The following is a 57,671-nucleotide window of genomic DNA, read 5'->3' as shown; positions in this document are numbered from 1 at the left end:
CACGGAAGCCATATTTCATACTATAAGTATAGTCAGCGTGTCCAGGACGGAAAGTATCTTTGATATCGCTATAGTCTTTAGATTTTTGATTGGTATTACGAATCAATAGACCGATAGACGTACCTGTAGTTTTACCTTCAAATACGCCAGAGATAATCTCAACTTCATCAGACTCACGGCGCTGGGTTGAATACTTAGACGTACCCGGTTTGCGACGATCCAAATCTACTTGTAGGTCGTCTGCAGATAATGCTAAACCTGGTGGTACGCCATCAACGATGGCCATCAGGCCTGCGCCATGTGACTCACCGCAAGTGGTGACCGTAAAAACCTGCCCAATACTATTGCCTGCCATAACTGTCCTTAAACAAGTAAACGCTACTGATGACTATGTGACCAATCACTCATGGTTATTGCTTATACTGCTTATAATGAGTAATTGTATTGTTATTTATAGTTTCGGCTCGTGCAGCCGATGTCTATCCGACCCAATATCTGTCTATTGAAGGCTATCTAATAGCTGAACATAAGAGGCAAACAATTGACGGTTTGAGACTAGCTCATCATAGGTAATCGCAAAGACACCATGACCGCCATGTGCAAACTTCAACCAATCAAACTGGATTTCAGGATAGGCTTGTTTTAGTGCCCATTCGCTGTCACCTACTTCACAGATCAGCAAACCATCTGGGCTAAGGTAATCTGGCGCTTCAAATAAGATACGATGTACCAAATCTAAGCCGTCTTGGCCAGCTGCTAGTGCATGCTCAGGCTCATACAAAAACTCAGGCGGTAAATCTGCCATGATAGCCGCATCGACGTACGGTGGATTGGTGACGATAAGCTCATACTGGTTTTCAGCAGGTATCTTGGCAAACAAATCAGACTCGATTACGTTTACTTGATGGCCAAGATCATGATGATCGACATTGACCATTGCCACTTCTAATGCGCCTTTATCGATATCAACAGCATCGACCAACGCATCAACGAAACGGGTAGCAAGCGCGATTGCGATACAACCAGAGCCAGTACACAAGTCCAAGATACGCTCAGGCTGCGACAATTGCTTCACATCCAAGCCATGGTCATAAAATACCGCTGACTTTTCGTTCGGACTGACACCCAGTGGTTTGGCCAATTCAGTAACTTCAAAGTACGGATGGAACTGCTGACGAATCAACTCTGCAATCGGTGAACGCGGGATAAGAACACGCTCATCGACATAAAAAGGCAGGTCGCAGAAGTATGACAAGTTAATTAAATAACTGAGTGGCTTACGTTCAGCGATACGCTCTTCTAATAGTCCTAGTACCAACTGTTTTTCAGACGTGGTCAGACGACAGTCTAAAATCTGCTCATTAGCAGACCAATCGAGAGACAAAGAGTGCAAGACAATGGCTGACGCTTCTGCAAACTCATCGGTCGTACCTTGTGCAACAACGACGTCGTAGTTACGCAGCTGCGTGACTGAAAAACGAATAAAGTCGCGAATACTGACAAGCTGCTCACGTGCTTCGTTTAGCTCTGCATGTAAGTTAGCAAATTCATCGTGCTCACCAAGAAGTCCAGTCTCTAAATCATACTCCATCTCACCGTCTAAGCCTTCAGACTCATCATTGAAGTATTGGTTTTGAAACTCTTCTGCACTCATTGTTTGGTCTTCTGACATATCGCACCTTGTGGATTAACTGCTAGCGGGTTAAATTGCTTTTTGCTAAAAATCGTTATATTAAATAAAATTCAGTCATACATTATAGACGTAAACCTCTAGTAGCGCCAATAACTGTCATTTTTACTTGCACAAAAAATAGTGCGAATAATGGACAGTTTGCGTAAGAATCGAGCACGACGCCATACACACCTTGGTTAAATTATTACCCAACTGTAGCGAATACGTCAGCAGTTGACGTTTGGCAAGTCTTAAATGCAAAAAGATGTGTCAAAAGTTTGCGATGCAATCAAATTATGCGCATAATAGCCGCATTAGTAGCAACCACAAGTGACTCAATATGATGAAAATAAAGCCAATTATTACTGCCATATCTATCGCAGCTGTAAGTGCTAGTGTAGCCGCACTTGCTGCACCTGCCGATAGTACTCGCACATTGCCAGTACGCACGGCTGACGCTATGCCAGGTCTTGCCAAAAAGGTTAGCCTTAATGTGCAAGAAAACCGTAGTCGCTCAGATGGCGCTGCTACTGTACAGTTAAATACAGAGAAAGCGAAACCAGTCGACAGCATGAACCAGCTTATCAATAATAAGCAAGAAGCCAATCAAAATGTGCCAGCCCCAGCTGCTGACAATATGAGTGCAGCAGAACTGACGCGTAAAGATGAGCAAGCTGACCGTAACGATGACATTAGTGAAGGTCAAGCCGTCGCTGCGCCTAGCGACCTATCATCTATCGACTCGTCTGATCCACTCGCTTTTGAGTTGCCAGAGAGTGAGAAGCGTCAAGACTTTAGCGATGATCCGACCATCAAAAACATCGAAGACAAAGATGGTAAGAAGCATACAACGCTGAACTTGTCGAACTATGCCAAGCAAGTGAACGGTGCTGTTTGGTCACCTAATATGAAAGTCAACTCAGCGATGACCATCAAAATGCAGGCGCTGCTCGATTGGAACCATGCTTCTCCTGGTCCTATCGATGGCGGTTGGGGCATGAACAGCAAAAAAGCCCTTGTTAACTTCCAAACGATGAAAGGCTTGCCAGCGACTGGTAAAATGGATCAAAAAACTTGGGACGCCTTGGTTAAAAACATCCCTGCAAACAAACCTGTCCTTGTCACTTATACGTTGACCGCAGACGATATCAATACCAATTTTGCGACCACACCTTCTGGTTCAGAAGCGAAGTCAAAAATGAAAGGTCTTTATTATCAAGATATCAAAGAGATGTTAGGTGAACGTTTCCATATGGATGTACGTTACTTAGACAAACTCAACAAAAACAAAAAGTATGCTGTTGGCGAGACTATCACAGTGCTAAATACTCGTGACAAGCTGAATCAACGTATCAATCGCGTAGTCGCCAACAAAGCCGACAAAACATTGTATGCCTACAATGGTGATAAGTTGGTTGCTACTTATCCGACGACCGTTGGTAGCGATGCCACACCATCTCCAAAAGGCACGTTCAAAATTATCAATAAAGTAAAAATGCCTTGGTATAAATCAACCGTCGGTGAAGGCGCTCAAAAGAAAGTTCATATGATAGCACCAGGACCAAACAACCCAGTCGGTGTCGTTTGGATGGGATTATCTAAGCCTTCTTACGGTTTACATGGCTCACCAGTACCTGAAGGTATCAGTCGTCAAGGCTCAGCAGGTTGTGTTCGTTTGACCAACTGGGATGTGTTAGAAGTTTATGCCAACATCGAAAATGGCGCGGTTGTCGAACTTCAATAAATAGAACTGTATTAAATCTAGCTTCGATGCTAGTTAGCAAATATTTTTAATGATGACAAAAAAGACCTCAATATTGAGGTCTTTTTTTGTTTGTTGATGGGCGGTTCCACTTCACATCGATAACACTTTCACATCGATAACACTGCTTGTCTTTGTGTCTTACTGTTCGCCTTTATGTCTTATAGCCTTCCTCATTGCCAGTAATACTGCCAATTTTTTTGGTAAAGAATAATCCTGCAGGTATCGAAGCTAGAACGCCCAATCCCACTGCTATTTGAATATGAAATATCTCATCGAACCCTGTAATGAGAGCACCAATCATAAAAAGTCCGATAGTCACAGTAGCTGCCATTGAGTAGATGACAGAAAATAACGGCCAGTTCATAAATTATTCCTTATCTTTATTGTGGATATAATATATTTAACCTTAATTCCACAAAAAAAGTAAGTATTTATCGTGAACCCTTGTAGCATCTATATTGAATGACTTTAGAATAAAAACCATGCTATTATTAAGGTTTTAGACTTAATCATAAGAAATACCAGTTCTTACTCCCACCTTCTCTCAACTCTTTTTTATATTTTCAAGAATCTCCTATATCTTTATCTATTTATCATTACAATAATGACTTTCTTTATCTACTAAGAACGCTATCTGCTATGTCCTCATCTGAAAAAAATACTGCGTCTAACTCAGTGGATCAAAATGATTCATCAGCCACTACTGACGCCTCTCACAATCAAGACGCGACAATCGATCCAGTAGTTGATGATGCCGCTGTAGACAATGATGAAAGCGAAGACAATCAACACAAACAATCGACTGATACAGATGGCGAAACAGACTCCGAAGTAGACACTGAATGTGCGCAGCCACCTGACGCTGAGATAACCATGGAAACCATCAGTGACGATGTGGTCGTAGCAACATTGGAATCGACAGAACCTGAGTCACAGTCAAATACTGAAGCGTCTGAGATTGCAGAGTCAGAAACTATAGAAGCGAAAGAAAAGTCCGATTTCTTCCAGTCGGATACGGCAGAAACAACAGAAAAAAGTGCTCGAGATGATAGTGATGCTGAAGTAACGGTAGAAGTAGAAGACGACCCTGCTGATGACACAAATATCGCAGCACAGTCATCAGATAACAAAACAGCCAATCAACAAAAAACAAAAAATGCATCTAGTCGCGATGATGACCGTCAAAATAATGACTCAGAAGATAAAAGCCAAAGTAAAGACACTGATGTAGAAGATAGCGACGCTCAAAAGTCTCAAGATGAAAGTGACGAGGATGAGGTTCAAGAGGAAAAAGAAGCCAAGCTTGAATCTTATAAGCAGTTTGTCGCCGAGCAATTCAGCAATCAAAAGGTAGATTACCCAGAAGTACGGGTTAGGATTGAGGCGAACGCACTGCCTAGCAAGATGTACTTCATCATGAACATCTTATCTGCCATTATTGCCAGTTATGGGCTAGTGACCAATTCAGCAGCCGTGGTCATCGGAGCTATGTTGGTTGCGATGATGCTAGGCCCTATCACGGGTATAGCGCTAGCGATTATCGATCACCGTATGCCATTGCTACGTAAGTCGCTCTTTACCGTCATTATCGGTGTCTCACTGGTGGTATTAGTCGGCTTTATCGTTGGTTGGCTACATAAAGATCAACCGCTAACGGCAGAAATCCTATCACGTACCCAGCCTACTTCCATGGATCTGATGATTGCCTTAGCAGGTGGTACTGCTGGCGCGTACGCGATGGTATCTCCGCATCTCTCGGTTGCTGTTGTTGGCGTTGCGGTTGCCACAGCCTTAGTACCACCACTGGCTGCTAGTGGTATCTTACTCGCTAATGGCGAGATGCAGCTTGGGCTTGGTGCGCTGTTATTGGCAGCGACAAACATTCTTGCTATCCAGTTTACCAATGCGCTTGTATTATGGGTATTAGGCTTCCGTCGTTTGGTCGATGACGATTATAAATCCAATACTTTTTTGACTTTTTTGCAGCGTAACGCGGTGACTTTATTACTACTCGGGGGCTTAGGTGCCTACTTGACTATCAATTTACAAACCAATGCTAAGCAGCAAGTATTTGAGAGTAGTGTAAAAGAAGCCATCAACAACTACTTTATCGATCAAGGCAATGTATTAACCAATACGCAGTTTGATACCTCAGAAGAGAACCAAGTGGTGCGGGCAATCGTACGTGGAGAGACTTTGCCGAGCTCATACGACGTACGCCAGATTGAGACACTCATCACTAATGATATGGCAGAGAATTTCCCAGAGTACTTGCCAATCAAGCTTCAACTACGCTATTTGCCTGTGCAAGTAATCGAGTCTAATCCAACCACACAAGACAAATTGGATGAAACGGATGCGGCAATTTTGACCAACTAGCCTGCATACTCTACAAATTAGGCAATGACTAGCACACGTATAATAACCTAGTAGTTATAACTCTTGTACCAAGAGCTTGGGCGTTTGTGCTAAAATCGCTTGCAAAATTATTTTATGTCATTTACTCAATTCTATCCGTCAGTAAGGAGCCGCTGTGAGCCAGCCATTTCGCTCAGCCGATATTCGCCAAGCCTTTATCGATTTTTTCATAAGCAAGCAGCACACCCAAGTTTCATCGTCTAGCTTGATTCCACACAATGATCCGACATTGCTATTTACCAATGCCGGTATGAATCAGTTTAAAGAAACCTTTTTGGGTATGGAACCACGTGACTATACACGTGCGGTAACCTCGCAAAAGTGTGTACGTGCTGGCGGCAAACATAATGATTTGGATAATGTCGGCTATACCGCCCGTCATCATACTTTCTTTGAAATGCTTGGCAACTTCTCATTTGGTGATTATTTCAAGCAAGCAGGCATCGAGTATATCTGGGAGTTTTTGACCTCAGATAAATGGTTATCGATTGATAAAGATCGTCTCTATGTGACTATCTATGAGACTGATGACGAAGCCTTTGAGATTTGGAATAAAAATATCGGTATTCCAAGTGAGCGCATCATTCGTATTGGTGATAACAAAGGTGCTCCTTACGCTTCTGATAACTTTTGGACGATGGGTGACACGGGTCCTTGTGGTCCTTGCACCGAAGTCTTTTATGATCATGGCGCCGATATCGAAGGCGGCTTGCCAGGTACCCCAGAAGAAGACGGCGATCGCTATATTGAGATTTGGAACTGCGTATTCATGCAGTTCAATCGTCAAAAAGACGGCACGCTATTGCCACTGCCAGCACCTAGCGTCGATACAGGCATGGGGCTTGAGCGTATTAGTGCCATTATGCAAGGCGTCCATGGCAACTACGAGATCGACTTATTTGTCCATTTGATGGATGCAGCGGCTGAAATCCTAGAGATCAATAACGAGCAACAATCATCATTGAAAGTCATCGCCGACCATATTCGTGCCGTGGCGTTTTTGATTGCTGATGGTGTCACGCCAAGTAATGAAGGTCGCGGCTATGTATTGCGCCGTGTCATTCGTCGTGCGGTACGTCATGGCAACAAGCTTGGCGCTGATAGTGAGTTTTTCTATAAAATGGTTGCGCCACTCGTCGCTGAAATGGGCAGTGCCTATCCTGAGCTACAAGACAAACAAAGCGTCATCGAAAGTGCTATTCAAAAAGAAGAAGCACAGTTTGCTAAAACACTGGCACAAGGCTTACGTTTACTTGCCAGCGAACTTGAAGGCTTACAAGATGGCGATACGCTATCTGGTGAAGCAGCATTTAAGCTTTATGATACCTATGGTTTCCCACTTGATTTGACCGCCGATATCACTCGTGAACGCGGTATTGCTATTGATGAAGCCGAATTTGATGAGCATATGCAAGCACAACGTGAGCGTGCGCGTGATGCTGGCAAGTTTGACGTCGATTACAGCAGTGTCATCCAAGTAGAAACGCCAACGACATTTATCGGCTATGAGCAGCTTGAAGAAGACGGCGTGACTATTGACGCGCTTTATCAAGACGGCAACCCAGCAGACAGCTTAACAGAAGGCATGGAAGGCGTTGTGGTATTAGATCGCACCCCATTTTATGCTGAAGGTGGTGGTCAAGTTGGTGAGCTTGGTGAAATCCGTACGGCATCTGGCGTCTTTGAAGTGCAAGATACCAAAAAATCTGGTCAGGCGATTATCCATTATGGTGTCGTGACCATGGGTGATATCAGCACTAAGCAAACCGCTGAAGCGCAAGTACTGTCTAGCATTCGTGCAGCCAGCGCCAAAAACCACTCGGCCACTCACCTATTGCACGCAGCGCTAAGAGAAGTGCTAGGCGATGCGGTCACGCAAAAAGGCTCACTAGTTTCAAGCGAAGTACTACGTTTTGACTTTGCTTATGACAAACCTGTCAGCGCTGCTGAAATCATGCGTGTTGAACGTCTCGTTAATGAGCAAATTCAAGCCAACACCCCTGCCCGTATCGAGCATATGTCGATTAATGAGGCGATGAACCAAGGCGCTATGGCACTGTTTGGCGAAAAGTACGGCAGTGACGTTCGAGTCCTAACCATGGGTACAGATCGTATCGTTGATGGTCAGCGCAAGCCTTTCTCTATCGAGCTATGTGGTGGCTTACATGTACAGCGTACGGGCGATATCGGTGTGCTAAAAATCACCAGTGAGTCTGGTATTGCGGCTGGTATCCGCCGAGTTGAAGCTGTCACTGGCATGAATGCGGTCAAAAACATTCAGCAAAGCGAGCAACAACTGAGCGAATTGGCAAGTCAGCTGAAAGTAAAACGTCCTGAAGTAGCGCAGCGTGTCCGTACTATGGCTGATAAGCAACGTGACCTAGAAAAACAACTAGAGCGTTTGCAACAAAAAATCGCCAGTGCTCAAGCAGCCAATTTGCTTGATGATGTACAAACGATCGCAGGTACGCCAGTTCTTATCAGCACCTTAAGTGGTATCGATGGTAAATCTATCCGTACACTGATGGACGACATCAAATCAAAACTGCCTGATAGTGTGATTGTATTGATTGGTGATAAAGATGACCAGTTAGCACTCGCAGCGAGCGTCGCAAAACCTGTCACTGCCAAAGTGAAAGCTGGTGATATTATTCGTCATTTGGCAGGTGAGCTTGGTGGTAAAGGTGGCGGTAAGCCTGACTACGCACAAGGCGGCGCACCGAAGTCTGGCAACAGTACAGCGGTTATCAGCGCTCTACCTGCTTGGATTGAAACCCAGCTAAGCTAAGCTAGCGAATACTAAACTCGTGAATATATTGGTATAGCGCGTCACAATGTACTTTATATTTATCGCATAGCTTTACTCTATTACACATAGAATACGTGATTGGTTATAACTACTATAACCAATCGCCATACATCTAAGCGCTCCTGAGGCTTAAAGTTATGCGGTAGATATGGTATAAAGGTCAACGTTTGGGCATATTGTTCATTCTATAAGGTTGATAGATACCATTAGAAGAATGAAAGACCTAAAGGCATAACTCTTATCATCTGGCTTTATCTATACAAGCATTGACGAGCATCACATTGACTCTCATCAATGACAATAAAAAGTCATTATTGAATAAATAGGTAGATTTTTATGGCGTTAATAGTACAGAAATACGGCGGCACCTCGATGGGCAGTATCGACCGCATCAAAAACGTCGCCAAACGAGTCAAACGCTGGCATGACAATGGTCATCAAGTGGTCGTCGTGGTCTCAGCCATGAGCGGCGAAACTAACCGTTTGATTGATCTAGCTCGCCAAATTAGCACGCAACCTGATCCTCGCGAATACGATCAGATGGTCTCAACAGGTGAGCAGGTTTCTATCTCACTACTCGCTATGGCGATTAAAGAGCTTGGTATTGGTGCCCGTTCAATGACTGGTCGCCAAGTAGCGATTAAGACCGACAACGCCCATAACAAAGCCCGTATCGAAAGCATCGATGACAAAAACATACGTGAGCAATTAGATGCTGGCAATATCGTTATTGTGGCAGGTTTCCAAGGTATCGACGAAGAAGGCAACGCGACCACATTAGGACGCGGCGGTTCTGATACCACAGGTGTGGCGATTGCTGCGGCCTTAGGCGCTGACGAGTGTCAAATTTATACCGATGTCGATGGTGTCTATACCACTGACCCTCGTGTGACCTCAAAAGCCAAAAAGCTTGAAAAAATTACGTTTGAAGAAATGCTTGAAATGGCCAGTCTTGGCTCTAAGATTCTACAGATTCGCTCAGTAGAATTCGCTGGTAAATATGGCGTGCCGCTGCGTGTACTTTCTAGCTTTGATGAAAACACAGACGGTAGCTTTGACCAAGAATTTCAAGACAACGTGGGTACCCTAATTACGATAGACGAAGGAGACAATATGGAACAGGCAATCATCTCAGGTATCGCGTTCAACAGAGACGAAGCAAAAATCTTAGTACGCGGCGTGCCTGACCATCCTGGCATCGCCTCTGCTATCTTAAGCCCAATTGGTCGTGCCAATATCGAAATCGATATGATTGTACAAAACCTTTCGGATAACGGTACCACTGACTTCACTTTCACAGTTAACCGCACTGATTTAGATAAGACGCTAAAAGTGCTTAACGAAGAAGTGAAAGATGAAATTGGTGCCAAAGAAATATTGGGCAACAGTGAAGTCGTCAAAGTATCATTGGTTGGTGTTGGCATGCGCTCACACGCAGGTGTTGCTAGTCTTATGTTCCAAACACTGGCTGAAAACAACATCAACATCCAAATGATTTCAACCAGCGAAATCAAAGTGTCGGTTCTGATTCAAGATCAACACTTAGAAAAAGCCGTTAAGTCATTGCACACAGCATTTGGCCTAGATCGTGAAGACGGTGAAAGCAAAATCGCTGGGCTATAAGACACAAAAACTGTTAAAATATAGCATTAGCATTGATGGTTATCTATTAATCGCTATTAATGCCTTTATATAGTATGTAGACAAACAGCATTTAAATTAATAGCGTTTGAATTAATAATATCTAAATAAATACAGTACTTAAATAAAATAGGATCTTTTTAGGTCCTATTTTTATTTTTTAGCATAGTTGAAATGAGCATTTACCTAATAGTTTTGTGAAAAACCGTGACAGTATCTGTTATGCCGCCTATAATGGGGCTTTCATTTGGGCTAAATGAATCTACCTATCATTACCGCTATTGGCACGATATCTGGCATCGTGATAATGGTTATATTGCGTGTTTGGTGCTGCGGTAATGTTCTGCAATTGAGAAGTAATCTGATGAGTAATAATTTGTTGATGCGACATAAGGAGTGTGACGCATGTTAATTTTGACACGCCGCGTGGGCGAAACGCTAATGATTGGCGACGAAGTAAGTGTGACGGTTCTAGGCGTCAAAGGCAATCAAGTACGTATCGGTGTAAACGCACCTAAAGATATTGCAGTACACCGCGAAGAGATTTATCAACGTATTCAGCATGAGCGTTCTGTACAGTCGCAAATGCAGCATCTTGAGCAAGGCAACTTTTCGCCTTCGTTTGATGACGAAGACTACTTTAATCGCTAAGCTAGCTAAATTATAATGCTGAACGCTCAACGGCTATTACCATCATTGAGCACACATAAATATTATATTGTTTTTTTAATCTGCTCTGAGGTCATTTATTTATGAGTATCCGCCAATCAGATGTATCGGCATTACTTAATGGTTTGAACAAAAAAGCCATTGGATTCAATGATGTCATCAGCTTTATCGATGATTTTTATCGCTATGCACCTGCCCCTTTTGTAAATGGGATGGTACATAATGCAGCCGGTGAAAACGAAGGTAGCGCAAAGATTTTTGGTTTTGCTAAGCACCATGGCCTGAACCAATTGGACACGCTTAAACTATTTGGCGAACATTATGCCAAGGTTCAAGCAACGCCTAATGGTACCGATCATGCCAATATCCGTAATTTTTTACATTGGGGCTGGCAAGGGTTTTTGATGCAAAAGAACCCGCTAACGGTTCGTCCTAGTGTCGATACGACTGCTATTTAATCATCTATGATGATTAAGCTATTTCTGATAATTTAATTATTGGTAAAGTAAAAAAAGCCACGCTATATAGCGTGGCTTTTTTATGGTAGTTGTTTTTATAACAACCATTATAGACTTACTTATTTGTAGATCTATTTATCACGGAACTTAACAGGCTGTACCGCGCCTTTCGGGTTCGGCATATTAGGATAATGATGCTCGTGCTCGACGTCACATTCAGCACCGACGACAGAGCCATCATCTTTTACGGGTTTATGAATATAACCTGTACGCTCGGCTGGCGGCAGGTGCTCATGCTCCCATACCATCACTGCTTGCATACAAGTCTCGCGCTGCTCAGCGGTAATCTTACGACCGTCAGGCCATTTACCTAGCTCAATCGCCATACGAAATTTATCAACCACTTCGGGCGTTAGACTTGCTAGTATTGTTTGTTTATCCATCTTACCTACTCTCCACTACCATTTTTTGTATCATATTTTGGTCTAATAGATACGCTTATTCATCGTCTATAATATCATCATCGACATCAAGACTGAATTCTTCGGCATGTACGTTCCAGTGCAGCTTTGTACGGCAGGCCTCATAAAAGTCAAACCCAGGTGGGTGCAACAAGGTAAGCTTATCAGGATGCTTACGAATATGGAGGCGCTGCTCTTGCTCAAGTGGCACGCTTGGCTTACCGTCCGCACTTACCATCGGCTGAGTACGATTGTCTTCGTGGATACGAATACAAACCTCACTATTACCGCTGACCACAATCGGTCTGCTAGATAATGTATGGGGATGCATCGGCACCAGACAAATAGCGTCCATACTCGGATGAATAATTGGACCGCCACCTGATAAGGCGTAAGCGGTAGAACCAGTCGGTGTTGCTGCTATCAAGCCATCACTATGCTGTCTATAAACGTCATGTCCATCAATTTTCATCTGAAAATCAATCATATGTACGGATTTACCAGCATGCAGTACGATGTCGTTCAGCGCCATGTCTTCATGGATAATTTTGCGCCCTTCTCGTATCTCCATCGTCAATAAGAACCGATGGTCCAGTTGATAGTCTCCCATCAATACTTGGCGTAACTTAAACGCAGCTTCATCAGGTTTTACATCTGCTAAAAATCCTAGACGACCACGGTTTACCCCTAGTACAGGTACACGGTAGCGTGCTAACGCTTCAGCAGCATGTAGTATCGAACCATCACCGCCAACCACAATAACCAAATCACAAATCTCACCAATCAAACCACGTTTGACGATTTTGACTCTTTCTATGTCTGTGAGGTCAAGCGTTGGCAAATTGGCCGTTTGTACATCCATTATCAAGGTCAAATTCATATCATTGACGGTTTGGGCAATCTGCACCAAGCTTTGAGTGACACTACGTTTACCAGCACGGCCCATTAGACCAATACGCCTAAAGGCAGGGTTTTTAATAGCGTGGAATAGCTCTGATTCATGTAAGTGTGGCAATCTTGCTGACTGCGCTGAGTTTTCCATAAAACGACTCGGTATAACGGTGAAGTACAAGGTAATGATAGCGATAAATGCGCGCTTAGACTAGCATGTTTATGAATTATCGTTGTTAACTGTCGTAACTGACCCCATATAAAAGCTATCGAATGTTTTACTTAGCCGAATCTGTCTGTTCAGTTTTTCAATTAGCGTATTGAGCGATACAGTAGCTCGATGCACTAGCAAATGAGCAGCCTGAGGTTGCACCGCAGCAGTTGTCACGCAAACACAGTTGACAATAATGGCGGTTTTGCTAAAGTAACTAACATCACTATTTTTATATTTTATTATTAAGGACTTATGTATGGCCAATCCTATTGTCAGTCGCGCAGAACTTGCGATCGGCGGTAATCCAATGACGGTCAAGGGTGTAATTCAAAAGACCAGCTTGTTACTTGGTTTATCAGCCATTACTGGTGTGGGCTTTTTCTTTTATGCGCTTATGGCAGGTTTATCGCAAGGTTTTATTACGATGGCAGCCTTTGGTAGCATGATTGCTGCGTTTGTTCTGGCGCTTTTTATTACCTTTAAGCCGCAAAAAGCCAAGACTTTGGCAGTGCCTTACGCCTTGTTAGAAGGTATCTTTTTGGGCGGCATCTCATTATTTTTCATGAGAATGTATCCAACAGTACCAGTCACGGCAATGTGTGCAACTTTCGTCACAGCTGCGGTTATGCTTGGTCTATATCGTTCAGGTTTAGTTAAGGTTACTGAAAAGTTCCGTTCTATCGTGACCTCAGCCGTGATTGCTATCATGCTTGTTTATGTAGCACAGTGGGTACTTTCTCTAGCGTTTGGCTCATCATTGCCGTTCCTATTTGAAGGTGGCGCTATCGCTATTGGCTTTAGCTTATTTGTCATCGTTATCGCTTCTTTCACTCTACTATTAGATTTCGATAATATTGATCGCGGTGTTGCGATGGGTGTGTCTGAAGATTACGAGTGGTTGTTCAGTATTGGTATTCTTGCAACCCTAGTCTGGATGTATATCGAATTTATGCGTCTGCTAAGCTATCTACAAGACTAATTTTAAGAGCGACCTAACAGTATCTCTGTATAGAAAAAACCGCCTTTCATTTGATGCAAGGCGGTTTTTTTATGGGCAAAATTTACAGACCTGTTTACATTAAATACTTTTAAAGAGACTAAGCACGTTTTAGACGCAATGCATTTAATACGACAAACAATGAGCTGAGCGACATACCAATTGCAGCAAGCCATGGTGGTACATAGCCTAAAGCCGCTGGTATCAGGACGATACTGTTGTAAGCGAGTGCCCAACGGAAGTTTTGCTTGATAATACGTTCCGTCTTATCAGAGATACGTTTAGCCGCAGTGATGGCCTCGATTTGTCCATTTAAGATAATACTATCACTGGATACTTGTGCTAAGTCTGCCGCACCTGCAATCGAGGTCGACACATCTGATGCGGCTAGCACTGGTGCATCGTTGATACCATCACCTACCATCAATACCACAGCACCATTAGCTTGCAACTGCTGGATATGATTGACCTTATCAGTTGGTGATAGTCCATTGTATGCTGCTTGCATTCCCAAGTTCTCAGCCATGACTAGCGCTTGCGGGCTTGGATCACCTGTCAACATAACAGACTCGATACCTAGCTCTTTGAGCGTATTGAGCATCGACTGCGCACTATCACGTACCTTGTCATTGAAATAAAAGCATGCCAGCGCCTGCCATCCGTTTTCATCAGTGTTCTGACAAGATAACAGCACTGCTGAGCTGGCTCGTTGCGCTACTAGATCGATGGTTAAATCATTACTAGCATCTATATCATTGACGCTATTATCTGTTTTATCTAGCGCAAAGTCCTTATGACCGATTCGATATACAGTGCCTTCAATCATTGCTTCTACACCGCCTGCTGGATAATGCTGTACGGCTTGTGTCGATGGCAGGTGTAACTGATAGGCCGCCGTCAGTAATGCGTGGGCAATTGGATGACGACTTCCCACTTCTAGCGCAGCTGCAATGGCCAATAGCGTATCTTTTTGCACTATTAATGATAAATCGTCAATTTCGGTCTGGCTTTTTGGTGTGATTAATTCGATATTTAATAAATTTGGCTTACCATAAGTCAGCGTGCCTGTCTTATCAAAAGCAACGTGCGTGATTTCAGCTAGCGTTTGTAAGGTATGGCCACGCGTCGTCAAAAAACCATAGCTTGCCAGACGATTGGTTGAGACGGTCAAGGCAATCGGCGTCGCCAATGACAATGCACATGGACAAGTAGCGACTAAGACTGCCACGGTTGCCCAAATGGCTTGGCTTGGGTCAACAATATACCAGCCGACAAATACTAAGACGGATAAAACCAAAATACGCGCGACAAACCAACGTGCCAGCTTATCTGCTTGCTGCGCCAATTTGGGTTTTTCGCTCATGGCACGATTCATCAATCGATCAATTAAGCCTATCTGACTGTCTTTTGGTAAGGCGGTGACTAGCATCTCAAACGGCTGGCTATCGTTTTGTGCACCACCAACAATATAATCGCCTTGAGATTTGATGATTAAATCACCCTCGCCCGTCAGTAGACTTTGTGACACTGTTGCAGTAGAGCTTAGCAAGATACCATCACTGATAATCTCAGAACCCGCTTCAACCAAAATGATGTCGCCCACTTGTAAACTATGAGCGGTGACCATTTGCTTTGACTCTATATCGCCTTCGGGCTGTGATTGCGTATTCGGTTGGTTACGTGACTGCTGCCATTCTTGAGCGATACGCGATGTGAGCTGATAAACATTGGCGTCCATACGCTGCATAAAGTCAGGCATCGGCTCTACTGTAGCCGACTCACCTTTAGTAGTTTCATTTTCAATAAGCTCATCTTGCTGAGACTCATTTTCTTTCAGCAGTTGTAAAATACGCTCGGCAGCTGCTTTGTCTTCAGCGACTTTTTGCACCAATACCGGCTCGACCACCACCAAATCATTAGCCATAGTCGCGGCTTTTAGACGTGCGTTATGCTCGATATAACGCCCTGCTAACAGAAAGAAGATAAACATGCTGACCGAGTCATAATACGTCTCCCCTTGCCCAGTGATGGTAGCGTAGAGACTGGCAAAGAAAGTGATAATCAATGCAAGACTGACGGGCACATCCATATTGACTTGGCGCGCACGAATTGCTGACCATGCAGAGGTGAAGAAAGGAATGCCAGCATAGAAAAATACAGGCGTACTCACAAATAAAGACACCCAACGCAAAAAGTCACGTTGGAATATCAACATGTCGCTATACTCACCAAAATAAAGCGCAACGGCATACATCATCGCTTGCATCGAACCTAGTGCAGCGATGCCGAGACGCAATAGCATTTGATTGTTATGACGTGCCAGCATGGCTTCGTGTGTATCTTGGCGATAAGGCTTGGCTTCGTAGCCGATTTCGTTGATGACCGCTAAAATACGACTGATGGGTAATTTGTTTTCATCCCAAATGACCCGCATACGTTGGTTGGTCAAATTTACCTGACATTTACCAATACCCTCTAGCTCATCGAGGCGCGACTCAATCAGCCAAGTACAGGCAGCACAGCGTAAGTTATTAACAGACAGCTCTGCTACTGACATGCCATCTTGCGCGTAAACGAATTGCGATTTTATCTCGTCATGATCGTAGACCTCGAGACGCGTCAGCTGAGTTGGCAAACTTGCCGTACGGTTAATCTCTGAACGGTCAAGATAATATTGCTCAAGACCAGCCTCTACTATGCTTTGGGCAGCTAACTGACAGCCCATACAACACATCTCTCGTGACTGACCTAATATCTCAGCATAAAACGGTGGCTGAGGTACAGGGTCACCACAGTGAAAACAGTGATCAGCCAGCGGAAGCACTAATCCTTCGATGATAGAAGTGTCTTCATAAGAATGATTGGTAGCAGATGATACTGATGATGGGATACTAGACATAGTCGCGCTTACTTCCTTTGACAGGCTTGCTTAAAATGCATTCATTTAAAGCAAACTTGCTCGTATTGACTGTACTGTACGTCATGCAATAGAGCCGTTTTTAATCACTTAAATATCACTACCGCTAGTAGCATAGTATTAATAACAAACGGCTAATAGCAAACCATTAGCAACAGCGAATTCATACAAAATACATCGTGAGGGCAATCGTAAATTGTTATCTTATATGGCGTTTATCTACCAGATTGAAAGTGACTGACGCTTTCTTACAAGTATCGGTATTTTAATAGGGATTATACTATAAGCCATTGCTATGAGCAGTACCATCGCTCATGGCCTACGACCAATAAATGCCCGCGTTGACGATGATAGATTGAAAAATTTGTCAATTTGCGTCATTATGAGGCAGTTTTTTATCCAAAAATGGTGCGACATCCGTGCAAAAACCTAATTACAAGTTACCAAATACCAAGTTATCAGCGTCATCTAAGTCTGCTATGCACACGCTACCCTCGCAGCAGCGCGGCTTGGTCTTTAGTAGTCTGCTATTAATTACCATCATCGCAGGCATGGTGCTGTTGGCGCTATATTTGATCAAACTTGATCGCACCATTACTCATAAGTTTGAGGGTAAGCGCTGGGACATTCCAGCCAAAGTGTATTCGCAGCCGCTTGAGCTGTATCAAGGCGCCAATGTCGATAGAGATACAATGAAGACATGGCTAGAGTTGCTTAACTATCAAAGCAACAAGGCTTATGACCGCACAGGTACTTATCATCGGACTGGCAATACTTACTTTATTCACACTCGCGGCTTTACGTATAGCGCTAATGATAAAGATGCCGAGCAAGTCATCAAAATGACGATTTCTGGCAATAAAGTAGAATCTATCCAGAGTACTCTGCCGGCTAAGAGCGGCATCATTCGTCTAGAGCCTGTCAATATCGGTGGTATCTATCCAGACAGTAATGAAGATCGGATGGTTGTGTCTTTGGACGAAGTGCCTCAGCCGTTGATTGATGCCCTTATCGCTACCGAAGATCGCGCGTTTTATGAGCACAAAGGGGTATCAGTACGTGGTATCGCCCGTGCCGTAATCAATAACTTTACTGGTGGTGCCAGACAAGGTGGCTCGACCATCACCCAGCAGCTGATCAAAAACTTCTATCTCAATTCAGATCGCACTATCAAACGCAAAGCCAATGAAGCATTGATGGCCGTGTTACTTGAGCTGCATTACAGCAAAGATGAGATTTTACAGACCTATTTGAATGAGATTTATCTGGGTCAAAATGGCAATCGCTCTATCAATGGTTTTGGTTTGGCTTCACAGTTTTATTTTGACAAACCTCTTAATGAGCTGCGCTTAGATCAGCAAGCAATGCTGGTTGGTATGGCAAAAGGTCCAAGTATTTATAACCCACGTCGCAATCCAAATGACTCAAAAGCACGCCGCGATGTGGTACTTAATAACATGCTGACCATGGGCACACTGAGCCAAGAAGACTACGACAAAGCCTTAAAGCAACCGCTTGGTATCGTGGATAAGCCTGCTGAAGGCAAAAGTCAGTTCCCTGACTTCTTAGATATTGTCAAACGTGAGCTAAATACCGTTTATTATTCTGACGACCTCAAGAACGAAGGTCTGATTATTATCAGTACCTTAGACCCTATCGCTCAATTAGCCGCAGACAAAGCTGTTGATAGAAAACTTGGTGAGCTGCGCCGTAACAGTAGCAAAACTAAAGATTTACAAGGTGCATTAGTGAGTGCCAACCCTGAGACTGGCGAGCTAGTGTCTGTCGTGGGTAGTGGCAGTGAATTTACAGGGTTTAACCGCGCGGTAGATGCCAAACGCCAAGTCGGCTCGTTGCTGAAGCCTATCATTTATATGACTGCGCTTGAGAGCGGTCGTTACAACTTGGCCAGTTCAGTAGATGACTCCCCTATTACGGTCAATCTAAACGACGGTACTGACTGGAACCCTAAAAACTACGACAACCGTGATCATGGCTATGTACCATTTACCACGGCACTATCTCAATCCTATAACCAAGCAGCAGTACGCTTAGGTATGGAGTTCGGCGTTAATACCTTTGCTAAGCAATTACAGCGCATGGGTATCAAAGAAAAAATACCACCTTACCCATCAGCATTGTTAGGCTCAGTTAATTTGAGTCCGATGGATATGCTTGGCATTTATCAAGTCTTTGCCACTGGTGGCTTCCGTACGCCTATTCATAGTATTCGTACGGTCATTGATGATCGCGGCCGTATCTTACAGCGTACTGGGCTTAACACTCAGCGCAGTATTCCACCTGAAACCAACTTTTTGACCAACTATGCATTACAGCAAGTCGTCTCAAATGGTACAGCCAGACGCGCCCAATCACTCGGCAGTAATTTAAACCTAGCCGGAAAAACAGGTACAACAAACGACTACCGTGATGCTTGGTTTGCAGGCTATAGTGGTAACTATGTGAGTGTCGTTTGGGTTGGTCGTGATGATAATAAACCGATTGGTTTAAGTGGTGGCACTGGCGCCTTACCAGTTTGGGTAGATTATATGAAACGCCTAAAACTGACTCCAGTTGCCCTACCAGAGCCAGAAGGTATCGAGTGGTTATGGCTAGAGAACAATTCAGGCAAACTGTCTAATGAACGCTGCGCTAACGCTCGCTACTTACCAGTAATGTCAGCTCACCTACCAGAAGAAGCCAGCAGTTGTGCGCTGAGCCTGTATCAGCAAGATCGCGCTCGTGAACAGACACAGTTTCAGAACCAGCAAGGTGATATCAATCAACAACGTCGCCGCGAAGGTTTAGAGATTCCAAATGTTGAATCTGATGATGCAGCAGGTAGCAGCGAGCAAAGTGAAGGTGATGAAGACCGTGCTGATACTTGGTATGACCGTGCTGTTGAATGGTTCTAGCTATTGAGTGGTTCTAGCTGTTGAATGGCTCTAATAGTGTTTTTGATATTTAGCTTTTAATATTTAAAAAAGGTTTTAACATGATGGTGTCATCTTTACGGACAACTACTTCAGTAAAACAAACCATAGTGCTATGGCGCAATAAAATCACGTCAAACAATACATTACTTGCAGGCAGCGCGATCGTTGGCATGCTAAGCCTAAGTGCTTGTCAGACGGCACCTAGCACGTCGACTACAGTGCAAACCACGCCTGTTCAAACATTACCAACGTCACAACCGACCGTGCCATCAACGACAACTGCTCCAGCGCATATCACGGAAGCAAATGATCAAAGCAACTATCCAACCGAGCCTTACGATGCGGTTGAACAGTCCGAAACACCAAATCCGTTAACGCAAGAAACCCCTGTATTTACGCCTCCTGCTCCAGAAGTGATGCAGCCTGATCCTGTTATCATTGCACCTTCTCGTAACGACTATATCATCTCTGAACCATCAGTACCGTCGCATAATGAATTACTGGAGCACGCTAGAAGAAACTCGCAGCAACGTACTCAACAATCTGCCAGCAATAATAGTAATCTACCTGCATTTCGCAATTTGATGCAAGTAGGTATCAGTCAGTTGAAAGCGGGCAATCTAACCAATGCAGAAAGCAGCTTTACCCGTGTGCAGCGTCTAGCGCCCAAGTCATCGGCGGTATACTTCTATTTGGCACAAGTAGCATTAAAAAAGAACCAACCCCGTAAGGCAGAAGCGATGGCACGGCGTGGTCTTAGCGTCTCTCAAGACAGTAATCGTAGACGAGCACTATGGCAAGTTATATTGCAATCAGGACAAGCTCAGGGTAACTCACGCGTGGTCAATGAAGCAAAACAAGCATTGCGCTAATAACCGAGTATTTGTACCTCTTAGATTTATTAGTTAAAACATCTATATACATTATTCATTTCATTGTATGTAGACTTATCTAGGGCAGCCCCCTAACACCTACACTTATTTTTATTTCCGCTTAAGGTTATCTTTATGGCATGGCAACAACTGCATTTACAATGTGAAAAATCAAACGTCGACTTGGCTGAAGCGCTTTTGTTAGAAGCAGGCGCATTATCAATAGCTTTAGACGATGCTGGCGATCAACCTCTGTTTGAGCCACTTCCAGGTGAATCACCGCTGTGGGATGAGGTGATACTAACAGGGCTATTTGATGCGACTACTGATTCTGGTAGTCGTCAAGCGGTTGAGCAATTAAGTCATGAAATCGCTGCACAAGTACAGGCTACTCGTATTTGGCTAACGGCTGTTGATGATAAGGACTGGGAGCGCGAGTGGATGAGCAACTATCATCCTATCGAATGTGCTAATGACCTATGGATTGTACCTGACTGGCTAACGCCGCCTAACCCTGAAGCCACCAATATCATTATGGACCCAGGTTTAGCATTCGGTACTGGCTATCATGCTACGACTCGCCTATGTCTAGACTGGCTAACAGAGCAAGACCTAACAGACAAAGTGGTTATCGATTATGGTTGTGGCTCAGGTATTCTAGGGATTGCTGCTTTGCTATTGGGTGCACGTCAGGTATATGCAGTCGACATCGACCCGCAGGCGGTACTTGCTACCAATCAGAATGCGGTACGCAACAATGTAGGCGATCGTTTACAGGCATTTCTACCAGAAGAATTTACAGAGTACTGCTCGCAACATGATGTGTTGCCTGTAGAAGTGATCGTTGCCAATATTCTAGCAAAGCCGCTTATTGGTTTAGCACCTTACTTTGCAACACTGATTGCGCCAAAGGGCCGTATCGTATTGGCAGGTTTGATTGAGTCGCAAACCGAGCAAGTCACTGAAGCTTATCAGCCATATTTTGCACTGGATCCTAAGCATGCTTTTACTGCGCAAGAAGACCAACATTGGCAGCGTTTATCAGGTACATTTACCAGCTAGCAACATTTAATTACATCTGTTACGATAGAGGGCAGTCAAATGTTATGTGATTGACGCCACTCTGTCTTTGCCCATAATTCATCGAAATTTAAAAAGTACAATGAGTATTGTGGGCAGCTATTGGTGAGTGGCTAAGCGGTATTGATAACCATACTTTTTTGGATTCGCCTCTATGACCACACCAATAAAAACCCAATGCCCCCATTGTCAAGCTTGCTATAGCGTTAAACAAACTCAACTAAATCAAGTCAATGCTACCATCAGCTGTGATCGGTGCCAGCAAAGTTTTTTGGTCAATAAGCATCTTGTGGTAAATTCCGAGGTTATTCAAAAACCAACACCACAAAAAAATATTCCTGCTCAACAAAAAACTCAAACTCAACCAATATCAAATGAGCAAAAAGCGAATACTAGTAGCAATCAGCATAAAATTCAGAATGTGCCAAATCGCCCTACATCTTCAACCAATAAGAAAAAATCATCTGATACTTTGATTCATGACGACTTAATCTATGATGATATGGATATAGACGATCCAGAAGAAGACATCCAAGAGTATGACTCTTTAGATAGTATGGATGCATGGTTGACTCAAGCAAGCAAGATCAATTCTAGCGTAGCAACCACAGAAAAACCAAAAGCGCCCCTTTCTAAAGAAACTATCAAAAGCCCTAATCCATCAATAAAGAAACCATCTACTAGTACAGCATCAGCACCAACACAGAACATGCTCAGCTCGGCAGCGGCCAATGATATTCATGCCAATATTGAGAGTACTGATAACAATTCATGGCTACAAAAACTATTAGAAGAGCAAAATCAACCCGAAGAAACACCACCAGATGATACAGACTTATCACAGCTTCTGTCTGATATGGGAGTACCCGTTAAAGATGAAGAGCCTGCTGCCGACGATCGTTTAAGAAAAACACAGCTACCGTTTGCACCAACCCAAACGACACGTTCAATTGCATCATTATTATGGATACTAGGTTGTTTGGTCTTAACACTGCTACTCGCGGCTCAGTATGTTATTTTTAACTTAGAAAATTTAGTCAAAAACCCAGCCTACGCTCAGCGTCTCCAATCAATATGCTCTATCGCTGCCTGCAGCTTGCCCAGTGCGGACTTATCAGCCCTTACTATCAGCAATACCTTTCATAGAAGCAGTCAGATTAAAACTGCTGGTACATTTAGCGATATAGGCGCTACTCTAAGTAATGGGAGCCCGCAATCACAACTATACCCAAATGTAAAAATAAGCGTTTACGGTAGAAATGAGCTTATTGGAGAGTTTATTGCGGATCCAAACGATTATTTATTAGGCAAGCAAAGTCAGTTAGCTGCCAACACCGATAGACAGCTATTATTTACTATCCCTATCGCTAATGCGCAAATTCGCGACATTACTATGACCGCTCTTTATTAAATTAGAGTGTTATATATAAATAAGTCTGAGTAGAAAACACGCTGTAAATTCATTTTCAATTAAACCGTGATAGCTAAGATAACGATGAATCTATCAGCGCTAGGCGATATTAATTTGATATACTATGGTTCTGACCCCTTACAATCAGAATTTTTCTTCATCTCAAGGATATTATTTTATGGCACCTCATGCACAGCATAATGCCAATCATTTTGCTAAAAGCTCTGAGCACCCTGCCGATTATAATAAAGACGAATACCAACCACCTACGCACGGCTTTGATTTTGCTAGTCAACACTATACAAGTAGTGCGCAGCAACCTCTACGAGTTCATGTAGAGCGTGTGGTACGTCAGTACTTTGCGATGTTAGGAGATGAGATGCCCACTGATTTATATGAGCTGATTTTGAAGCAAGTCGAAGAGCCTCTCTTATCTGTCGTCCTAGAAAAAACCAGAGGCAACCAAACCAAATGTGCTCAGATATTAGGACTAAATCGAGGCACTTTGCGCAAAAAAATGAAGACCTATGATTTAATGTAGCATTGTTATATGAGCTTACCCATCATCATTGACTATCATTATGTATGGCAATCAAACGTTCGTCGCTTTATCTATCATGATACGGCATACCGTTGTCATCATCACCTTGCCAGACGTTTACGTCAGGCTTTTTTTATGGAAAATTTCTTATGAGTACAACCCCACTTGCCCTACTATCGGTCTCCGATAAGTCTAATATCGTCGAGTTTGCTCAAGGCCTTCTCAAAGCAGGTTTTGGTTTATTATCTACTGGCGGTACTTATCGTCTGCTCACAGAAAACAATGTCGCCGTGACTGAAGTATCAGATTACACAGGCTTTCCTGAAATGATGGATGGCCGTGTTAAAACGCTACATCCTAAGATTCACGGTGGCATTCTAGGACGCCGCGGTACAGATGATGCAGTTATGAGCGATCATTCGATCGAACGTATCGACTTAGTCGTCGTGAACTTATATCCGTTTGCTGAAACGATTGCACGTGCTGACGTAACTATGAACGACGCTATCGAAAACATCGATATTGGTGGCCCTACCATGGTACGTTCAGCGGCGAAAAACCACGCTCATGTAGGTATCGTAACTGATCCAGCTGATTATGACCGTGTACTTAGCGCCTTAGATGGTGGCACCGAACTGACAACTGCTTTGCGTTATGATTTGGCAGTAAAGGCGTTTGAGCATACGGCACAGTACGACGGTATGATTGCAAACTTCTTAGGTAGCCGTGTCAACGAAACTCAAGAACCAGAAAACTTCCCGCGTACATTCAATGTACAGCTTGAAAAAGCACAAGACCTACGCTATGGTGAAAACCCGCATCAAAACGCGGCTTTCTATACTGAAAACCAGCCTTTAAAAAGCAAACAAGCCTCTATTGCCACAGCTAAGCAGTTACAAGGTAAGGCGCTGTCATACAATAATATTGCCGATACTGACGCAGCCCTTGAATGTGTTAAAGCCTTTAGTGCACCTGCTTGCGTTATCGTTAAGCATGCCAACCCTTGTGGTGTCGCGGTTGATAACGACCAAGTAGCAGCTTATCGCACTGCTTTTAGCACCGATCCTGAGTCTTCTTTTGGTGGTATTATTGCATTCAACCGCCCGTTGACGCTTGCAGCTGCAAAAGCCATTATCGACAATCAGTTTGTAGAAGTAATCATTGCACCTAGTATCGAAGACGGTGTACTTGAAGCGACAGCTACTAAGAAAAACGTACGTGTCTTGGTATGCGGCGAGCTACCAGCACCAGATCAGCGTGATATCCAACTTGACTATAAGCGCGTTAACGGTGGCCTACTGGTACAAGAGCAAGACCTTGGTTTAATCACTGCTAACGACCTAAAAATCGTCACTGATGTACAACCAACTGAAGCGCAAGTGGCAGATCTACTGTTCAGCTGGAACGTGGCAAAATATGTCAAATCTAATGCCATTGTCTATGCAAAAGGCCAACGTACTATCGGTGTTGGCGCGGGCCAAATGAGCCGCGTTAACTCAGCACGTATTGCTGCTATCAAAGCAGAGCATGCTGGACTAGCAACTGAAGGTGCTGTTATGGCATCAGATGCGTTCTTCCCTTTCCGTGATGGCATCGACAATGCTGCTGAAGTAGGTATCTCTGCTATCATTCAGCCAGGTGGCTCTATGCGTGATGACGAGACCATTGCTGCTGCTAATGAGCATGGTATCGCAATGGTATTCACTGGCATGCGCCATTTCCGCCATTAAACAATCACCTATTAGTTTAAGACTGGGATTAGTCGCAGCAATTATATTTGTCACTGCGACTAATTTTCAGTCTATATAACATTTGTGATAATTATCGTTAAAGCATCACCCAAAAAAAAGCCACTGCATCAATCGATACAGTGGCTTTTTTAATATCTAAGAATAATAAACTAGCAAATACTTAGCGTCCTTGTGCGTTTGCCATGTTGCTTTCATTAATCTCAACCGTATACACCATACGTAGATAGTCCAAATAGTCTTGCAACTGGTCTTGGCCTAAATTGTCACGGATAATACTGGCTGTTTGCGCTCTTTGCATATCAGACAGTGGCGACTGCTGCTCAGTTTTAATACGGTCTCCAACCAGTAGCGTTGCACCCATCTCAGTCTCACTAGCGATCGCGACAACACCGTTATCAGCGGCTTGCTGGCTAAATGCCAATCCACGCTCTTTGTCTGTTAGCTGCGTCGTTTGACGGTTAATCTCACCCAGTGCTTGGAAGCTTACCGACTGCTTACTTATATCAGCTGGCGTCTTGATACCAGCAGCCAATGCTTTAGCATCTTTTAAAGCTAATGCTGTCGCTTTCTGCTGACGGAGTATTTGAGTGATTCTTGGGGTTGCATTTGCTAAAGCAAGCGTCTTAGTAGGACGATAATTGCTTGGCTGTAGCCATACGGTACCGTTACCAACTTCTACGCCTGCCGTTACCGCTTGATCTTGAATAGTAAATTCATCAAAGGCCTGTTTAACCACTGCTGGTTGCGGTAGTGCTGATTTGTTGTTCACTTTACGATAATCTTTGATGCGCTTTAGGCTGACGTTTTCTTGCTGTGCAATATCTTCAATACTGAAGCCATCTGCCGCCAAATCATTGATTGACGTCACTTTATCAGCATAGATTTCCTGACGTTTATACTCTTTTGCTTTCGCAGTCAGCTCATCACGCATACTTTCTAGGCTTGGAGTCTTTTTGCCATTGTCTTCAGTAACCGTAAATATCTGATAACCAAAGCTAGTCTTGATAGGCGCAGTCACATCACCAACGCTCAACCCTTTTAATGCCTCTTGTACAGTATCTGCATCACTGCCAAACACTGAAGGATTGAAACGTCCGATATCACCACCTGTTTCACCTGATGGATCGTCCGACTCTGCTTTAGCAAGCGCAGCAAACGCTTCACCTTTATTCAGGCGTGCTTTCACTTTATCGGCTCTTGTCTTGGCATCTTTACCAGTAAACAGTATCTGACTGACTTTACGCTCATCAGTAGCCGAAATGCTCTGCTTATATGCTTCATACTGCTGCTGCAACTCTTCTGCTGTTACTTCATCAACCTTGATAGTTTGCGGGCTGAGCTGGATATAAGCCAAGTCAACCATCGCTGCACTTTTCAATGTGTCTTTGTTGGCATCATAATATGATTGAATGTCGGCTTTGCTAAGCTTAACCTTATCAGCATAATCTTGCCAATTAAAGCGGTGTACCCAAACGTTGCGCGACTCAAGTTGCAAATCAATCAATTGACTGACCGCTTGCATAGGATAAACGGCCGTACCAACGATACTGGCATTTAATTGATCCAAGCTTAACTGATTGCGAAATTCTGCAAATAGCTGGTTTTTGGTCATGCCGCGCTGACGCAAGAAGTTTGAGAACTGATCGTTTGAAAAGTTACCCTCTGCATCTTGGAATATTTCTTCTTGACGCAGCAGACGATTGATCGTGTCGTCAGACACTGTCATACCAAGCTTACCTGCTTGCTGCTCTAACAACGTACGGTCGATTAGACCTTTTAATACTTGCTCATGAAGCACATCTTCATTCAACAAGCTAGCATCTTCGACTTGCTCTAGCACTTCAGAACGACGGCTATTGACAGCAGTTTGATACTCGGACAGTCCTACGCTTGCCTCACCTACCTGCGCAATCTGGTTGGGATCGACGTTGCCGCCAAAATAGCTTTCGACACCCAAGAGAGCGAGCGGCGATAGGCATAAAATCAATAAAATGCGACCTGGCCAGCTTTTTAAGAAATCGCGCAATTTATCCATAGTTATCTCTGCTTTATTAACCTATATTGATGAAAAACCATTGTAATACTGTTAGGAGCTGTTAAGTGCAACCTGCCAATATCAGTGCTATCTAAGCTCGCAATGGTAAGAGTAAGAGCGTATGCATTTTATAGTAAAAAACGAAATTTACTAAAGAAATCTGACTTAAATGACACACCTATCGCGCGCCCTATGATACGTGATTTTTCATGCAGACTCAAAATATTCACGACGCATGATACAAACTATAGCGATAAAAAAAGCACCTAAATATTAGGTGCTCTCTTCGATGGCTAGCTCATTACTTCAGCTATAGACCATCGACTATCATTTTATGCTTAAAAAATCGGCTTAGTTCAAGCGCTCTTTTAAGTTTTTACCAGCTTTGAAGCTTGGTACTTTGCTTGCTGGAATGCTTAGCTCTTCGCCAGTCTTAGGGTTGCGACCAGTGCGTGCTTTGCGATCTTTTACACTGAAAGTACCAAAGCCAACTAATGAGATGCTATCGCCAGCTTCTAGCGCTTCGCCAACACTTTCCATAACAGCGTTTAGTGCATCACCAGCTTGGGTTTTATTTAGACCACTTTTGTCTGCGATGCTATCAATTAATTCTGACTTATTCATAAAATTTCCTTCAAGTTTAAGGGGGTAATAAATGCTCACGCCAAGTATTGTAACGCTCTCATGGTGCTTACGCAATAAAAACTACCTAACTGGCGCATTAACAGGTTCTTCTTTGTTATCGTCTTTATATCAAGGCAGCATAAGGAGCGCAAGCGATTTTACATATTTTTGTGCTCTACACTACGTATTTGACACCTAATGTTACGCAAAGCGTTAGGAATTTATATATAAGTGGCTCTGCATAACTGAGACGATTGACTTTCCTATTTTCTACGCTTTGACAGATTTGTCAATTGCCGTCTGTGCATTGCTATACATTAAGTTTGTATATTACTGGTCATAAATAAGAGTGTCTTTATTGACGGCTAAATTGTAATGTAATAGTTTAGCCACTACAGAAACTAGCGTTACTTTTTATTATAAAGACGTTACTATAAGCAAAATATCACTGCAAGTCTTGGGCAAATACAGACTTCTGTTTACTCAATATCTAAAACTTGCTAAATAAAAACGGATTACTTACATGAAGCGTTCTACGTTGTCTCACTCTTTTCTTAATATCATTTTAGTATTTATCGAGTCGGCGCTGACATTATTGTTACGTTTGGATCCTGAATTGCGTAAGGCCGCTTATCCGCTCGCCAAGCAAGGCACCGTGGTGGCGCTTCGCCTGTATTTACCGCATGTAGAAGTATTTGCCACCTTTAGTACCAAAGGCGTGTTACTAGATGCTCAGCTGCCGATTGGTCGTAGTGAGCCTGACGTGGTTATCAATGCCTACAGCATTCAAGTTATCAACGCCATCACCACTCATGATAGCGAAACCACCGAAAAGCTACAGATGCGCGGTGAGTCGATTCAAGTACAACTGGTCAAACAGTTTATTATGCAACTTGGGCTTGGCAGCTTGATTCAGGGGCTGATCAAAAAGATAAAGGGTGGTAAGACTAAAACCAAACCTACCGAAGCTGACTTGGAAGAAAAAAAGAACAACTACAAACTTCGTATTAAAGAACAGCAAACACAGATTAATACCTTGACCATTAAAAACCGTGAACTTGAAACAACCGTGAGAGAGCTTCAGAGCAAGCAAAAAATGTTGATGATTGTCACTGTTGTCGCCCTCGTCATTATGATCGGTTCAGTTATCGCGCTATTGATGAATTAGTTTTGTTTCGCTGAATTACCTATAAATAAGCGTTCAATGTCTTCTATAGATATTGAACGCTTATTTTTTACTTCATTAAAATGTATCTGTAGCAGACAAATGAAGCTACTTATGTCTCACTCATATATCTTTTCTAAACATCATTGTTTTTATCAATTACAGCAATAAGCTTGATTAACCATTGAACCACACTTTAATCTTGACTAAATTACTCGGGATTAAGTATAATTACCTTAATCGTTGCACACATCGGGTTAATCATCTGTTGTTCAATAACGACAAGACAAAACTTAGCTGACGTATTATTGGTTGCTCTTTTTATCTTATGAGTACTTATTAAGACTTTCGGCTAAGATCGTTGTTAAACATAAATGACATCAAGTTTGGAGATAACACATGCGTTTGACTACTCGGGGCAGATACGCTGTTACCGCATTATTAGATTTGGCATTACAGACCAGCCAACAAGACAGTGCTGTATCGTTATCCGATATCGCCAAACGGCAATCGATTTCAATCTCGTATCTTGAACAGTTATTTTCTAAACTTCGCAAACGCGGCCTTGTCACGAGTATTCGCGGTGCTGCAGGTGGTTATCACCTAGCTAAGCCATTGAATGAGATAGATGTGATGAGCATCATATCTGCGGTTGATGAGTCAGTAAACGCGATGCAGTGTGAAGGACGCGGTGACTGTCAAGGTGGTACAATGTGCCTAACTCACGATCTGTGGTGTGCACTATCAAATCATATCGAACAGTACTTGAAAAATATAACATTAGCGCAATTATTAGATATGGAAAATGTGCAGTCAGTCTCAGAGCGTCAGCACACCTCTACAAAAGATATTTCCATAAAAGACATTAATACTATTACTCTATCGAACAGCGAGGCAAACCCAGCATGAGCCAACATAACAACCTTATATACTTAGATTATGCCGCCACTACCCCAGTTGCTAAATCAGTAGCTGCTAAAATGAGCGAGTATTTGACTGTAGATGGTGTCTTTGGTAACCCAGCTTCACGCTCACATGGTTACGGCTGGCAAGCAGAAGAAGCGGTAGAAGTAGCACGTCAGCAAGTGGCTGAAGCAATTAACGCTGATCCACGCGAGATTGTCTTTACCTCTGGTGCAACAGAGTCTGACAACCTAGCGATTAAAGGTGCTGCACATTTTTATCAGTCTCGTGGTAAACATATCATTACCAGTAAAATTGAACACAAAGCGGTACTAGATACGTGCCGTGAGCTTGAGCAAGAAGGTTTTGAGATTACATATCTTGAGCCACAGGCTAGCACTGGTATTATTTTGCCAGAGCAAGTCAAAGAAGCTTTACGTGATGATACGATTTTAGTATCACTCATGATGGTGAACAACGAGCTTGGTACCATTACTGATGTTGCCGCTATTGGCGAAATCACTCGCGAAGCACGTGTTATCTTTCATGTCGATGGTGCACAGACTATTGGTAAAGTACGTGTAGACCTGCAAGAGATGAAAATCGACTTGATGAGTTTCTCAGGTCACAAAGCGTACGGCCCTAAAGGTATCGGCGCATTGTTTGTTCGTCGTAAGCCACGTATTCGCTTGAAAGCTGAGCAACACGGCGGTGGTCATGAGCGCGGTATGCGTTCAGGTACTCTACCAACGCATCAGATCGTTGGTCTAGGCGCCGCATTTGCTTTAGCTAATGAAAGCTATGAAGCCGACCATGCACATGCAGCCAAACTACGTCAAAAACTTTGGGATGGTCTACAAGATATCGAAGAGATTTACTTAAATGGTGATCTTGAGAATAGCGTACCAAACATCGTAAACATCAGCTTTAACTTCGTTGAAGGCGAGTCATTGATGATGTCACTTAAAGACTTAGCTGTATCATCAGGTTCAGCCTGTACCTCAGCAACGCTTGAGCCATCATATGTACTACGTGCAATCGGTCGCCCAGATGAATTGGCACATAGCTCAATCCGTTTCAGCTTCGGCCGTTATACCACTGAAGAAGACATCGATACTGTTATCAAACAGATGCATGAAGCTGTTGATAAACTACGTGCCCTATCACCACTTTGGGATATGTATCAAGAAGGTGTTGATCTAAATTCAGTCGAGTGGGCTGAGCACTAATTTCTAATATGGCTTTTTAGTATAGCTAGCAATATATATATTTATTAAACGATTGATCAGACAATTAAATTAAGCGTTTGACCCCAATTATCGATGAGTAGTTAGACATTTAAAGTTGATAAACGACTACTCATCATCTAACTAGGAGAAAACCCCATGGCCTATAGTGACCAAGTTATTGATCATTACGAAAACCCACGCAACGTTGGTAATCTTGATAAAAATGCCAAAAACGTTGGTACCGGTATGGTCGGTGCCCCAGCATGTGGCGATGTAATGCGTCTACAAATCCAAGTCGACGATAATGGTATTATCGAAGATGCACGTTTCAAGACTTATGGCTGCGGTTCAGCGATTGCTTCAAGCTCGCTTGTTACTGAGTGGCTAAAAGGCAAAAGCTTGGATCAAGCTGGCGAAATCAAAAACAATGATATCGCTCAAGAGCTAGCATTACCACCAGTAAAAGTGCATTGCTCTGTACTCGCAGAAGACGCTATTAAAGCCGCTATTAGCGACTATAAAGGTAAGCATGGCGTAGCAGCTCCAGCAGAAGAAGCTGCGATCTAAGCTAGGCTAAACCTGCTAGCGTATGCGCTACGTTGTACTAGCAACGCTAAAGTAGCAATGTGTAATCGCTACTGACGCTAAAGAGGTGACAATGACACTTATGTAATTGTCACCTTTTGTTTTCTAATAGTCGCAAGCCTATTGTTTTGGCAATCTTGTAATTCTGGTTGTCAGTTTATCTAGATTTTTTTATTGATATTTATGATTAATAGTCAATGGGAGTTGGCATGATTGAAATGACAGAACGCGCCGCTCAGCATGTTCGAGACTTTTTGGACAATCGCGGCAAAGGCGAAGGCATTCGAGTTGGTATCCGTACGGCGGGTTGCTCGGGCTTGGCTTACGTTTTAGAGTTTGTAGATACCCCTGATGAAAACGACACGCGCTATGAAAGTCGCGGCGTTAGCATCTTTATTGATCCTAAAAGTCTCGTATATTTAGACGGCTTGTTGATGGATTACGAAAAAGAAGGTTTAAACGAAGGCTTCAAATTTACCAACCCTAACCAAAAAGGTGAATGTGGTTGCGGTGAGTCTTTCACAGTTTAATTGTTCAATGGCTGAAAACTGATAGATTTATGCTTCAATGAGCTTTCATAAGAGCAGTGCAGTATCTCGGCTATCGCTATGAAGAAAGGTTGATGTAGTTGAGTAGCTAAGCGATCCAGTATTCCTAGCTAGGTCATGACTTCAAAAATAAATAAAAAAGCAAGGCATCGGATTATGATAGATATTACTTCAGAACCACAGTTTGATAACTTCTTTGCCCTATTTGAGCAGCCTGTACAATTTGAAATTAACCAAAGCAGTCTAGAGCAACGTTTGCGCTTGCTGCAAAAACGCTATCATCCTGATAATGTTGCCAAAAATCAGACCGATATGGTTCAAGCACAGTTGCAGTCTGAAAAATCGTCGGCTTTAATCAATCAAGCGTATCAAACGCTAAGCGCTCCTGATAGTCGTGCCGGTTATTTATTAAACATGGCAGATCAAGCACAAAACATAGAGCACTCAATCGCAGATTTAGACTTTTTGGAAGATGCGATGCAGATGCGTATGGATCTAGATGATGCTATCGAAGACAAAGATCTTGTAGCCTTGCAGCAATTACATCCTCAAATTACAAATCGTCTAGCAATACAATCTGAACGCTTCAACAATGCTTATCAAAATCAAGATTGGCAAACAGCGATTGATGCGACACAGAAGCTAAAATTTTTAGTTAAGCTAAATGCTGATGTGACGACTGGGCTTGATGATGTTGCAAATTCATCGCATTCAGATGATGATGACTTATACGTCTAAACATCTGTGGTTATGACTCTCACTAACAAGCTAAATTCTATATATTTGGTTAAAATAGTGACCGTGATACCGTATAATCTTTGAGTCTAAGCGCATCAAACTGTCAGAATCCTTATTCCATGGAATGAGATTACCGACGTTAAGCTCTCGTACTGCATATGTTATATTTGCTCCATTTCACTTATTTATTTTATCTCTGAGTTATCCTTATGTCTTTAATGCAAATTGCTGAACCCAATCAAAGCGCTCAACCTCACCAACATAAATTTGGCTTGGGCATCGACCTTGGTACTACACGATCGTTGGTTGCTGTGGTGCGTTCAGGTAAGGCACAAGTCTTAGAGGCAGGCGCAGCGACAGATACATTATTACCGTCTGTTGTCTATTATCCAGCTACTGGTACGCCATTGGTTGGCTATGACGCCCTAGCTCATTTAGCAGATGATCCAAAAAATACGATCGTCTCGGCTAAGCGTTTTATGGGTCGTAGTCAAGCTGATATCAAATTCTCTCATCCTTATGAGTTGTCTGGTAATAAAGACGATATGCCCGCCTTTGTAACGGCTCAAGGTGAGGTTTCTCCTGTTGCAGTATCAGCGCGTATCTTAGCCGCTCTTGAGCAACGTGCAGCGAGTGCCCTACCTGCAGATAGCATTGAAGGTGCCGTGATTACGGTTCCCGCTTATTTTGATGAAGCACAGCGTCAAGCAACCAAAGACGCCGCTCAAGCAGCGGGCATCAACGTACTTCGCCTGTTAAATGAACCAACAGCGGCTGCGGTCGCTTATGGTCTTGACCAATCATCAGAAGACAGTAAAAAAGAAAGCTATTACTTAATCTATGATTTGGGCGGTGGTACTTTTGACGTCTCTATCTTAAAGCTTACCGACGGCGTCTTTGAAGTATTGGCAACTGGTGGTAATAGCGCCCTAGGCGGCGATGATATCGATCGTCTTATTACCAATTGGATTATTAAACTATTAAATATCGATCCAAAAGACGTAAGCCTACATGACAAATCAATACTAGCTCAACAAGCCAAAGCTTATAAACAAGCGCTGACTGATGCTGAACAAGTAGATATCAGTGTGGTTGTCAATGGTCAGTCTTATCAAGGCGTATTAAGCCGTACAGATGTGCTAACTATCGTAGAGCCTGTTAGTCGCCGTACGCTCAGTGTGTGCGAACAAGTCCTACGCGATGCCAAGCTGTCTACTACAGATCTAGATGAAGTTATCTTAGTGGGCGGCTCGACTCGTATGCCTGCCGTACAGCAAGTCGTGACTGAATTTTTCGCTAAGCAGCCACTTTGCCGTTTAAATCCAGATGAGGTCGTTGCTTTAGGTGCTGCTCAAACTGCTCATCAATTGGTTAATGGTGATAGTGATAACAATTTGTTGTTATTGGACGTGACGCCATTATCATTAGGTCTTGAGACCATGGGTGGTTTGGTCGAAGTACTGATACCACGTAATACACCTATTCCTGTAAAAAAACGTCAAGTGTTTACCACTTATCAAGATGGTCAAACAGGCATGGTGATTCACGTGGTGCAAGGTGAGCGTGAAACGGTAGAAAACTGTCGTTCACTTGGACGTTTTGAGTTGTATGGCATCCCGCCAATGAAAGCTGGGTTTGCTCGTATCGAAGTTACCTTTAGCATCGATGCTAATGGTCAGCTTACTGTCAGTGCACAAGAAACTACGACCAAAACAGAAAGCAAAATCGAGATTGTTCCTTCTTATGGTCTATCAGATGAGCAAAAAGAACAGTTGCTTGTTGCAGGGTTTAAACACGCAGAAGAAGACAAAAACGCGCGTTCTTTGATTGAGACCAAAGTAGAAGCGGAACGTGAAGTACTTGCCCTAGAGTCGGCACTTAACGAATTTGCGGCGTTGCTTTCTACTAAAGAACAACAGTCACTAGCAGAGCATATACAAGCGCTACGTAACTCTCTTAGCACTAATGATTTAGCACTTATCGAAACGCAACAAGCTCAGCTCAAACCACATAGTGATGCCTTTGCTGCACGTATTATGAATCAGAGCGTCAAGACCAGCATGGCCGGTACTAGTGCCAAAGACTGGTAATAAATACATCGACATATATCGCTTAACTGACACGTTAAGCTAACTTCTAATATTTTTTAAATTGATTAGCATCGGACAGATAATTTATGCCAAAAGTTACCGTACTACCCCACCACGAAATTTGCCCTGAAGGCGCAGAAGTTGAGCTACAAGCTGGTGAAAACTTATGCAAGGCACTATTAGAAAAAGGCATTAAAATCGAGCATGCTTGTGAGATGTCAAAAGCTTGTACTACATGTCATGTTGTAGTACGCAAGGGTTTCAACAGTTTAGATGAGATGGATGATATTGAAGCGGATCTGCTTGATCGTGCTTGGGGACTAGAGCCTGACTCACGTTTATCTTGTCAGGTCATGCTTGATAATGAGGATTTGACCATCGAAGTTCCTAAATATACCCTCAATCATGCTAAAGAAAATCATTAAACACTGATAATACTTCCTAGTTAAGATTAAAAAAGGCCAGCTATCATATAGCTGGCCTTTTTCTATATATGATTTTAATATATTAAGCTTGAAACGCTTACTTGCGACTGGCATCCTCACGCCTACTTTCTGCTGCTATGTCCTTTACTACTTTTTCTTCCTCTTGCTCGATGCGTTCTAGCGCAAAATTCAAACGAGCTCTAATATCTTGATAATCATTGTCTTTCATATCTTTAAAATTCAAATGCAAATTGAAACCAGGTAATGTGTGGTCGACCCATTTAGATAAATGACCTGTACTGGCACTAGGGTCAAGTACTTGCCATGCATCGATCTTTTCATCAATACCTTTCAAGCAAAATGCGGCAACGTGCTCGCATTCATAGTTATGGCATATATAATCGTAAGTGCTTTCACTGACCAATATCTGATCTTTGCCCGCACAGGACTCAAGCCTAGAGGCCAAATTGGCTTCTTTACCAATGATGGTATAGCTTAATCGACTATTACTACCAAAATTACCAACGTGACAGTAGCCAGTGGTGATACCAACACGTATATATAAGCCTTCAAACCCCATTAGCCGCCATTTTTGACGTAAAGTGCGCATTTCTCGGCGCATATCAATTGCCATCGCCACACAATCTAGTGCATCTTGACGCGAGCCACGGCTATTCGGTTCACCAAAGAAACATACCATACCATCACCAATGAACTTATCAAGCACTGCACCATGCTTATTAGCGATCGACGTCATGCAATGCATATAAGTATTGAGAATGTCTGACAAGTTGTCAGAGCTTAGACTATCAGACAACTCGGTAAAACCGACAATATCTGAAAACATGATAGTTATTTTTGCGCGTTTATTAGAAACACTAACAGGGCTATCCGATTTGACAATAGGCTCCCAAATTTGTGGTGGCACAAAACGGGTCAGCTTATTGATCACTGATACCATTGTACTTAGGCGTCCCCCTGCCTTATGGGCAGAAGCCTTATAACCAATGTATTCTTGATATATACGCCAGAACTGATACAAAATAACGCCTAAGCTTGCTACCATTACTATCAATGGTAATAGACCATCATCAAAGTCCATACTATTCGCATTTAAGACTGTGCTGACATAGTAAAATACAATGATCGTCACGGCGGATACGGATAACAGTCTGAGGTGATTCTCAGGTCTGCTAAGAATGATACGTACACCAATCAAAGCAGCCAAGCTGATTGATATGACCGTACAGCATTGTAGTGAGCCGATGACAACCGATAATAGAATAATAACGATGTTAGACGTCCAAAAGCTGGTCTGGCGTCGGTAGTTGTATATCAGGATCATGAGGCTTGGCAATGTAATAATAACCAATAGTGCCATTGAGATAGAGCGGAAGTCGTAGTATATAGCACGCAAAACAACCGTCAGTATTAACACGAACACTTCTGGATAATCGAAACGACAAACTCCAGCATCTTTCAGCGGCGACCTTGATTTTAGTGTCTCTGAGAAGGTCATATGAGTTTCACTTAAATGTTTCGAGCGATATGAGAGACAAGGATATAGCACACGTGCATCATTTGCCCTTATGACGATTTATCATAAGATATATCTAATAATATATTATACTTTCGAAATAAGGTAAAACAAGGTTACTGATGACTAAAAGACGACCTTTTGTCTAGTTTGTTCGCTATTTTACAGTTTTTATTAAAATTTAAATAAAAAGAGAGGCCAGATACATTTAAGTATCTGGCCTCCCTTTTTGCCTATAGAATTTAGGTTCAAGCTATTCTTATTAAATGCAGGATAGAATGATAATTACATTTGCCAGTCAAACGGCATTTGGTGATGACCACGTAATGCCATCATCAATGTTTGCTGCATTTGCGCCAATACTTCTTTAGTATATGGCACAGCTGGCACACCCCATACTGGATTTGGCCATTGCATATCATTCTGATAGCGGACAATGTGATGAAAGTGAAGTTGTGGCACTTGATTACCAAGAGCGGCCACATTCATTTTATCAGCTTGAAAGGTTTTGGCTAACTGGCTCGATAACCAGCTGGACTCTCGTAAGAACTGCGTTTGGTCTGCCTCAGACAGTTCATATAACTCTTTGATACCGGATACACGTGGCACTAATATCAGCCAAGGAAATTGGCAGTCATTGATTAAACGACAAGTGGATAATGGAAAATCCCCCACTAAAAAACTATCAGCAGCAAGTTTATGATGAAGTTGGAACATAATGACGGTTCTCTTGTTGTTTAATGCAAATAAAATACAGAAGGTTAAAAAGTTAGTTTGGCTATTTTATCAGTTATCTGGTTGATAAAATAGCACCATGATTTATTGGCTTAGATTAACTACCTAACCTACTTGATATCCAGCTATATACTAAGCAGGCTCTGTCACCATGTGCTCGCTAAAATAGCGCAGCAGCTCTTGTATGACCGTCACGCGCTGTTGCGGTGTGGCCAGTTTATCGCTATTTTGGTAACGGATACCAGATGCGCCATTCATACGATAATGCTGACCATTTGATTGGATCAACTTGATAATCGCTAACGCATCAACTGGAGTATCTGGCGCAAACTCCAACGTCATACTACTACTGTTGGCATCAATTTTGTTGATCTTAAGCGGCTCTGCTTGTAAACGTAATCCATGAATGGCGAATAGCTGCTTGGTTTGATCTGGCAGTGCACCGAAGCGGTCTATCATCTCCGTACGAATATCCGTTAATGCTTCTTTATCATCGGTATTACTAATACGCTTATAGAACAATAAGCGCTGATGCACGTCATGTAGATACTCCTCTGGAATGAGGGCAGAGCTATGTAGATTGATTTCACTGGTCAGCGACAATGGTGTATTCAAATCAGGCTCCTTGCCAGCTTTAATGGCTTTAGTCGCACGCTCAAGCATATCCATGTATAAGCTAAAACCAATCGCCTGCATATTGCCACTTTGCTGCTTACCTAATATTTCCCCTGCACCGCGAATCTCTAAATCCTCACTTGCCAGCATAAAGCCTGCACCTAAAGTATTAGCACGCTCGATCGCATGCAAACGGCGTTTGGCATCACCTTTGAGGCCTTTAAGGGAAGGCACTAGTAAGTAACAATACGCTTGATGATGACTACGTCCTACTCGGCCACGCAGCTGATGCAATTGCGCAAGACCAAACTTATCTGCACGCTCAATGATAATCGTATTGGCATTGGGCACATCAATACCTGTCTCGATAATGGTAGAGCAAACCAAAACGTTGAACTTTTTATGATAAAACTGTTGCATGATTTGCTCAAGCTGACGCTCTTGCATTTGCCCATGAGCTACTCCTACTCGCGCTTCTGGCACTAGGTCACGAATAGTCTCTGCCATACGCTCGATACTGGCAACATCATTGTGTAGCAGATAGACCTGCCCACCACGTAATAACTCACGTAATATGGCTTCTTTCATCAGGGCTTCTGTCTTTTGCATCACAAAGGTTTTGATGGCAAGTCGTCGTGCAGGCGGTGTGGCAATAATCGACATATCGCGCATACCTGAGAGCGCCATATTAAGCGTTCTAGGGATCGGAGTCGCCGTCATAGACATGCTATCCACATCTGTTTGAATGGCCTTGATACGCTCTTTATGACGCACTCCAAAGCGATGCTCTTCATCAACAATCATCAGGCCAAGGTTGGCAAATTTCACATCTGGTTGTAGCAGTTTATGAGTACCAATGACAATATCCACTTTACCAGCGGCCAAATCAGCCAATACCATTTCTTGATGTTTTTTGCCGCCAAAGCGCGATAAGCTTTCAATGCGAACTGGCCAATCGGCAAAACGATCACGGAAATTGTCTTCATGCTGACCAGCAAGCAACGTAGTAGGCACCAGTACGGCAACCTGATAGCCAGCACTAACGGCAATAAAGGCGGCTCGCATCGCGACTTCTGTTTTGCCAAAACCAACGTCACCACAAATAAGACGATCCATCGGCTGGTTTTGTCTCATGTCTTCCATTACCGCATGAATAGCATTGGCTTGGTCGGCGGTTTCTTCAAAGGCAAACTGGCTAGCGAATAGCTCATACTGTGATGGGTCTATCTTAAAATGAATACCAACTTTGGCCTCACGTCTTGCCTGCATATTGAGTAGTTCAGCAGCGACGTCATGAATTTGCTCCAATGCTTTTTGCTTGGCTCGATCCCATTTGCCGCTACCAATCTTATGTAGCGGTGCTAAGGCAGGATCGCCGCCACTATAGCGACTAATCATTTGCAGATTGGCCACTGGCACATAGATACTAGCGTCATCAGAATATTTTAAATGGATAAACTCTTGCTCACCATCGCCCACATCTAAGGTAATCAAGCCATTATAACGACCGATACCATGCTCAATATGAACCACTGGGCTACCATCTGTTATCTCAGTAACGCTCTTAACCAAGAACTCTTCTGATACCCCGCTTTGGCGACGACGGCGCGTCTGTAAGACTTGACGACCGAACAGCTGTGTCTCGCTAATCAACACCAAGCGTTCAGGCACATAGACACCACGTTCGAGTGGTGCGACAGTCAAACCAACATGCGGCAAATGACTGTTATTAATAGCGCTGGTTTTATCTGCGGCTAAAAATGCCTCAAAGCTATCATACGCCTTGATATCAATCTTACCTTTGAACAGTTCGATTAGAATCTCACGACGGCCTGCGGTTTCTGCAACGATTAGTACAGGTGTTGTAGTCTTCGATTGCGTATCCAAGAAGTCGAGCAATTCTGATAATGGTTCAGACTTTTGATGATTGACTGCTAATTGTGGCGGCTCTTGAGCACTTAATGTCACCAGTCCTTGTTGTTTAGTGACACTCGATGGCAATGGTATTTGTGAGGCATCTGTACTTTCTGGTGCTTCCACATCATTCATCGTAGCCAGTTCATCACGAGCACTTAATATTACTCGTGGATACTGGTTTAGCTGTTCGTTAAGCGCGTTAGATAATAGATACAGCATTGCTGGCTCTACGATAGGCTTGTCAATATCATGTCGACGCTCTTCGTAGCGGCGCTGGATTTGTGACCAGTAATCAGCTTGTTTTTCATTGATTAATTCATCGGTGATAAACAATGCATCGCTTGGTAAATAGGAAAATAGGCTACTCTCTGCTTCCCAGTCTTTTAAGTTAAAAAATAGCGGCTGATAATACTCTAATCCGCTACTAGCAATCCCTGCCATTACGTCTTTGTGCAGCTCAGACTTACGGCTACTGGTATTAGGGAACATGGCAGCAAAGTTCGTGCGAAACGTCTCACGCCCTTCATCAAGCGGAAACTCTTTTGCAGGCAAGATTTGAAATTGGTCGATAGGCTTAGAGATATCTGGCATCTTATGCAGTAGTGACAATGACTCTTTTGCCATACTGGTATCATTGCCTGTTAACATCGCCTTCAAATCATCGGCAGTCAATGTACGCTGCGTTTGAGGATGAAAAAAGCGAATCGTTTCGATTTCATCATCGAACAAGTCTAAACGTAGCGGAAAAGGCTGACCCATGGCAAAAATATCAATGATACTGCCACGTACTGCAAACTCACCTGGTTCAAAGACATTTTCAACCGCGCGATAACCTGCTTTTGCCAATAGCCCTCGCTGGGTATTGATATCAAAACGATCGCCGACACTCAAATCAAAATGCTGTCCAATCAACCAACTTGGCGGTGCGACGCGATGCATGAGGGCTTGTATTGAAATAAGCAGCACGCCCGTTTTTGGCATATCTGTCAACAGATTGATACGCTCACTGACGATGTCTTGATGCGGAGATAGCTCATCATAAGTTAGCGTCTCCCAGTCAGGGAACACATAAGCATCGACTCCGCAAAATGCCAGCTCAGTCTCTATCTGATTGAGTTGGTTCTGGTCACGTGCCACCACAACTTTTAGGCGCTCGGCAACATTCCACATAGGTGTTTGCACCAAGCTTGCCAACCATAAACTGCTGACCGCACCATGGACAGGCGCTAGCCAACGCCGCTCGGCATTTTGGATAGGAAACAACTGCTGGTTAATAGGGTCAAACGCGTCAGTCAAAGCAGTAATAGGCATAAAGAATAGGATCAAAGTTAAGGAGTCAGAAAGCTATTATACGAATATTTGAGCAATTACCAAAACTTATGCCGTAACGGTTTGTCACTTAAGAGTTTACTCATTAATGATTGAGGGTTAACAACGATTATTGCGCTTTAACTGTCATTACATAACAAAAAACCCCAACTTATTAGCTGAGGTTTTTGTTTTTACTAATCAAGCCAAGCCTAAAACTTCAGCTGATAAGTGGTTTATCGCTAGCGATGATGCCATTGTTATCAGCATAAATGAACATACCCGAGTTCAACGTTAAGTCACCGAAGCTGATTTCGATATCCGTTTGACCTTCATCACGGCGGGTTGATTTGCGCGGGATACTACCAAGCGCCATCACACCAAGATCCATCTCTGCCATGTCATCAACATCGCGGACACAACCATATACAATAACTCCAGCCCAGCCGTTGTCGATAGCTGATTGTGCAATCATATCGCCTAGTAATGCACAGCGCATAGAGCCGCCGCCATCAACGACCAATACTTTTCCATTGCCTTCTTTGTCTTTGCCATCGCTATTCAATAGAGATTTGACACGGCTATTATCTTCAAAGCATTTAACCGTCACGATTTCACCGCAGAATTTGTCGTTTGCACCAAACTGACGGAATGACTTACCTTCGATATTTGGCAAGCATACTTGCGACTCAGGATTGGCATCCAATAGATCACAAGTGACAAAACTTCCTCTATCCATTTGTATCGATTCTGACATTGCTCCTGCTCCTTGTTTTAGTGATTCAACTGACTGGTGTTTCAATATTTATTGATACTTTGATAATAGTTATTGTGTTTTTTACTTTTGTATTTTTGTTCTAATGCAATCTTGTCCCAATGCAATTAACAATCGATATCTGTAACTTTCCAGTTTTGAGACTGAGTCTGTCACTAGAAAAACTGTTCTTTTATTTTTTAACCCGGGTCATCGCTAGCATCTGCTTATTTTCGATAATATCCGTACGCTTGATTTGAGGTTCAGTACGATATTTACTACGATGATAGATATCATGAGCACTCATGGCCATAGCACTGGCAACGCGTTTAGCAGAAATAGGGTGTAGCGATAGCGACTCTGACACGAGCGGCGAGATGAGTTTAAAGGCTTTTTGACCAATGCTTTCAAGCGGACGACCTTTATGCTTACCAAGCAATAGTGACGGACGGAAGACGACCAATTGTCCAAAATCTAATGCCATAACAGCCTGCTCTGTCTCAGCCTTGACTCGATTGTATAAAAAACGACTGTCAATATCCGCATTCATTGAGGAGAGTAAAAAGAAATTTTCTACCCCTTTATCACGACATAACTTGGCAAAATTTACGTTATAGTCTCGATCTACCTTGCGAAAAGCCTCATCACTACCAGCTTGCTTTTTTGTTGTACCCAAACAACTAAAAGCATCCGTAGTTCGGTCTGCGCCAACGCTTGCAAACACTTCAGAGAGATTATCAAAATCATTGATTTGATAAAAACGCATGCTGGCATTAATGTAGCGTGGCGGACGACGAGCAATCACAATCAATGTGTCATAAAGCTCACTCAGTTGCTTTACCAAATGCTGCCCTACTAACCCCGTTGCGCCAATCACAATTGCTTTTCGCTGCATACCCTATCCACTTATATAACATTAGATGAACTATATTGATGAGAAAATACCTATATCAAGGCCTATCGTTAGAATATCATACCTAAATTCTTCAATAACTGACGCTATTATATAGGATATATTGTAAGAGATTTTATCAACCCTCTACGTCTATCAACGCTTACTATTGATTTAGTTACTAGAATGACCCAAATTCGATGATATTACGTAACTTCTTTAAGCATTAATCATCAAATATATTGTCCTTAGTTCAATAATTTGCTAAGATAATCGGCTTTACACGTCAACGCTGTTTAATTATTCCAAACAGCTCTGACGCTTACGATGATCTATTCATATTAGATACTTTAATATCAGACATCGACATCATATTTGACGAGACGGCTGCTCGTCACCGATGATTGTTAAACCCATTATTGCAATCAACATTCATATTTTTATCTATCTTTATCAAGGAGATACGCGTGGCTAATACTGCACAAGCTCGTAAACGCGCCCGTCAAAACACCAAACGTCGTCAGAACTCTGCGTCACAACGCTCTATGGTTCGTACTTACTTAAAACGTGTTGATGCGGCTATCGCAGCTAAAGATTATGACGCGGCTACCGAAGCTTACAAAAAAGCGGTACCAGTTCTTGATCGTATGGCTGACAAAGGTATTATTCATAAGAATAAAGCTGCTCGTCGTAAGAGCCGCCTAAACAAAACAATCAAAGGCCTACAAGCTTAAGATTTGTATTGGTTAGACCGCATTTCGCTTTTATAGCGTAATGACTAAAACCTTGTCACTGGTTCTAATACCGTGGCAAGGTTTTTTTACGTCTACTAGAATGTATTAAATGAATTGCTTCCCTATCAACTCATTTCAATGTGTGATTAAGAACAAAACATCAATTCCACTGCACTTCTGGTGGCAATAGCAACTTACTAGGATGGTAACCAGCTGCACGATAACCGTCTAATAATGAACTAATCGGCCGAGTATATACCTGACCTCGCCAAACAAAATAAGCATTGGCTTGCTCAAAGGGCTTATCATCAAACCACAAAAACACCCCTTCCATCATCTTAGGCCAATCATTCCAATCGATTTCGGTCACATCGAGCATGACCGCTAAAAAAGCAGACAATAAAGTATCGTGACTAACCGCAAGCATTAAATGCCCGTGCTGCGGTTGATGTTGATAAAAAAGCGACAAGATATCGAGACCACCCTGATAGGCATTTTTAGTGCCTTCGAGATTGCCTTGCAAAAAACGATTAATAAAGTTAAGCACCCCAATCTCTTTAAATACCACGTTGGCAATCTCAGGCTCAGTGACTAAGCTGCCAGGCTCTACTAGCAAAGACTGATGAGCGATATTGCGCTGTAGTCCCGCGCCTTCTTGCATCAGCTGCGCGGTATCAATACAACGCCCAATGGGGCTAGAGATACTATCGACATCGAGCGAGTATGGCAAATGTCCTGCCAACCAACGCCCCCAAGACTTTGCCAGTATGCGGCCTTTAGGAGTCAACGGTAACTGATAGCTAGCAAAACCATTACCATCAGAGCGCTCGCGTAAAGAGTGCCTGGTAAATAGTATCAGTCGCTTATTTTCAGGCAATAAGCTGACGGAGGAGATCATACTATCTGGTAGGTGCGAAGGTGCAGGCGCGCTTGGGGTGTGACTCGCAAGCTTGTCAGCAGATATTTTGGACAGGGTGTTATTTAGATATTTACTCATGATAGCAAGCCTAGCAGATTTCTTATCAGGAATGAACCACAGACAAATCTAGTTGCAATATATCTTATAAATACTCTGCACTCTTTCAAAAAGACGCTTTATTCAAAAGAATCTATGTCTAGAATAAATCGAGATTTGCCCGTTATTTACACATGATCCTAGCCAATATCAATGACTTTGTCCCACGCAAACTCTAATGCCGTACTACTGACCTCATTAGGATAGGCTCGTGGATTGACGATCACTCGCGTATTACCAATTCTATAATCAAATGCTTCATGAGTATGTCCGTGTACCCATAGCATCGGTGCCCAGTCTTCGTGCATCCACCCTGACAAGTCACTAACGAAAGCCGCATTACTCGGTAGATTGGCATATTTTTCAGATACTGATAACGAACTGACGCTGTGATGACTCATGACTACTGTTTTTTTACCAAGTTTATGAGATTCCATCAAAGCTTGCTGTAGCCACTGACGATGCTTGGCATGAATCTGCATAGATACTTCAGGCGAAAACAGTTCGTTACCTGCATAGATTTGCTTATAGTCACGCATAAAATGCCTAGCAGCAGCCATGGTATCTTCGTTAGCATGATACTGATAGTCTGTCCAAAGCGTACAACCTAAAAGGCGTATATCACCGATATCGATATGCTGACATTGTAAGACGCGAACGCCTTTTTTAGACGCAGTATCATAGTTATCCCAAGTTGCCAGTTTATGGTCAAAGCTCAATACGTCTTCATCAAAGTATTCATGATTACCAGCGATAGTAATCAGGGGAATTTCTAAGCGCGCCGCTTGCTCTTGCAACCACGGCATACCTTTGTCGCTATTAGCAGTATCTCCTGCTACCAATACTAGATCTGCATCAGTTTTAGGAATATGTCCAACGGGGTGCGATTGACGTGCATAACTATCAATATGTAAGTCACTCAATATCTGTAATTTCATATTATTCAACATCATTTAGTGGCGTTATTATTAAAAATCTAATTAACGATAAACGCTCATAGCAGCACTACTGATATTTAGCTACATGAGCATTTTTAATATAGTTATTATATTTTAGAACGATTGTAAGAATAAATTTAAGTAGTGTAGCAGCTTTTTCTCGACCATCAAAAAGTAAAAAGACAGCCATTTAGGCTGTCTTTTTTACTTAACGTCTATTCAAACTTAAATACTTTGAAGTATTGTCTGTAGTTTAGCAGCAGGGTCTGAGGCTTGAGTGATCGAACGACCAATGACTAAATAATCAGAACCGTCTATTAGCGCCTGACTTGGTGTGCAGATACGTTTTTGATCATCTGCATTATCTTCAGCGAGACGTATACCAGGCGTCACCAGTTTAAAATCCTGACCACATAATGCTTTAAGTGCCTTTGCTTCTTGAGCCGAGCACACCACCCCATCTAGACCAGCTTGCTTGGTCAGTTGTGCTAGTCGGCTCACTTGGGTATCTAAGCTATCAGTGATTCCTGTTTGCATCAACGCTTCATTATCCATAGAAGTCAGTACGGTGACTGCGATAAGTAAGGTATCAAGATCTCTATCTAGCAAGCGCTGTTTTGCCAACGACATGGCTTCTAGACCTGCGCTAGCATGGACATTCACCATCCAGACACCAAGCTCAGCGGCAGCCAATACTGCTTGGGCAGTAGTATTAGGAATGTCATGGAATTTTAAGTCTAAGAACACTTCAAAATCACGTTGATGCAGTGCCTTGATGATATCAGGACCACAACGGGTAAACAGCTCTTTACCGACTTTTAATCGACATTGGGATGGATCTAACTGGTCAGCTAGCGCTAGAGACGCCTCTACCGTCATATTGTCTAGAGCGACGACAACTGGAGAGTTAATTACATTATTCATGGTTTTACCATATATTTTGAAGTTATCAAAGTATTGTATTTGAGGTCAGTACTGCGATCGTTAAGCTATCACCTAGCAGATCACATAAAAAATCACTTAACGACTTAATCTCGTCTACGCTTGGACAGAGTAGAGCCTTCAGTTAGGCTAGTTGCGTCACTGTTTTGCACATTGGCAGCAGAAGCACCATAAACAGCTTCATCTACTGTTGGCGCGCTTGCTTGACGATCGATAACTGTGTTGGCTTGAGCCAATTGCTCTTGCAGGTTTGCGTTTGCTTTTTGCAGACGTGAGATTTCCCACTTATTCTGTAGCACACGAAAGATAAGCAATGCCAGTAAAATACCAATAACAATACCTAGCATCAAACACAAAATAAGTAGCAACCCTAGATTCATCGTAGGTGCTTGTGAAAACAGTAGGTTGACTCCGACCTCAGTATTATTTGCTAATACCAAACCAAGTGAATAGGCAAAGCTCAAGAATAGCAATACAAATAGTAGAAAGCGCATGAGACAGTTACCTCAGTTTGGAATGATAAATTTTGACGGTTAGATAGCCAGTGCTGGTTTAATTAACCGTTTGCTACCGTATCGTTTACTGCTTCGCGTAAGGCCTTACCTGGCTTAAAATGTGGGATCGCTTTAGCCGGCACAGGTACGCTTTCACCTGTCTTAGGATTGCGTCCCATACGGGCACGGCGGTGATGTAGACAAAAACTACCGAATCCGCGAACTTCGACTCGGCCATCATTGGCTAAAGTATGGGTCATCAAGTTTAAGATTTCACGCACTGCGTCATCAACCACGGTGTCTGCCATGTTGTCACAGTTTGCACTCAAATTACTAATAAATTCGGATTTGTTAATCGCTTGCTGCATTATTACGCTTGCCTTGTTGATTGATGGATAAGCTGATGATAAGTCAACGCTCTATAGTACGTAAATGCGTTTATATAATTAAACTATATATACTGAATCTTTTAAAACTAACATTCAGAATCATATTATGACTATAAAAAGCTTATAACTATCATCTCGTTACTCAATGGTGCAAATGATAGCGGATATTAGCGTAAATGGGAATAAGAGTTTTCCCATTTGGCTAAAAACCTCTATTACTAACTGTATTAATAAAATCTAATCATAAAAAAAAGCGACCGAAGTCGCTTTTTTTATATTACTTTTATATCAATAGCTTACAGCTTACAGCTTACTGCATTTGCTCTTTGATCAAATCACCAATAGTTTTTGGCTGTGCATCAGAACCTGGAGCAGCAGTAGTGTTGGTGCTACCAAGATCTTTAATCGCTTGACGCTCTTCAGCTTCGTCTTTCGCTTTGATAGACAAATTGATGTTGCGTGTTTTACGATCAACACTGATGATTTTCGCTTCAACGTCATCACCAACAGTCAGATGCTTAGTTGCATCTTCAACGCGGTCACGTTGAATTTCAGAAGCACGTAGATAAGCTTCAACTTCGTCAGCAAGTTCGATAGTAGCGCCTTTAGCATCTACTTCTTTTACTTTACCATTAACGATAGCACCACGGTCATTATTGACTAGGTATTCGTTGAATGGATCAGAGCTTAACTGCTTAACGCCAAGGCTAATACGGTTAGCTTCTGCATCTACAGACAATACCATTGCTTCAACGGTGTCGCCTTTGTTGTAGTTACGGATAGCATCTTCGCCAGTTTCGTTCCAAGAGATATCAGATAGATGAACAAGACCATCAATACCACCGTCTAGACCGATAAAGATACCGAAGTCAGTGATTGATTTGATAGTACCAGTGATTTTATCACCGCGCTCATGTTTCTTATCAAACTCATCCCATGGGTTAGCTAGAGTTTGTTTGATACCTAGGCTGATACGACGACGTTCTTCATCGATATCAAGAATCATTACTTCAACTTCATCGCCCACTTGAACAACTTTAGATGGGTGGATGTTTTTGTTGGTATGATCCATTTCTGATACGTGTACTAGACCTTCAATACCTTCAGAAATCTCAGCGAAACAACCATAGTCAGTCAAGTTAGTTACGCGAGCTTTTACAACACTACCTACTGGGTAAGTGCCGCCAACGTTATCCCAAGGATCAGTACCAAGTTGTTTTAGACCTAGGCTAACGCGGTTGCGTTCACGGTCAAACTTCAGTACTTTAACTTTTAGGTCTTGGCCAACTTCAACAACTTCAGATGGGTGCTTGATACGGCGCCATGCCATGTCAGTGATGTGCAATAGACCATCGATACCACCTAGATCAACGAACGCGCCGTAATCAGTAAGGTTCTTAACGATACCTTCGATCTCGATGCCTTCTTCAAGCTTGTTCAATAGCTCTTCGCGCTCAGCTGAGTTTTCAGCTTCCATAACTGCACGACGGCTAACAACAACGTTGTTGCGTTTCTGGTCAAGTTTGATGACTTTGAATTCTAGCTCTTTGCCTTCAAGATGCGTTGTATCACGGATAGGACGTACATCTACCAATGAACCTGGTAAGAACGCGCGTACTGAACCGATATCTACAGTGAAACCGCCTTTAACTTTGCTTGAAATGATACCTTTAACGATTTCATCGTTATCAGCGATTTTTTCAAGGAAGTTCCAAGTTTCAACACGTTTAGCTTTCTCACGTGACAGCAAGGTTTGACCCATGCCGTTATCAACCGCTTCAACTACGACATCAACGCTATCGCCAACTTCAACTTCAAGTTCGCCTTCTTCGCTTAAAAACTCTTCACGAGCGACGATACCTTCAGATTTAAGACCAGTATCTACTGTGATCCAATCGCTATCGATGGCCACAACAGCACCTGTAATAACCGAGCCACGCTCGATATCTAGGCCCTGCTCTTCAATGCTCGCTTCAAATAGTTCAGCAAATGATTCCATTATGTCTACCTTTGTATAGCCGTATCCTGTCCAGCACAGTACGGATCAAATTTATGATTGTATAGAACGAAATACTGGTTTTATATCCCATACAATCATATAAAAAAACGTTTGTTGATAGCGAGCTCTTCGTAATAAAAACTGACTAACAACAACTGTCTTATATCGAATACAACATCTTGAATAAACTAAATTTTTCTTACTGCTTCAATAAAATTTCACTTAACCGTATTATTTTATACTAAAACAATGATTAATAGGAAACTTTTTAGTACTTAATATGTTGTTTTTACTAGCTATTAAATGACTAACTAGTGAAAAACACACCTTTATCTTGGCAATGCTTTTTGACCTGCTCATATACTGCATCAGCATTAAGCGCTGAACTATCAAGCAATAAAGCATCTGCCGCAGGCTTCGACGGCGCTGTACTACGATTTTCATCACGGTCATCACGCTCTTTTATCGTCGCTAAAATCGCTTCAAAATCTGCTGTTTGACCAGCGTTCAATAACTGAGTCACACGGCGCTCTGCACGCGCTTCAGCACTGGCCGTCAAAAACACCTTAACATCAGCATCTGGGAAAACAACCGTACCCATATCGCGACCATCAGCAACCAAACCTGAACGAGTGGCCATATCTTGTTGTAACTTGAGCAATGCTTGACGAACCTGTGGAAAAACAGCTATCTGTGATGCATAGCCTCCAACCGTTTCATTGCGTACTTGCTCACCTACTGCTTGTCCATTAACAATAATGTCTACACGTCCTGAGTCATTGTTCGGTACAAACGCTATCTTCAAGCTTTCAGTCAATGCTAATACAGCATCTTCGTCAATTGGTTGGCTAGTATCTGCGCTGATCAAACCCGCTTCAAAGGCTTTTAGTCCGACAATTCTATAAAGCGCACCAGAGTCTAACAACTGATAGCCTAACACTTGTGCCAGACGCCATGTGACCGTACCTTTACCAGCGCCACTAGGACCATCGATACAAATAACAGGGTAGCGCACTGATGAGGTGTGGCTATCCTCTGTATTGAGTAAAACATTATCAGGTGTAGAACTAGTCATAATACTTACTCAATAATATGCGTTACTTATATCGCTTATCATATGTCATTAATAAAACAATATTTATTCGTATGTTAAGTCTTTAATAGCCCATTAAGATGAGTGCTACCAAATAGGGCAATATTATAGCAAAAAATCATCGTGACCACTAGCACCAAGACTGATATCTTGTTTATTAGTATTTTGAGTTTACATAGTGGCCTTATTCTTTTTTGCCGCTTGCCTACGCTCACGAAAAAATGTCTTAAGTATTTGACTACTATGCTCGCTGCATAATCCACTATAGGCTTGAATACTGTGATTATAGAAAGGTTGTAATGATAAGTCCATTTGACTACCAACCATCCCAGCACGCGGTTCACTCGCTGCGTACACCAGCTTGTTTACACGCGCATGAATTAATGCACCAATACACATTGTACAAGGCTCCAGAGTGACATATAAAGTAGTCTGTAGCGGCAATCGATAATTTTCTAAACGTGTACAAGCATCTCTTAATGCAACTATCTCTGCATGAGCAGTAGCATCATGGCTACCAATAGGTTGATTAAACCCTTGGCCGATAATCTGCTGATCATGTACCAATACCGCACCTACCGGCACCTCTCCTCGTTCAGCACCTTGCTTAGCAAGTTCAATTGCCTCTCGCATCCATTTAATATCTTCAGCTAACCAAAAAGTGCTGGCCTGAATATTTAAAGGTTGATACGGCATTAAGCTTATATTCTGTATATTTTGCATTTATTGTGGTAATTGCCAGTCAATTGGAGTTTGGCCATACTGCACCAAGTAGTCATTTGTTTTAGAAAAAGGTTTAGTGCCAAAAAAGCCGCCACGGTTTGCCGCCAGTGGTGATGGGTGTACCGCTGTCAGAATCAAATGCTTATCCGTATCGATATACTTACCTTTCTTCTGGGCTTTACTACCCCACAAAATAAACACAGTATGCTTTGTCTGTTCATTGACGGCATCAATAACAGCGTCAGTAAACTGCTCCCAGCCCCTATTCTGATGACTATTTGGCTCGCCTTCTCGCACAGTTAGTGAGCTATTAAGCAGGAGAACGCCTTGCTGCGCCCAGTACGTCAGATCACCATGTGCTGAAGGGCGAATGCCAATGTCATCTGTCATTTCTTTAAGTAAATTATTCAATGATGGTGGCTTTGGAATGGCTTTAGGAACAGAAAATGATAGCCCCATAGCCTGACCTGGACGATGATAGGGATCTTGGCCCAAGATTACCACTTTGACTTGTGATAACGGCGTGAGATTAAGCGCATTGAACATCAGTGGTGCAGGCGGATAGATACTATCATCGGACTGATAGGCTTCCTTTAAAAATGCGCGTAGATTGTCCATATTCTCAGACGTTAGCTCATCTGCTAATGCCATTTTCCAATCTTCTGGTAAACGGACATTGTCTAAAATTGCTTGTTTTTGTTCTGCTGTTTTGGTTGTCGGTTCATCAAACAGTTCCATAGTGTGTCCTTTTTATACTTGTTATCTTGTTATAAGTTCCATTGCTTTGTTAAAACTAGCTTACTGTAAATAATCATACTAACAAAAAATGATATGCGCTTTGTTGATGAATTATAGCAATAAAAAAACGGCTACCGCAGTAATACGGTAACCGTTTTTTTGACATCAACATTAAACAACTTAGCTGGCTAGAGACTCAGAATCAGGATGTGGTTCATGAGTTTCAACGACTGTCAGAATAATACGACTATCAGCTGAGCCTTTGTCTGATACCTTATCAAGCTTCATTGTATCATTCTCTTGAGAGTCATCGACTTTAGGCTCTAAGGTCAGATGCACGACACCGCCATTGACCAAATCACCAAACAAAATCATACTTGCCAACGGTTTTTTGATTTCATCCTGAATCAGACGTTGCATCGGACGTGCACCCATTAGACGGTCATAGCCTTTATCCGCCAAGTAATCACGTACATCATCATCAATCTCTAATGTCACTTGCTTATCATCAAGCTGTACTTGCAGCTCAACTAAGAACTTATCGACAACCGATACAACAACTGACGTATCTAGAGGGTTGAACTGAATAATAGCGTCTAAGCGATTACGGAACTCTGGCGTAAAGACACGTTTCAGCGACTCTGTATTATCACGACTATGGTCTTGTTGAGTAAAGCCCATTGACGAACGACTGATACTATCAGCACCAACGTTCGTTGTCATGATAACGATGACTTGCTTAAAGATGGCCACACGACCATTATTATCGGTCAACGTACCATGATCCATCACTTGTAGCAACAAGTTGAACACATCTGGATGCGCCTTTTCAATCTCATCAAGCAACAATACACAATGTGGATGCTGATTGATTTTTTCAGTGAGTAAGCCGCCTTGATCATAGCCAACATAACCTGGAGGCGCGCCAATCAAGCGTGATGCCGTGTGCGCTTCCATATACTCTGACATATCAAAGCGTACTAATTCTACACCTAACAGGTTCGCTAACTGACGCGATACTTCTGTTTTACCCACACCAGTTGGTCCTGCAAACATAAATGAACCGATTGGCTTATCAGGTGCTTTTAATCCTGCACGTGATAGTTTGATAGCATCAGCCAACGTAGCAATCGCCTCATCTTGACCAAACACCAAGTGCTTAAGGTCTCGATCTAGGTGCTCAAGGATACTCTTGTCATCACTCGATACAGACTTGGGTGGAATACGGGCTAACTTAGCAATAATAGCCTCGATATCAGCAACATCGATTTTCATCGGTGGCTTTTGACCTTTTGACAATTTCACACCATCTGCTGATTTAGCACTATCGCTTGCTTTCGCAGTCGCTGCTTCATCCTGCATTTCATTATCTGTATCACCATCGATACCTTCGATATCAGCATCAATCTGCGCATCAAAATCTTGCTCTAAATCAGCAATGAAACTTTCTTCCGCTTCGATATCATCGACATCAGGCACTACGCCTAAGCGCTTATACGCACCTGCTTCGTCAATCACGTCAATAGCTTTGTCAGGTAAAAAACGCTCATGAATATGTTTGGCTGATAACTGTACCGCTGTGACCAACGCTTCATCCGTATACTCAACATTATGGAATTCTTCATAACGAGGTTTTAGACCGCGTAGGATATCGATGGTGTCATCTACACTAGGTTCTTTGACATCGATTTTTTGGAAACGACGCGACAATGCATGATCTTTTTCAAATACTTGGCGATACTCAGTAAAGGTCGTTGAACCAATACAACGCAGCTCACCGTTAGCAAGCGCTGGCTTGATAAGATTCGATACATCCATATTGCTGCTCATAGATGAACCAGCACCAATAATCATATGAATTTCATCAATAAAAAGAATAGCATTTGGTTTTTTCTTTAACGCATCAAGCAATGACTTCATGCGTTTTTCAAAGTCACCGCGATACTTGGTTCCCGCAATCAGTGAACCAATATCAAGGCTATAAATCACACAACCGTTAAGTGGCTTTGGTGCTTTATCGTTAATGATTAACCATGCTAAACCTTCAGCGATAGAAGTTTTACCGACACCAGGCTCACCTACTAGCAATGGGTTATTTTTGCGACGACGGCACAATACTTGGGCAGCACGTTCAATCTCAGAGGCACGACCAATCAAAGGATCGGTTTTACCTTCAGCCGCTCGCTGGTTTAGATTGGTTGCAAATTCAACTAAGGGATCTTTACTGGTTTTTTCAGAGGCATTACGGCGTTCAGTGCCTGCAGAACCACGTGATTCAGATGGCTCCTCTTTATCTTGGCCGTGTGATAAATACTGTGTTAGCTCAAGGCGACTGATGCCCTGTTTTTTAAGCAAGTAGACAGCATAGGTATCATGCTCTGAAAACATAGAGACTAAAATATCAGAGCCTTCTACCAAACGACCACCACCAATCGACTGCACGTGAAAAATAGCACGTTGCAAAATACGATCAAAGCTTTGAGTCGGCTGCGGTGACTGTTCTGTATCAGCATCGATAGTTGGCGTGTGTTTATTAATATAAATCTCAAGCTCAGTACGCAACGCCGAGACATTAGCATTACAAGCAGTCAACGTATTGGCAGCATGAGTATTTTCTAATAAGGCCAAAAGCAGGTGTTCAACAGTGAGATACTCATGCGATTTTTGGCGCGCAAGCGTCATTGCTAAACGTAGAGAAACTTCAAGATGACGACTTAACATAACAACTTCCTACGGTTATATCTATCTTTATAATTGATAGTTTTATGAATGAGTTAGTAAGTAAATCAGGGCGGTAGATGAATTGTTCAAGGGCTATATTCGTATTATTAGAAGTCATGAATAAATGAGGTGAGCGGTAGACTATTGATTAAATACTATAATCTCGCTATCAGCCAACAGTAATCACAACTATCCATGGCCGCTTTTCTTTATATCAACACGATACTTCGACGGAGTCAATCTATTAACACAGACTAAAATGTATCAAAGCGTGCTACAAGCTAGTAGCGACAACCTTAATAACGAATATTAAATGTTGAAAAACTGATTAGATAGAAAGAGAGATTGATATTTTCGAAGCTAGTAATGACAGAGTTTTAGCAAGTTTAACTAAGATACTTAGTCTAAGACTATTGAATAGAACTCTCTAATAGATAGGGTTATTTGCTATAGAAATCAATACTCTATGGATAATAAATACATTTTTCAGAGATTCTACTTGTATATAAGGGGAATGACTGAAAAGTCGAAAAAGCTCACTATAAAAGTGAGCTTTAATATGGATTACTTAGAAGTAAAGAACAGTAGGTAAAGCTTTAATAGAGCCATATATCAGTATAAAAAATTAATAAATTGCTCTACTCGCCTTGATGTGGTTCGATTTGGGTCAATAGCGGATAACCTTCACGATGTGCCAGACTATTTACCTTTTTGGCCTTAGTCTCGGCGATATCTTTGGGATAAATGCCAGCAATACCTTTGCTGCTATTATGAATAGTCAGCATAATCTCGACCGCAGAATCCATACTATGACGAAATTCTGACTGCAATATGTATACAACAAACTCCATCGGCGTGTAGTTGTCATTGTACATAACGACCGCATACATAGGCGGTTTGGCTACTTCAGGCTCTGCGACCAATACATCTGCTTGCGGTGACGTTTCACCATCGGTATCACCGTCTTGTGCACGATGAGCAGGCATATTGGGAAAGTGCCAATCAGCAACCGTTGGCGTGGCTTGTGATATCATTTTTTTCATCATAATCAAAATATAATTATAAGGTAAGTTTAAGATAGAAGAGATTGTTAAGGCAGGCGATAAGGCATGGTATAAAGCACAACCACTAACTAGGGCTATTGTGCTTAGATTTCAACCACAGCATCGTCACTGAGTATTTCATTAAGACATGAGGTAATTAAGGTACAATAGGACTTTCATCAACTTCTGGTAAATCTAGGAGCGATGGTAGCATGTTATCCACACTATCACCGAGCTTCCAGTCATACAATTGCTCTACTTTCTGACCACCAGCTTGCAAAGTCAGTTTGGCTTGCAATGGTCTAAAGCCTGATGGCATTACAAAGCGACCACGTATCCGAACGATGCCTTCGATCATATGGTATGCAGGGTCAAGTGGCACTTCTACAAGATCATCATTGTTAAGTAACGTCAATACAGGCCTTAAGCGTTTGGCTTGACCATCGCTACCGAGCATCCCAATATCAAAACCATACTCAAAAGCATTTTCAGGTAGTGGCGAAATTTTGGCACCTAATACCTGTAAAGGCATACCACCTTTCTCACGGATGACATCTGAATATAGCTCGTTGAGCTGTGATACTTGCTTATTTTCTACTGTTAATTCTTGCTGGCTTTCACGCAGTTCTTTTAAATTAGCCAAACTGATGGCCAGTTCTTGTTTGGCAGTTGCCGCCTGGTTAGTAGCTATCTTATTGCTAAGACGCAAGTCTTCTAGTGCTTGTGTCGCTTCAGTGCTATCAATGATTGCTTGCTTAGCTTCTGTTTCCATCGAATGAAGGCCACGTTGGTAGCCAAGCTTATGACCGAATGCCAGTCCAACCACCGCTGTCACTAATACGGCCACTACAAACAGTGCCAATACCAATGTAGAAGCGCCGCGTTGTGAGCTAGCAATACCACTTATAGAGACATTATTATTTCTAAAGGAATGCTGCTTGCGCTCCAAGCTAGGTATAACCGAGTCCTTGCACGATAGACGTGCTGGCTGTGAGCAAAAGCGTAGTACGAGCTGAAAACGCATTTAGACAATATCTCTTAAGGGTAAGGGCAAGTCATTATAGCCGAATTTATAATCAATACCTAGCACCGTAAATGTGAATGATTGGAATATGGAGAGTTTCCCAAACTTTGTGTAACTGCTTATAATCCACTAACAGGAGAATAAGCAATGACTAACCAATCTGACATCAAGAAACTGGCTGAGCAAATGGCCAGCAGCATGAAAAGCTTCGATGA

At 42.6% G+C, this 57,671-nt stretch carries 46 protein-coding genes and 1 pseudogene (1 of these 47 running past the window's edge); 22 read left to right on the top strand and 25 right to left on the bottom strand.

Translation table 11 applies throughout. From position 1 onward, the window contains the following. Both aroC and prmB read right to left on the bottom strand, forming a co-directional pair. Nucleotides 1–355, bottom strand: partial view of a chorismate synthase gene (gene aroC, locus JMX63_RS08110; RefSeq protein WP_114700845.1) — the start only. It extends 749 nt beyond the left edge of the window; the window shows 355 of its 1,104 coding nt (coding positions 1–355); it begins with the start codon at nt 353–355; the stop codon falls past the left edge of the window. 144 nt (nt 356–499) lie between these two features. Then, complete coding sequence (gene prmB, locus JMX63_RS08105) at nt 500–1,672, bottom strand: 50S ribosomal protein L3 N(5)-glutamine methyltransferase (protein WP_101206117.1); 1,173 nt, start codon at nt 1,670–1,672, stop codon at nt 500–502. A gap of 340 nt (nt 1,673–2,012) precedes the next feature. On the opposite strand from prmB, the gene JMX63_RS08100 reads away from it, so the two are divergent. Further along, complete coding sequence (locus tag JMX63_RS08100) at nt 2,013–3,416, top strand: L,D-transpeptidase family protein (RefSeq protein WP_193834241.1); 1,404 nt, start codon at nt 2,013–2,015, stop codon at nt 3,414–3,416. A gap of 172 nt (nt 3,417–3,588) precedes the next feature. Here the strand turns inward: JMX63_RS08100 and JMX63_RS08095 are convergent, their stop codons facing one another. Next, nucleotides 3,589–3,801, bottom strand: a complete 213-nt coding sequence (locus JMX63_RS08095) for a hypothetical protein (RefSeq protein ID WP_102094255.1) — start codon at nt 3,799–3,801, stop codon at nt 3,589–3,591. 275 nt (nt 3,802–4,076) lie between these two features. Between JMX63_RS08095 and JMX63_RS08090 the strand changes: the two genes are divergently transcribed. The 5 genes and pseudogenes from JMX63_RS08090 to JMX63_RS08070 all read left to right on the top strand — a co-directional run bounded on the left by JMX63_RS08090 (nt 4,077) and on the right by JMX63_RS08070 (nt 11,432). Further along, complete coding sequence (locus JMX63_RS08090) at nt 4,077–5,816, top strand: TIGR00341 family protein (protein WP_201571947.1); 1,740 nt, start codon at nt 4,077–4,079, stop codon at nt 5,814–5,816. A 154-nt stretch (nt 5,817–5,970) separates the two neighbouring features. Beyond that, nucleotides 5,971–8,643, top strand: coding sequence for an alanine--tRNA ligase (gene alaS, locus JMX63_RS08085; RefSeq protein ID WP_201571945.1), 2,673 nt, complete (start codon nt 5,971–5,973; stop codon nt 8,641–8,643). Nucleotides 8,644–9,000: 357 nt separating this feature from the next. Then, complete coding sequence (locus JMX63_RS08080) at nt 9,001–10,287, top strand: aspartate kinase (RefSeq protein ID WP_057759246.1); 1,287 nt, start codon at nt 9,001–9,003, stop codon at nt 10,285–10,287. A 423-nt stretch (nt 10,288–10,710) separates the two neighbouring features. Then, nucleotides 10,711–10,878, top strand: a pseudogene (gene csrA, locus JMX63_RS08075) (carbon storage regulator CsrA); the annotation flags it as partial. Nucleotides 10,879–11,057: 179 nt separating this feature from the next. Continuing rightward, nucleotides 11,058–11,432 carry a HopJ type III effector protein gene (locus JMX63_RS08070; protein WP_057759243.1) on the top strand — a complete coding sequence of 125 codons (375 nt, stop codon included), beginning with the start codon at nt 11,058–11,060 and terminating at the stop codon, nt 11,430–11,432. Between the two features lie 131 nt (nt 11,433–11,563). On the opposite strand, the gene JMX63_RS08065 is transcribed toward JMX63_RS08070, so the two are convergent. Then, entirely contained in the window at nt 11,564–11,875 is a 312-nt protein-coding gene (locus JMX63_RS08065) for a YeaC family protein (RefSeq protein ID WP_057759241.1), read from the bottom strand. A gap of 55 nt (nt 11,876–11,930) precedes the next feature. Next, a complete protein-coding gene (locus tag JMX63_RS08060; RefSeq protein ID WP_179798759.1) occupies nt 11,931–12,935 on the bottom strand; it encodes an NAD(+) kinase in 1,005 nt (334 codons plus the stop codon). Nucleotides 12,936–13,254: 319 nt separating this feature from the next. On the opposite strand from JMX63_RS08060, the gene JMX63_RS08055 reads away from it, so the two are divergent. After that, nucleotides 13,255–13,977: a Bax inhibitor-1/YccA family protein gene (locus JMX63_RS08055; protein WP_057759239.1), complete on the top strand. Its 723-nt coding sequence runs from the start codon at nt 13,255–13,257 to the stop codon at nt 13,975–13,977. 118 nt (nt 13,978–14,095) lie between these two features. Here the strand turns inward: JMX63_RS08055 and JMX63_RS08050 are convergent, their stop codons facing one another. Next, entirely contained in the window at nt 14,096–16,894 is a 2,799-nt protein-coding gene (locus JMX63_RS08050) for a heavy metal translocating P-type ATPase (RefSeq protein ID WP_201571944.1), read from the bottom strand. A 437-nt stretch (nt 16,895–17,331) separates the two neighbouring features. Between JMX63_RS08050 and mrcB the strand changes: the two genes are divergently transcribed. From mrcB to purH, 6 genes are all read left to right on the top strand, one after another. Further along, a complete protein-coding gene (gene mrcB / locus JMX63_RS08045) occupies nt 17,332–19,827 on the top strand; it encodes a penicillin-binding protein 1B (protein ID WP_404692434.1) in 2,496 nt (831 codons plus the stop codon). Between the two features lie 80 nt (nt 19,828–19,907). Further along, nucleotides 19,908–20,720, top strand: coding sequence for a tetratricopeptide repeat protein (locus JMX63_RS08040; protein WP_227673291.1), 813 nt, complete (start codon nt 19,908–19,910; stop codon nt 20,718–20,720). 135 nt (nt 20,721–20,855) lie between these two features. Then, complete coding sequence (gene prmA, locus JMX63_RS08035) at nt 20,856–21,782, top strand: 50S ribosomal protein L11 methyltransferase (protein ID WP_201571943.1); 927 nt, start codon at nt 20,856–20,858, stop codon at nt 21,780–21,782. Between the two features lie 172 nt (nt 21,783–21,954). Next, nucleotides 21,955–23,211 carry a zinc-ribbon and DUF3426 domain-containing protein gene (locus JMX63_RS08030; RefSeq protein WP_201571942.1) on the top strand — a complete coding sequence of 419 codons (1,257 nt, stop codon included), beginning with the start codon at nt 21,955–21,957 and terminating at the stop codon, nt 23,209–23,211. 178 nt (nt 23,212–23,389) lie between these two features. Further along, on the top strand, nt 23,390–23,752 hold the full coding sequence (gene fis / locus JMX63_RS14620; protein ID WP_101206126.1) for a DNA-binding transcriptional regulator Fis: 363 nt from the start codon (nt 23,390–23,392) through the stop codon (nt 23,750–23,752). 149 nt (nt 23,753–23,901) lie between these two features. Beyond that, the gene (gene purH, locus JMX63_RS08020) at nt 23,902–25,482 is read left to right on the top strand and encodes a bifunctional phosphoribosylaminoimidazolecarboxamide formyltransferase/IMP cyclohydrolase (protein WP_201571941.1); all 1,581 of its coding nucleotides are present in this window, start codon (nt 23,902–23,904) and stop codon (nt 25,480–25,482) included. Between the two features lie 181 nt (nt 25,483–25,663). Here the strand turns inward: purH and JMX63_RS08015 are convergent, their stop codons facing one another. Together JMX63_RS08015 and JMX63_RS08010 are read right to left on the bottom strand one after the other, a co-directional pair. Continuing rightward, nucleotides 25,664–27,538 carry a SurA N-terminal domain-containing protein gene (locus JMX63_RS08015; RefSeq protein ID WP_201571940.1) on the bottom strand — a complete coding sequence of 625 codons (1,875 nt, stop codon included), beginning with the start codon at nt 27,536–27,538 and terminating at the stop codon, nt 25,664–25,666. Nucleotides 27,539–27,889: 351 nt separating this feature from the next. Next, nucleotides 27,890–28,162 (bottom strand): HU family DNA-binding protein, encoded by a 273-nt coding sequence (locus JMX63_RS08010; protein WP_045445077.1) that lies wholly within the window; start codon nt 28,160–28,162, stop codon nt 27,890–27,892. A 523-nt stretch (nt 28,163–28,685) separates the two neighbouring features. Here JMX63_RS08010 and JMX63_RS08005 point away from each other — a divergent pair. The 8 genes from JMX63_RS08005 (at nt 28,686) to fdx (ending at nt 35,845) form a co-directional block, all read left to right on the top strand. Then, nucleotides 28,686–29,330: a hypothetical protein gene (locus JMX63_RS08005; protein WP_201571939.1), complete on the top strand. Its 645-nt coding sequence runs from the start codon at nt 28,686–28,688 to the stop codon at nt 29,328–29,330. Between the two features lie 396 nt (nt 29,331–29,726). Then, nucleotides 29,727–30,236: an Rrf2 family transcriptional regulator gene (locus tag JMX63_RS08000; protein ID WP_057759222.1), complete on the top strand. Its 510-nt coding sequence runs from the start codon at nt 29,727–29,729 to the stop codon at nt 30,234–30,236. Next, nucleotides 30,233–31,459, top strand: a complete 1,227-nt coding sequence (locus JMX63_RS07995) for an IscS subfamily cysteine desulfurase (RefSeq protein WP_201571938.1) — start codon at nt 30,233–30,235, stop codon at nt 31,457–31,459. Before JMX63_RS08000 ends, JMX63_RS07995 begins: the two co-directional genes overlap by 4 nt. A 156-nt stretch (nt 31,460–31,615) precedes the next feature. Further along, on the top strand, nt 31,616–32,026 hold the full coding sequence (gene iscU / locus JMX63_RS07990) for a Fe-S cluster assembly scaffold IscU (RefSeq protein WP_057759218.1): 411 nt from the start codon (nt 31,616–31,618) through the stop codon (nt 32,024–32,026). A gap of 227 nt (nt 32,027–32,253) precedes the next feature. Beyond that, nucleotides 32,254–32,574: an iron-sulfur cluster assembly protein IscA gene (gene iscA, locus JMX63_RS07985; RefSeq protein WP_021814983.1), complete on the top strand. Its 321-nt coding sequence runs from the start codon at nt 32,254–32,256 to the stop codon at nt 32,572–32,574. Between the two features lie 174 nt (nt 32,575–32,748). Beyond that, complete coding sequence (gene hscB, locus JMX63_RS07980; protein ID WP_201571937.1) at nt 32,749–33,330, top strand: Fe-S protein assembly co-chaperone HscB; 582 nt, start codon at nt 32,749–32,751, stop codon at nt 33,328–33,330. Between the two features lie 209 nt (nt 33,331–33,539). Continuing rightward, nucleotides 33,540–35,420, top strand: coding sequence for a Fe-S protein assembly chaperone HscA (gene hscA / locus JMX63_RS07975; protein ID WP_201571935.1), 1,881 nt, complete (start codon nt 33,540–33,542; stop codon nt 35,418–35,420). Between the two features lie 86 nt (nt 35,421–35,506). Beyond that, nucleotides 35,507–35,845 carry an ISC system 2Fe-2S type ferredoxin gene (fdx, locus tag JMX63_RS07970; RefSeq protein ID WP_201571934.1) on the top strand — a complete coding sequence of 113 codons (339 nt, stop codon included), beginning with the start codon at nt 35,507–35,509 and terminating at the stop codon, nt 35,843–35,845. A gap of 97 nt (nt 35,846–35,942) precedes the next feature. Here the strand turns inward: fdx and JMX63_RS07965 are convergent, their stop codons facing one another. The 5 genes from JMX63_RS07965 to JMX63_RS07945 all read right to left on the bottom strand — a co-directional run bounded on the left by JMX63_RS07965 (nt 35,943) and on the right by JMX63_RS07945 (nt 43,606). Next, nucleotides 35,943–37,364 carry an adenylate/guanylate cyclase domain-containing protein gene (locus tag JMX63_RS07965; protein ID WP_201571933.1) on the bottom strand — a complete coding sequence of 474 codons (1,422 nt, stop codon included), beginning with the start codon at nt 37,362–37,364 and terminating at the stop codon, nt 35,943–35,945. Between the two features lie 303 nt (nt 37,365–37,667). Next, nucleotides 37,668–38,099, bottom strand: a complete 432-nt coding sequence (locus JMX63_RS07960) for an HIT domain-containing protein (protein ID WP_057759208.1) — start codon at nt 38,097–38,099, stop codon at nt 37,668–37,670. Between the two features lie 150 nt (nt 38,100–38,249). Continuing rightward, a complete protein-coding gene (gene mfd, locus JMX63_RS07955) occupies nt 38,250–41,960 on the bottom strand; it encodes a transcription-repair coupling factor (protein WP_201571932.1) in 3,711 nt (1,236 codons plus the stop codon). 217 nt (nt 41,961–42,177) lie between these two features. Beyond that, on the bottom strand, nt 42,178–42,714 hold the full coding sequence (gene rraA / locus JMX63_RS07950) for a ribonuclease E activity regulator RraA (RefSeq protein WP_201571931.1): 537 nt from the start codon (nt 42,712–42,714) through the stop codon (nt 42,178–42,180). A 190-nt stretch (nt 42,715–42,904) separates the two neighbouring features. After that, the gene (locus tag JMX63_RS07945) at nt 42,905–43,606 is read right to left on the bottom strand and encodes an NAD-dependent epimerase/dehydratase family protein (RefSeq protein ID WP_201571930.1); all 702 of its coding nucleotides are present in this window, start codon (nt 43,604–43,606) and stop codon (nt 42,905–42,907) included. A gap of 464 nt (nt 43,607–44,070) precedes the next feature. Between JMX63_RS07945 and rpsT the strand changes: the two genes are divergently transcribed. After that, entirely contained in the window at nt 44,071–44,337 is a 267-nt protein-coding gene (gene rpsT, locus JMX63_RS07940) for a 30S ribosomal protein S20 (RefSeq protein WP_010200097.1), read from the top strand. A 160-nt stretch (nt 44,338–44,497) separates the two neighbouring features. On the opposite strand, the gene JMX63_RS07935 is transcribed toward rpsT, so the two are convergent. The 12 genes from JMX63_RS07935 to JMX63_RS07880 form a co-directional block, all read right to left on the bottom strand. Further along, nucleotides 44,498–45,334 carry a histidine phosphatase family protein gene (locus tag JMX63_RS07935; RefSeq protein WP_201571929.1) on the bottom strand — a complete coding sequence of 279 codons (837 nt, stop codon included), beginning with the start codon at nt 45,332–45,334 and terminating at the stop codon, nt 44,498–44,500. A 158-nt stretch (nt 45,335–45,492) separates the two neighbouring features. After that, nucleotides 45,493–46,305, bottom strand: a complete 813-nt coding sequence (locus tag JMX63_RS07930) for a metallophosphoesterase (RefSeq protein ID WP_201571927.1) — start codon at nt 46,303–46,305, stop codon at nt 45,493–45,495. A 210-nt stretch (nt 46,306–46,515) separates the two neighbouring features. Further along, on the bottom strand, nt 46,516–47,214 hold the full coding sequence (gene pyrF / locus JMX63_RS07925; RefSeq protein ID WP_201571926.1) for an orotidine-5'-phosphate decarboxylase: 699 nt from the start codon (nt 47,212–47,214) through the stop codon (nt 46,516–46,518). Nucleotides 47,215–47,318: 104 nt separating this feature from the next. After that, the gene (locus JMX63_RS07920) at nt 47,319–47,726 is read right to left on the bottom strand and encodes a lipopolysaccharide assembly protein LapA domain-containing protein (RefSeq protein ID WP_102094435.1); all 408 of its coding nucleotides are present in this window, start codon (nt 47,724–47,726) and stop codon (nt 47,319–47,321) included. A gap of 62 nt (nt 47,727–47,788) precedes the next feature. Next, complete coding sequence (locus JMX63_RS07915; protein WP_057759195.1) at nt 47,789–48,094, bottom strand: integration host factor subunit beta; 306 nt, start codon at nt 48,092–48,094, stop codon at nt 47,789–47,791. Between the two features lie 331 nt (nt 48,095–48,425). After that, on the bottom strand, nt 48,426–50,114 hold the full coding sequence (gene rpsA / locus JMX63_RS07910; protein WP_057759193.1) for a 30S ribosomal protein S1: 1,689 nt from the start codon (nt 50,112–50,114) through the stop codon (nt 48,426–48,428). 307 nt (nt 50,115–50,421) lie between these two features. Next, on the bottom strand, nt 50,422–51,189 hold the full coding sequence (gene cmk, locus JMX63_RS07905) for a (d)CMP kinase (RefSeq protein WP_201571925.1): 768 nt from the start codon (nt 51,187–51,189) through the stop codon (nt 50,422–50,424). Nucleotides 51,190–51,378: 189 nt separating this feature from the next. Next, nucleotides 51,379–51,903 carry a tRNA adenosine(34) deaminase TadA gene (tadA, locus tag JMX63_RS07900; protein WP_227673290.1) on the bottom strand — a complete coding sequence of 175 codons (525 nt, stop codon included), beginning with the start codon at nt 51,901–51,903 and terminating at the stop codon, nt 51,379–51,381. Between the two features lie 27 nt (nt 51,904–51,930). Next, nucleotides 51,931–52,668 (bottom strand): uracil-DNA glycosylase, encoded by a 738-nt coding sequence (locus JMX63_RS07895; protein ID WP_201571923.1) that lies wholly within the window; start codon nt 52,666–52,668, stop codon nt 51,931–51,933. A gap of 180 nt (nt 52,669–52,848) precedes the next feature. Next, nucleotides 52,849–55,389, bottom strand: coding sequence for an AAA family ATPase (locus JMX63_RS07890; RefSeq protein ID WP_201571922.1), 2,541 nt, complete (start codon nt 55,387–55,389; stop codon nt 52,849–52,851). A gap of 638 nt (nt 55,390–56,027) precedes the next feature. Next, a complete protein-coding gene (locus JMX63_RS07885) occupies nt 56,028–56,423 on the bottom strand; it encodes an ATP-dependent Clp protease adaptor ClpS (protein ID WP_101206289.1) in 396 nt (131 codons plus the stop codon). Between the two features lie 166 nt (nt 56,424–56,589). Then, the gene (locus tag JMX63_RS07880) at nt 56,590–57,456 is read right to left on the bottom strand and encodes a hypothetical protein (RefSeq protein ID WP_201571921.1); all 867 of its coding nucleotides are present in this window, start codon (nt 57,454–57,456) and stop codon (nt 56,590–56,592) included. Nucleotides 57,457–57,671 lie beyond the last annotated feature (215 nt).

The organism is Psychrobacter nivimaris (assembly GCF_904846365.1).
Taxonomy (GTDB): domain Bacteria; phylum Pseudomonadota; class Gammaproteobacteria; order Pseudomonadales; family Moraxellaceae; genus Psychrobacter; species Psychrobacter nivimaris_B.
The sequence above is the reverse complement of the archived record's forward strand: the minus strand, read 5'-3'. Positions and strand labels throughout refer to the sequence as shown.

What these genes read in the sequence shown, in the direction of transcription:
- JMX63_RS08040 (WP_227673291.1), top strand. Translation starts at nt 19,908, where the DNA reads ATGATGGTGTCATCTTTACGGACAACTACTTCAGTAAAACAAACCATA.
- JMX63_RS08015 (WP_201571940.1), bottom strand. Translation starts at nt 27,538, where the DNA reads ATGGATAAATTGCGCGATTTCTTAAAAAGCTGGCCAGGTCGCATTTTA.
- JMX63_RS08080 (WP_057759246.1), top strand. Translation starts at nt 9,001, where the DNA reads ATGGCGTTAATAGTACAGAAATACGGCGGCACCTCGATGGGCAGTATC.
- cmk (WP_201571925.1), bottom strand. Translation starts at nt 51,189, where the DNA reads ATGACTAGTTCTACACCTGATAATGTTTTACTCAATACAGAGGATAGC.
- JMX63_RS08010 (WP_045445077.1), bottom strand. Translation starts at nt 28,162, where the DNA reads ATGAATAAGTCAGAATTAATTGATAGCATCGCAGACAAAAGTGGTCTA.
- rpsA (WP_057759193.1), bottom strand. Translation starts at nt 50,114, where the DNA reads ATGGAATCATTTGCTGAACTATTTGAAGCGAGCATTGAAGAGCAGGGC.
- JMX63_RS07885 (WP_101206289.1), bottom strand. Translation starts at nt 56,423, where the DNA reads ATGATATCACAAGCCACGCCAACGGTTGCTGATTGGCACTTTCCCAAT.
- prmA (WP_201571943.1), top strand. Translation starts at nt 20,856, where the DNA reads ATGGCATGGCAACAACTGCATTTACAATGTGAAAAATCAAACGTCGAC.
- JMX63_RS07960 (WP_057759208.1), bottom strand. Translation starts at nt 38,099, where the DNA reads ATGTTCCAACTTCATCATAAACTTGCTGCTGATAGTTTTTTAGTGGGG.
- fdx (WP_201571934.1), top strand. Translation starts at nt 35,507, where the DNA reads ATGCCAAAAGTTACCGTACTACCCCACCACGAAATTTGCCCTGAAGGC.
- JMX63_RS07945 (WP_201571930.1), bottom strand. Translation starts at nt 43,606, where the DNA reads ATGCAGCGAAAAGCAATTGTGATTGGCGCAACGGGGTTAGTAGGGCAG.
- hscB (WP_201571937.1), top strand. Translation starts at nt 32,749, where the DNA reads ATGATAGATATTACTTCAGAACCACAGTTTGATAACTTCTTTGCCCTA.
- JMX63_RS08055 (WP_057759239.1), top strand. Translation starts at nt 13,255, where the DNA reads ATGGCCAATCCTATTGTCAGTCGCGCAGAACTTGCGATCGGCGGTAAT.
- JMX63_RS08050 (WP_201571944.1), bottom strand. Translation starts at nt 16,894, where the DNA reads ATGTCTAGTATCCCATCATCAGTATCATCTGCTACCAATCATTCTTAT.
- JMX63_RS07920 (WP_102094435.1), bottom strand. Translation starts at nt 47,726, where the DNA reads ATGCGCTTTCTACTATTTGTATTGCTATTCTTGAGCTTTGCCTATTCA.
- JMX63_RS07895 (WP_201571923.1), bottom strand. Translation starts at nt 52,668, where the DNA reads ATGGAACTGTTTGATGAACCGACAACCAAAACAGCAGAACAAAAACAA.
- rraA (WP_201571931.1), bottom strand. Translation starts at nt 42,714, where the DNA reads ATGTCAGAATCGATACAAATGGATAGAGGAAGTTTTGTCACTTGTGAT.
- hscA (WP_201571935.1), top strand. Translation starts at nt 33,540, where the DNA reads ATGTCTTTAATGCAAATTGCTGAACCCAATCAAAGCGCTCAACCTCAC.
- prmB (WP_101206117.1), bottom strand. Translation starts at nt 1,672, where the DNA reads ATGTCAGAAGACCAAACAATGAGTGCAGAAGAGTTTCAAAACCAATAC.
- iscA (WP_021814983.1), top strand. Translation starts at nt 32,254, where the DNA reads ATGATTGAAATGACAGAACGCGCCGCTCAGCATGTTCGAGACTTTTTG.
- JMX63_RS07915 (WP_057759195.1), bottom strand. Translation starts at nt 48,094, where the DNA reads ATGCAGCAAGCGATTAACAAATCCGAATTTATTAGTAATTTGAGTGCA.
- JMX63_RS07995 (WP_201571938.1), top strand. Translation starts at nt 30,233, where the DNA reads ATGAGCCAACATAACAACCTTATATACTTAGATTATGCCGCCACTACC.
- JMX63_RS08070 (WP_057759243.1), top strand. Translation starts at nt 11,058, where the DNA reads ATGAGTATCCGCCAATCAGATGTATCGGCATTACTTAATGGTTTGAAC.
- iscU (WP_057759218.1), top strand. Translation starts at nt 31,616, where the DNA reads ATGGCCTATAGTGACCAAGTTATTGATCATTACGAAAACCCACGCAAC.
- tadA (WP_227673290.1), bottom strand. Translation starts at nt 51,903, where the DNA reads ATGCCGTATCAACCTTTAAATATTCAGGCCAGCACTTTTTGGTTAGCT.
- JMX63_RS07935 (WP_201571929.1), bottom strand. Translation starts at nt 45,334, where the DNA reads ATGAGTAAATATCTAAATAACACCCTGTCCAAAATATCTGCTGACAAG.
- purH (WP_201571941.1), top strand. Translation starts at nt 23,902, where the DNA reads ATGAGTACAACCCCACTTGCCCTACTATCGGTCTCCGATAAGTCTAAT.
- JMX63_RS07890 (WP_201571922.1), bottom strand. Translation starts at nt 55,389, where the DNA reads ATGTTAAGTCGTCATCTTGAAGTTTCTCTACGTTTAGCAATGACGCTT.
- JMX63_RS08060 (WP_179798759.1), bottom strand. Translation starts at nt 12,935, where the DNA reads ATGGAAAACTCAGCGCAGTCAGCAAGATTGCCACACTTACATGAATCA.
- JMX63_RS08065 (WP_057759241.1), bottom strand. Translation starts at nt 11,875, where the DNA reads ATGGATAAACAAACAATACTAGCAAGTCTAACGCCCGAAGTGGTTGAT.
- JMX63_RS07965 (WP_201571933.1), bottom strand. Translation starts at nt 37,364, where the DNA reads ATGACCTTCTCAGAGACACTAAAATCAAGGTCGCCGCTGAAAGATGCT.
- mfd (WP_201571932.1), bottom strand. Translation starts at nt 41,960, where the DNA reads ATGCCTATTACTGCTTTGACTGACGCGTTTGACCCTATTAACCAGCAG.
- JMX63_RS08000 (WP_057759222.1), top strand. Translation starts at nt 29,727, where the DNA reads ATGCGTTTGACTACTCGGGGCAGATACGCTGTTACCGCATTATTAGAT.
- JMX63_RS08030 (WP_201571942.1), top strand. Translation starts at nt 21,955, where the DNA reads ATGACCACACCAATAAAAACCCAATGCCCCCATTGTCAAGCTTGCTAT.
- JMX63_RS07930 (WP_201571927.1), bottom strand. Translation starts at nt 46,305, where the DNA reads ATGATGTTGAATAATATGAAATTACAGATATTGAGTGACTTACATATT.
- JMX63_RS08100 (WP_193834241.1), top strand. Translation starts at nt 2,013, where the DNA reads ATGATGAAAATAAAGCCAATTATTACTGCCATATCTATCGCAGCTGTA.
- fis (WP_101206126.1), top strand. Translation starts at nt 23,390, where the DNA reads ATGGCACCTCATGCACAGCATAATGCCAATCATTTTGCTAAAAGCTCT.
- JMX63_RS08090 (WP_201571947.1), top strand. Translation starts at nt 4,077, where the DNA reads ATGTCCTCATCTGAAAAAAATACTGCGTCTAACTCAGTGGATCAAAAT.
- JMX63_RS07880 (WP_201571921.1), bottom strand. Translation starts at nt 57,456, where the DNA reads ATGCGTTTTCAGCTCGTACTACGCTTTTGCTCACAGCCAGCACGTCTA.
- pyrF (WP_201571926.1), bottom strand. Translation starts at nt 47,214, where the DNA reads ATGAATAATGTAATTAACTCTCCAGTTGTCGTCGCTCTAGACAATATG.
- JMX63_RS08095 (WP_102094255.1), bottom strand. Translation starts at nt 3,801, where the DNA reads ATGAACTGGCCGTTATTTTCTGTCATCTACTCAATGGCAGCTACTGTG.
- JMX63_RS08005 (WP_201571939.1), top strand. Translation starts at nt 28,686, where the DNA reads ATGAAGCGTTCTACGTTGTCTCACTCTTTTCTTAATATCATTTTAGTA.